The organism is Paraburkholderia steynii, assembly GCF_900100565.1.
GTDB classification, from domain to species: Bacteria; Pseudomonadota; Gammaproteobacteria; order Burkholderiales; family Burkholderiaceae; genus Paraburkholderia; species Paraburkholderia terrae.
Window position 1 is genome coordinate 1 of the sequence record NZ_FNDI01000046.1, and the last position, 48,703, is coordinate 48,703.

Sequence of the window (48,703 nt, forward strand, 5' to 3'; positions counted from 1 at the left end):
TGCGGTCACGGGGAATCTCCAGCCGTAGCGGACCGTCGTCGGTCAGCACTGTCTTGCCGCTCTTGCCGTTGCGCTGGTTGGTCGCATCTTCTGGCCGCACGGCACCCGCCGGATAGCCCAGATGGTGTCCAAGTTCGGCGCCCAGCGCCCGCTCGATCAGCGCCTTCTTGAACGCCGCCGAAGCGGCATGCACCGCTTCGGCCGTCATCGGCCCCTTCACGAACTGGTCGATTAGTTCCTTCGGAATGGACGGCAACGCTGTCTGCGCTTCGGTGGTCGTCTTGGGTTTGCGTGGCATACATGCTCCTTGAGCTACATGTTATGCCTTGAACACAAAATCTATGACAGCCCCGCACAGGGGCGACGCGTGAAGCACGCTAACGAATCGCGGATGCCAGCAAAAAAGCAAAAACACCGAACAGCGTCGCAGACAAAAAAATCACTCATGCAAACGTCGCTCGTCATACGGAGCCCCAGCCTCCGTCCCATCCCCAATGCGATTGATAGTCCCTTGAGCGACAGCGACAAGCCGATCCTTATCCCCATCGGAAACAAACACACTGCACTGACAGGTAGCCTGCTGCCGCCCCACATACACCACTTCGGCCCGCGCCATCAGCACGCCCGTCATCGCGGGCCGCAGATAGTTGATCTTGTACTCACCCGTCACAACGCGAGGCCCAAGCGCCAGCGCGCCGGCAAAAGTGAGCGCGTTATCGGCAAGATAACTGATCACACCGCCATGCACGAAACCATGCTGTTGCCGCAATTCGTCGCGGATCGGCAGGCACAGCGTCAGCTCATTCGCACCGACATACATCAGTTCGGTGCCGAGCAGCACGCTGAATGGCTGGGCGTGAAGTGCGCCACGCGCCCGGTCGAGTAAGTCTGTCATCGTCGTTCCTTCGGGCATAACCCGCGTGGCGATGTCCCAACTCTAGGAAGCGCAAACGCGGCGCGTCAAGGAAATTCGAAGAATTGCACGGCAATTATTGTGCGAATCGACGTAATCGCGCCGCGTAAGCTTCCGAAATACGCACACACCAGGAATTTTGGCGACGAACACTCAAGGCATCGCCTGACATTGCCGTAAACCCGGATGCACTCCCGTCCTTCTCAGCAATTCAGGTGTTTCGATGTTCAGCAAGATCAAAGTTGCTTCAGGCTTGTTATGCGTTCTGGCCGCTTTCTGTATTTTCCAGCTGGTGACGGAGGGGCTCGGTTTCTGGTCGATGACCCGCACGCACGACGACGTCAACGATCTCGCGAACGTCGCGCTGCATCAGGTGGATGCCGTCAATGAGACGACGCAGCATCTGATGGACGCACGCATCAACCTGTCGCGCGCCGGCACGCGGATGGTGCGCGGCGGCGCGGAACCGACCGATATCGTCCAGCACGCGCGCGAGCAGCTCGCCGCCGCGGACCGATCGTTCACGGTCTTCATGAACGCCCCCAAACTCAACGACGAAAACAACGCGCGCGCCGCCGCGCTCAACGAGAAGTACCAGAAGATTCACACCGCGCTCGGCGAACTGGCGCAATACCTCGACGCGGGCAATATTCAGGCGTTCCTCGACCAGCCGACCCAAGGCATGCAGGACGCGTATCTGACCGAGCTGCACAACTTCACGCAATTCGGCGACGCGACGGGCCGCGCGTCGATGGATTCGATCGACGGACGTCAGACGCTGTTCCGCTCGGTGGGCCTCGTGATTCTCGCGTTGCTGCTGGCGGGGACGGGTGGCGTTTACGTGGCGTTGCGGCGCGGCGTCGTGGGTCCGCTGGAAGAGGCGGGCCGGCACTTCGAGCGCATCGCGCAAGGCCGCTTGAACCAGCCGATCGAAGCGCGCGGCACGAATGAAATCGGCCGTCTGTTCTCGGGCCTGTCGGTGATGCAGGCGAGCGTTGCGCGCACTGTGAAGACCGTGCGCGAAGCCGCCGATTCGATCTATATCGGTGCCGACGAAATTGCCACGGGCAACGCCGATCTGTCGGCGCGCACGGAGAATCAGGCTGCGTCGCTCGAAGAGACGGCGTCGAGCATGGAAGAGCTGACGGCGACCGTGCGCCAGAATGCCGACCACGCTCGCGAAGCGAATGCGCTCGCGGAGACTGCGCTTGATGCGACCTCGCATGGCAGTGAAGTCGTCAATCAGGTCGTCGCGAAGATGCACGGCATCGCGCAAAGCTCGGACCGTATTGCGGAGATCATCACGGTGATCGACGGGATCGCGTTCCAGACCAACATTCTCGCGTTGAATGCGGCCGTCGAGGCGGCGCGCGCGGGCGAGCAGGGACGCGGCTTTGCAGTTGTCGCGGGCGAAGTGCGCGGTCTCGCGCAGCGCAGCGCGCAGTCGGCCAAGGAGATCAAGGAACTGATCAGCGAGTCGGTCGCGGAGATTCAGGGCGGGTCGGTGCTGGTCGAGCGCGCGGGCGAGGCGATGCGCAACGTGTCGGAGTCGATTTCGCGTGTCACGCAGATGATGGCTGAGATTAGCGCTTCATCGCTGGAGCAGAGTACGGGTATCGAGCAGGTTAACCAGGCTGTCGTGCAGATGGATGAGATGACGCAGCAGAACGCGGCGCTCGTGGAGGAGGCTGCGGCTGCGGCTTCTTCGTTGCATCAGCAGACGCGGCAGATGAAGGAAGCTGTGGCTGCGTTTGAGATTTCTGATTCGGTTTTGATCTCGCATCGCACGCGGGGGGGATTGGCGCCGGTGCTCGGCGGGCATGTTGTTGGGTGAACGCACGCGTTTGGTTTTTTGCCTTTGCGTTGGGCATTTGCGTTTTTTGCCGTTGCGCCGCGGCCGGTTTGGTTGTTCTGGCCTTTGCGCTGGCATCCGCGTTTTGTTAGCGTGCTTCAAGCGTCGCCCCTGTGCGGGGCGGCACCTACTTTTCTTTGCCGCCGCAAAGAAAAGTAGGCAAAAGAAAGCGGCTAACACCGCCAACTCTTGTGTTTGCCTGAGGGCCCCCACAGGGTCTTACGCTTCACACGGCAACGTCCTTGTTCGCGTTCGTTGCCAACGCTTCGAATGAACGCCTCACCCACTTCAAACACCCGAACAAGAGCTAGCGGCAGCGAATGGTCTGCGCCGCCCAGGTGGCAAACTGTGTGTAGGTTGTCGCGTCGTATAGCTCGGTGCTCTTACAGGGTGGCATGCGTGCGCAATCGGTCCGAAGTGAGGCTTGTGTAGCGCTACGGCCTACACACAGTTTGCCACCTGGGCGGCCGTGGCATATCTGGTACGGCGTGTTGCGACGCGGACGCGTGAAGCGGGTGAGGCGTCAATTCAGAGCGTTGGCAACGAACACGAGTCACGTGATTGCCGTGTGAAGCGTAAGACCCGTTGGGGGCCCTCAGGCAAGAAGAAATGTTGGCGGTGTTAGCCGCTTTCTTTTGCCTACTTTTCTTTGCGGCGGCAAAGAAAAGTAGGTGCCGCCCCGCACAGGGGCGACGCTTGAAGCACGCTAACGAATCGCGGATGCCAGCGCAAACCCCAAAAAACCAAACCGGCCGCGCCGCAAAGGCAAAACGCAAATGCCAGCGCAAAGTCCAAAACACCCAACAACAACAACGCCCGCGCCGCGAAGGCGCACCCAACAAAACATCAGACGCAGGGCAACGCCCCATAAGCAGTAGCAAGATGATACGGCGTCGTCGACGGCATCTCCGCCCGCGAGACCTCACCCTGTTGCGTCCTGCATTCAACCCATCCACGCGCATTCAAAAACCGCGGCTGAAACCGCCCAATCTGCTGCGGCAACACTGCCCGCACCTCAGCATCATCATGCACAGCAAGCGCACGCAGATACTCGGTCTGCGCCCAGATCCGCTGCGTTGAATCCTGGACCCCACCCGCTTCATCGAGCGCCGCATGCACGCCGCCCGTCGCCGCATCGACGCCCTTTTCGTGCGCGAACATAAACGCGCGCGCCAGCGCCTCACGCAGGCCCGACCCGGCGAGCACATCGCCCGCCTGCCTCACGAGCCAGAACCATTCGAACTGATGCCCCGGCTCTAGCCGGTTATCCGCACTACCCAAGGGCAATTCGGCAATACACCCCGTCGGCTGATGCACGAAAGTACGCGCAATGGCGTCACCGAGCCTGGCGAGCGCCGTATCGAACGCGGCGTCCTGGGTAGCGGCGCGCGCCGCGAGCCATGCCTCCGTCAGATGCATCAGCGGGTTTTGCAACGGCATGCCGTCCCTGCCCGCGAAGCCGGCATCGAGCGCAGCGTGCAGCAGGCCGTCACGGGCAGCGAAGCGGTCCTCGATCAGCGACGACGCGCGATGCACGATGTCCAGTGCATCGCGGTTGCCCGAACGCGCGCCGTATTCGGCGCATGCGAACACAACGAACGCGTGGGTGTACAGGTCTTTGGTGGTGTCGAGCGGCACGCCTTGTGCGTCCACGCTATAGAACCATCCGCCGTGCGTGTTGTCCTGAAAGACATGGGTCAGCGATTCGAACAGACGCTGCGCATGCGGCATCTCGCCTGCCAGCGCGAAAACGAACAGCTGGCGCGCGCACGCCATTGCGCGGTAGCGGGTGACGGGCAGCGGAGTGCGGCCGTCGGCGGCGACGGCTTCGTACGGCAGCCCGAGCGCGTCGTTGAAACCCGGGCCTCGCCAGATCGGCAGGATGATGCGCGCGAAATGCTCGCGCAGCGCGGCTGCAAGCTCAGGCGTCGATGCAGTTGCATTCATGGTGCGGGAAGTCGAAAAAGGAACGAGAGGCGTATGCGCCGATGTTGAAGCATAAGGCAAACGGCACGCACCGGGCATCAGGGCGCAGGCGCCGTAAGACAGCGGCAAGGGCGAGGGCAAAGACAACGGCAACCGGCGACATCACAAGGAGAACAACATGATCGGCAATTTCGAACTCATTTCCCGGCTCGTGCTCGCGGCAGCACTCGGCAGCGTGATCGGCTTCGAGCGCGAGCGGCTTTCCTGGGCGGCGGGGCTGCGCACACATATGCTCGTGTGCGTTGGCTCGACGCTCATCATGATCGTGTCGGCGTTCGGCTTCGCGGATGTGCTCGGCAACCAGCACGTCGTGCTCGACCCGTCGCGGATCGCCGCGCAGGTCGTATCCGGCATCGGTTTTCTGGGCGCCGGGTCGATCCTGCTGCGCGGCGAGATCATCCGCGGCCTGACGACGGCGGCGAGCCTGTGGTCCGTCGCCGCGATCGGGCTGGCCGTCGGCGGCGGATTGTACACGGCGTCGATCGCCGCGACGATCATCATTCTGATCATTCTGGCCGGCATCAAACCGATCGAGAAGCGCTTCATCACGGTCAAGCAGCGCCGCCAGCTGTCGCTGCTGGTCGAGCGCGGCTCGATGACGTTTCATACGCTGCACGAGGCGCTCGGTCCGGCGAGCCCGCGCGTCAAACAGTTCGTCATGCAGCAGAGCGACGACGATGCGCAAATGGACGAAGTGATGATCACACTGCACCGCGTCTCGTCGACGGAATATGCGGCGATCTGCGGTCAATTGCGCGCGCTCCAGGGCGTGAAGGAATTTCGGGACAATGGCGAGCCGGCATGAATGGGATCTGCACATGATCGTCTGGCGACGGGCGGCGCGGGTCGTGGCAAGTTTGACGCCGTTGCATGAAATGCCGTCCCAAAAAGGCTGCGATCCGCTTCTGTGACCCTCTTTGCATGAGACAATGCGGGCTCTAGAAAAATACCGACGGCAGCGGTGACGGGCGCCTTGAATGGCGACGAACGCTGCGCTCCCGCTTTTCCTACATGGCAGATTCCGCAGAATCCACGATTTCCCGCCCGGCGCGCGCCCGTTCGCAGAATCGGCGCACGTCCACTGTCTCTCCCGAAACCGAAAACAAGCTTGCGCGCGCCGCACGCTCGGCGCAGCGTCTCGCGCAACTGAGCGATGCCGCACGCGACGGCAGCACGCTCGACCTCTTCCCCGACGACACCGCGCGCGCCGAGCAGCAGGCGATGAGCATCGACGTGCGGCAAGGCACGCTGCAAGGTTTCGAATTGCCCGATGTCGTGCTGGCGGCCGTCGGCGCGCCGGATGGTGTGGGCTTTGCGGCGGGTTCGGCGGAAGGGAAGGCTGCAGTGCGCGGAGCGCGGGGCGCTGCGGCGTCGAAGGATCTGGCGGCTGGTGCCGTTCCGCACGACGGGCAGTTGGTGATCGATACGGAAGCGGGCACGTTGGAGCCGGCTGTCGCTGAAGGACAAGCGCTGGCTGCTTCCGGCGATGGTGAAGTTGCGCCGGCGGCCACGAATCCGGCTCAGAACGCCGCTCCGGATGCGCCGACGCAGCCTGCGTCGCTGGCGGCGGCGAGCGTCGTGCGCAGCGTCGCGGTGTTGCGGCAGATTTCGCCGCCGACCGATGCCGCGAATGCCGCCGCTGCCGCCGATACCCAAAGCGAGAGTTCGCCTGCGGCCGGCGGTTTGGCGCAGCGTTCCGCGAACCCAGACAGCAAAACAGCACCGGCGGCCGCGTCCGAACCGTCCGCGCATGGCGCCAGCGCGGCGGCCTCGAACGCGCAGCCCACACGTCCCGCGCCATACATTCCGCCGCCGCAGACGCACGGGCCGCGCGCCACACCCGAACTGGATCACGCACGCGCGACCGCGTTCGCCGATACCGTCGATGCGCTCTACGGCGTGATCGCCGACCAGCGCCGCGCTGCCGACGACCACACCCGGCGCATGAAATGGATGCTGACGATCGTCGTCTGCGCCTTGCTGATGACGATCGCGATTGGCATCGCGCAGACGCTGTTGCTGTTCCGCCTCTCACACCAGTCGACCGCGCACGAACAGCGCATCGAACAGATGATGCTGAACCAGCAGGCGACGCTCGCGACGCTGCTCGACACCGATTCGTCGACCACGAGCCTCCCTGTCAGCGTCCAGGCTCCGGCGGCGCCAGCAACGCCGGCACCCGTTGCACCGGCGGCAACCAGGCCCGCCGAAACGCACGTTGCTCACGCGCAGCACGCCCAGAAGCGCAAGTCAGCGCACACTCACTAAGCCTCGTCCGCCGCCCGTTGCGCCCATCTGCGCGGCGGGCTTTCTCCAGTTCCTGCCTAACGCCGCCGCGTGAGCGCCGCTGCTCGCACAACAGTGGCACAGCGCGCAACTAACCGTCTGCAGCAAATCGCACCGCCGACACTCGCGGCCGTCCGTTGTATCCACGCATCAGCCTTGCAAAAAACAGGGGCGGGTCTGGAAGCCGCATGCCGTGGACATGTTGCGATGCAATATTACCTGAAAGGCCATGCGGCGAATGACCGCACCGAAAAATTGCTGCATTGCACTAGCTTTCGGCTAGGGAAAACCCTATACTTCTTCATAAGGGAAAACCCTGAACCACCAACCCAACCGGGAGTCGCCATGAACTATCTTTTCGCGCTGTTCCAAAAGGTTAGCGACCTCTTCGCGTCGCCTCACTTGCCTCTGGATTCGGATTATTCGTACGAAGCACGTCATCGCGAAGCGGAGCGTGTTCGCAAGTCGCAAGCAACCTTGTTCGGCGTCCGTCTCACCGACTAATCGGTAGGCCGCCCATAAAAAGACGTTGCACTGCGCATCTCGCCGCCATCCAGAAGCGGCGAAACTGAAAAGCCCGGCCTTGCCGGGCTTTTGTTTTTGCGCGTCAGAAAGCCACTAAGCGCCTCGAAGAAACCGCCTCCGTCGTTGCGCGCACCGTCGTAATCGCTCGCGCATTATTTCCACGCCGAAATGAATGTAACAGCGGCTTGTCGGACGCAGACCCGTCGCGCATAGCCAAACCGCGCACAGCCTTGTGAAAACACGGCAAATCCCCGTGCGAACCCGCAGTCGTCGCCCACATCGTATGAAATGTGCGCTTACAAGTCCTCACGTCTGTGAAAGGTCTGCGCCGCTAAAGTGGGTCTCAAGCGAACGGCGAATCTCATGACCGTCCCGGTCGATCCAGCCATCGCTCGCAACGAAACTCGAAAGGGAGAATAGCCATGAATGCCATCAAGAAGACTTCGCGTTCGATCGTCGCCGCGCTGATCGCTGGCGGCGCACTGCTCGGCGCAGGCAGCGCCTTCGCGCAATATGCACCCATGCACACGCAGCCCGTTTATGAGCAGCCGCACATGATGCCGGTGGGCGTGCAGGTCAACATTGGCTGGCACGGCGACCGTTACTACGACGGTCACCGCTACTGGGCGCACGACGAGTGGATGCGTCATCACCCGCACGATCGCGACCCGTACCATGACCGCGACCATCGTCCGCCGCAGGGACGCTACTAAGACCATCTGACGGCACGCTTCGCGCCGCCAGATGCGGAGTGAAGGACGGAACCAGGGCCGGCCGCTCGCAAGAGCGCGCCGGCCTTGTCGTATCCGCCGTCGAAAAAATATGCACTGCGCTATGCTTTTGAACTTCGATCAACAACACACACAGAAACGGGGAATGGGTTTGAGCAAGCCAGTCGTAGGCGTAGTGGGAACGGGATTGATGGGCGTCGGCATTGCGACGCAAAGCGCGCTGCACGGACACAGGACGATCGTCCACGACATCGATCCAACGCGGCTCGAAAGCGTCGCGCCGAAAGCGCGAGCCGTGCTCGACGAACTGATCGACGCGGGCCGCATCGACGGGCAGGCAAAAGAAGATGCGATGTCGCGCATCGAAACGAGCGCCACGCTCGATGACATGGCCGACGCGCATATCGTGATCGAGGCGATCCCCGAAGTACTCGAACTGAAGCACCGCCTATACGCACAGTTGAATGAAGTGCTGCGCGACGACGCGATCCTCGCCAGCAACACGAGCGGCTTCCCGCCCGATCAGTTGACCGCGCCGCTGCGCGCGCCGGAACGCTTCCTGATCGCGCACTTCTGGAATCCGCCGCACATGATCCCCCTCGTCGAAGTCGTGCCGGGCAGCGACACGGCGCAGCACGCGATCGACTCGACCGTCGCGCTGATGCACGCAATCGGCATGGAGCCCGTCGTCTTGTCGAAAGCGATTCCGGGCTTCGTCGGCAACCGGCTGCAATTCGCGGTGCTGCGCGAGGCGCTGAACATCGTGCGCTCGGGCGCGGCGACACCCGATGTCGTCGATCGTGTGATGAAGGCGTCGCTCGGCAAGCGCTGGGGCATCGTCGGGCCGTTCGAAGGCGCGGACATGGGCGGCCTCGATACGTTCGTCGATATCAGCACGCACCTGATGCCCGCGCTCGCCAAGGACGAAGACGTGCTCGATCTGCTGCGCGAGCAAGTGCAGGCGGGACGCGTCGGCGTGCGCAGCGGCGCGGGCTTTTACGACTGGGACGATGCGCAGACCGCGAAGGTCAAGGCGGGACGCAGGCGCGTGATCCAGGGCAACGGAAAGAACTGAGCGGCACGCGACGGTCAACTACAACGAGAGCGACATCATGTCGGACTTCTATTTCTACGATCCAGCCACCGGCCACGGCCTGCCTCACGATCCATTCAAGGCGATCGTCGCGCCGCGCCTGATCGGCTGGGTATCGACGCGCGCGGCGAGCGGTCAGCTGAATCTCGCGCCGTACAGTTTTTTCGGCGCATTTTCGACCTTCCCGTCGATCATCGGATTCGCTAGCGAAGGCCGTAAGGACAGCATCCGCAATATCGAAGAGACGCGCGAGTTCGTCTGGAATCTGGCGACGCGCCCGCTCGCCGAGCAGATGAACCGCACGTCCGCGCCCGTCGCGGCGGACGTCGACGAGTTCCAGTTGTCGGGACTCACGCCCGTCGCGGGGCGCAACGTGTCGGTGCCGCATGTCGGCGAGTCGCCTGCCGCGCTCGAATGCAAGCTGCTGCAGATCGTGCAGTTGCATGATCTGAGCGGCAAGCCAATGGACAACTGGCTCGCGCTCGGACAAGTGGTCGGCGTGCATATTCGGAACGCGTATCTGAAGGACGGTCTGTTCGACACGCAGGCCGCGCAGCCGATCATGCGCGCGGGCTATCGCGCCGACTACGCGCAGATCGGCGAGATGTTCCAGATGATTCGTCCGACGTCCTGATTCCCTGATGGGCGCTCGCCAAGAAGCTCATTCGGTGGCGGGCTCGTCGGAAGCCAGATCGACGTCGACCGCTTCCGTGGCGGCGGGCGTCGTGCCCGCCGGCGTCGTCGCGCTCGACGCGGCCGCCGGCGCGAGCGTCAGCGACGCCTGCGCGCCATGCGTGGCGACGGGCACCGCACGCGGCTCGTTGTCGTGAATCACGGCGCGGATGCGCGGATAAATCTGCCGCTCCCAGCGTTGCCCATTGAACACGCCATAGTGCCCGACGCCCGTCTGCACATGATGTGTCTTCAGATACGGACGCAACCTGTCGCACAGATCCTGCGCCGCGAGCGTCTGCCCGACGGCGCAGATATCGTCGCGCTCGCCTTCCACCGTGAACAGCGCGGTGCGCCTGATCTTCGACGGCTCGACCCGCCGTCCCCTCACTTCCAGTTCGTGCAGCGGCAGCGCGTGCCGCTGAAACACGGTATCGACGGTTTCGAGGTAGAAGTCCGCGGTCAGGTCCATCGTCGCGAAGTATTCTTCGTAGAAGTCGCGGATCGCTTCTGCCTTCTCCGGGTCGCCCTTCGAGCGCTCGTGATACATCGTTTCGAACGACTCCAGATGCCGTTCGAGATTCATCGCCATGAACGCGTTCAGCTGCACGAAGCCCGGATAGACGCGCCGGAACGCGCCCTGAAAACCGAACGGCACCGCGCTGATCAGATTCTGTTCGAACCATTCGATCGGCTTGCTCTTTGCAAGCTCGTTCACGCGCGTCGGGTTCACGCGCGTGTCGATCGGGCCGGCCATCAGCGTCATGCTGGCGGGCTGCGCGGGATGGTCGTCGGCGGCCATCAGCGCGACGGCGGCGAGCGCGGCCACCGTCGGCTGACAGACGGCGAGCAGATGCGTACCCTGGCCGATCGTGTCGGTGAAGTCGATCACATGCTGCACGAACTCGTCGAAGCCGAAGCGACCCGCCGAAAGCGACACATCGCGCGGGTTGTGCCAGTCGGTGATGTAGATGTCGTGCTCGGCGAGCATCGTGCGAACCGTGCCGCGCAGCAGCGTCGCGAAGTGGCCCGACATTGGCGCGATGACCAGCACGCGCGGCTGCGGCACATCGAACGACGCGTGCTTGCGGAAATGCAGCAGCGAGCAAAAGGGCGTCGACTGCACGACTTCTTCGATCACATCGACGGCTTGCCCTTCGACCTCGACGCTGTCGATGCCGAACGGCGGGCGCACATGTGTGAGGCCCGCGAGCGTCAGCAATTCGGCCGATGCGCGCAGCGTCCTGCCGGATGGCGTGGCGGCGTACTCGGGCCACGCATCGAGTACACCCTGTACCAGCGATGCGCCATGGCGCAACGGCAGCATGAAGTTGGCGAACGCCTGGTACGCCGGATAAGCGAGCGGATTCATGGCTTTCGCACGAAGAGAACTTGAGCCAATGAGAGGCAAGTCACATGCCAAGGGAGCTGAATGTTGGCGTTGGCGGAATGGCTTGCTGCCGCGATGCATTGGCATAGTCCTTGCGCGCCCTTCCGTAAGGTGCCGGTTATGCCGCGAATTGGTGCGAACATGCCCGGTATCGTGCATCGCGGTACTGCGAAACACGCCGCGATGACCCTCTGTGGAGCGAGACATGCCCAATCCGATGGCTGACACGATGGCTACCAGCACCCTGACGATCAGCAGCCGAAACTATTCCTCGTGGTCGCTGCGCGGCTGGCTGCTGGCGAAGTTCAGCGGCTTGCCGTTTGAAGAGATCGTGATGCCTGTTGATGATCCCGCTGCGCGGGCTGAGTTGCTGTTGCTGTCGCCTTCCATTCTCGTGCCGTGTCTTGTGCATGACGGGATCAAGGTGTGGGACACGTTGGCTATTGCTGAGTATCTCAACGAAGTGCGGCCTGAAGCTGGACTGTTGCCGAAGGATCGTAAGGCGCGCGCGCATTGCCGTGCGATATGCGGTGAGATGCATTCGGGGTTCAGTTCTTTGCGTTCGGCGTTGCCCATGAACCTGAAAGCGCACTTTCCGGGATTTAAGGTGTGGGCGCGGGCGCAGTCGGATATTGATCGTATTGTGACGATCTGGCGTGAGTGTCTGGAGGAGTACGGGGGGCCGTATCTGTTCGGTGAGCGTAGCGCGGCGGATGCGATGTATGCGCCTGTTGTTACGCGCTTTGTCACCTATGATGTGCAGCTTGATGCCGATATTGTTGCTTATGGGCGGGGGATTCTTGCGCTGCCTGAGATGCAGGAGTGGATCGCTGCAGCGCAGTTGGAAGTCGATGAGATCGATGAGCTTGATGTTGAGTTTTAGGTGCCGCTGGTTTGGTTTGCTTGTGCGTTCGCTGGCATCCGCGATGAGGTGTTTGCTGCGCAGGCCGTTTGGTGTTTTATCTTTGAGCTGGCATCCGCGATTTGTTAGCGTGCTTCACGCGTCGCCCCTGTGCGGGGCGGCACCTACTTTTCTTTGCCGCCGCAAAGAAAAGTAGGCAAAAGAAAGCGGCTAACACCGCTAATTCTTGTTCCTGCCTGAGGGCCCCCAAAGGGTCTTACGCTTCACACGGCAACATCTCTGTTCGCCTTCGTTGCCAACGCTTCGAACGAGCGCCTCACCCACTTCAAATACCCACACCAAGGCTAGCGGCAGCGAATGGTATGTGCCGCCCAGGTGGCAAACTGTGTGTAGGTTGTCGCGTCGTATAGGGTTGCGCTCTTACTAGGTGGAACGCATGCGCTATCGGTCCGGAGTGACGCGTGTGGAGCACAAGGGGCCGACACACAGTTTGCCACCTGGGCGGCGGTGGCATATCTGGCAAGGTGTGCTGTGACACGGACGCGTGAAGCGGTTGAGGCGTCAATTCAGAGCGTTGGCAACGAACACGAGCCACGTGATTGCCGTGTGAAGCGTAAGACCCTGTGGGGGCCCTCAGGCAAACACAGGAATTAGCGGTGTTAGCCGCTTTCTTTTGCCTACTTTTCTTTGCGGCGGCAAAGAAAAGTAGGTGCCGCCCCGCACAGGGGCGACGCGTGAAGCACGCTAACAATACGCGGATGCGAGCGAAAACCCAGGCAAACCAAACCAAACCGCCCACGCCGCGAAACCACAACGCGGATGCCAGCGCGAAAACTAGCGGACCGCCCAGCGTCGCAGACAAACTAAAAACCCCTAATTGTGTCCACCCAGCTTGAACACGGACACAACTTCCGCCAGCTTGTCGGCCTGCGCACTCAGATCGGCGGCCGCCTGCTCGGCATCACTAACTAGCGCCGCATTCTGCTGCGTCACTTCACCGATCTGCGTGACGGCGGTGTTCACCTGCTCGATGCCGCTCGACTGCTCCTTCGAAGCGACGCTGATTTCGCCAATGATCGTCTGCACCTGACCAACCCGCTCCACAATCGAGCGCATCGTCGTGCTCGCTTCCTCGGCAATGCGGAAGCCGCTCGACACCGTCGCCGTCGACTCAGCGATCACGCCTTCGATTTCCTTCGCCGCCGCCGCACTGCGCTGCGCAAGCGCGCGCACTTCCGACGCAACGACCGCAAAGCCCTTGCCGTGCTCCCCGGCACGCGCCGCTTCCACAGCCGCGTTGAGCGCGAGGATATTGGTCTGGAACGCGATGCCTTCGATAACCGTCGTGATGTCGGCGATTTTCTTCGACGACTGGCTGATCTCGCCCATCGTCGAGACGACGCGCTCGACTGCACGGCCGCCGTCGAGCGCCGCTTCCGATGCACCCGACACCAGCGTGTTCGCCTGTGCCGCGTGACCGGCGTTCTGCTGCACCGTCGACGTGATCTGCTGCATGCTCGCCGCCGTTTCTTCGAGGCTCGCGGCCTGCGTGCCGATGCGCGATGCGATCTCGCCGCTGCCAGCCGCGATCTTCGCGGTGCCTTCCGTCATGTCGGCCGACGCGCTGCGCACCTGCGTAACGATGCGCGCGAGCCCCTCGCCGATGCCGTCGATGGCCTGCATCAGGCGGCCGATTTCGTCGGCGCGCCGTTCGTGGCTCGCCGACACGCGCACGCTCAGATCGCCCGATGCAAAGCGCTCCGACGCCTTCGCCGCTTCGTCGAGCGGGCGCGATACGAGCCGGCGCACGGCGATCAGGAACACCACGGCGAACAACGCGACCAGCACGAAGCCGATCAGTATGAAGCGGTTGCGCGTGGCGATCACGTCGGCCATCACTTCGTCGCGCTTCGCGACGCCGCCGACCAGCCAGTTCCATTCCGGCACCGTGACGAACGACACGAACTTGTCTTGCGCCCCCGTTTCGCCGAGCGTCGCGTCCGCGCTCGAATATTCGATCTGGCCTTCCTTTTCGTCGATCATGCGCTTGTACGGCGCGGCGCTCTCGTCGCCCACCTGGCCGGCCGCCGCCGGATGCACCATCAGCTTGCCGCGCTCCGCGCCGTTCGACGCGTTCAGCACGAAGTAATAGCCCGTGTCGCCGATCTTCAGTTGGCGGATGCCGTCTTCGACCGACTTGATCTGCGCATCCACGTCGACGCCGACGAACAGCGCGCCGATGACCTTGCCGCTGGCATCGGTGATCGGCCGGTACTGCGTGATATAGCGCTTGCCGAATAGCGTTGCGAGTCCCGTGAAGGTCTTGTTGCCGGCGACGGGGCCGTAGGCGGGGCCCTTGCGATCGAGCAGCGTGCCGATCGCGCGCGAGCCGTCCTGTTTTTTCAGCGAGGTCGTCACGCGCACGAAATCGTCGCCCGTGCGCGCGAAGATCGTCGCGATGGCGCCGCTTTGCGCAAGAAACTGGTCGGGAATCGAGAAGTCGTTGTTCAGCACCTTGTCGCCAGCCTTGAATACGGGCGTCGGCGTGCCGGCGATGTCGATCTTCTGCGTCTCGTCGAGCGCGTAGCCGGGCGGCAGGAAACTCGCGAACAGCGTCATCGAGCGGCCCACTTCGGCCGTGAGCGCTTTGTCGAATAGCGAGATCATCGCGGCGATCGAGCGGTCTTTCTCGGTGATGCGCGACAGCACCTGATCGCTGATCTGCGTGCCGGCCGTGCGGGTCACGGCGAACGTGAAGGCGGCAAAAATGGCGGCCACCAGCGCGCACGAGAGCATGGCGAGCCTGGCGCCCACGCTGGCGCGGCGCAGTGAAAGGATATCCATGAGGGTCTGCAGGTAACGGGATTGAAGCTGCACCGCTGTGCCGCGCGCGAGTGCGCGCGGCGCCGAAACGGCAGCCTGAACCCTGTTAACGGCACGCCAAACGTTTTCCTTTAATTTTGAAAGCTAGAGTGTTGATTCAGATCATTGCGACGAACGCCAGGTTCGTAGTAACAGCGCGTTCGTCACGACGCTCACGCTGGAGAACGCCATCGCCGCGCCCGCGATCATCGGGTTCAGCAGCCCGAACGCGGCGAGCGGAATGCCGATCAAGTTGTACACGAACGCCCAGAACAGGTTCTGCTGGATCTTGCGCCACGTGCGGCGCGAGATGTCGATGGCGTCGGCGACCAGCGCCGGATCGCCACGCATCAGCGTGATGCCCGCCGCGTGCATCGCCACGTCGGTGCCCGTCGCCATCGCGATGCCGATGTCGGCGGCGGCGAGCGCGGGCGCGTCGTTGATGCCGTCGCCCGCCATCGCGACCACGCTCGACGTGCGGATCTTCAGGTCGTGGACGACGCGCGCCTTGTCGGACGGCAGGACCTGCGCGTACACCTCGTCGATGCCGAGTGCGGCGGCGACGCTTCGCGCGCTGCCTTCGTTGTCGCCCGTCACCAGCGCGCTCTTCACGCCCATGCGCGACAGCCGTTCGATCGCGGCGCGCGCGCCCGGCTTGAGGGTGTCGCCGAAAGCGATCAGCGCGAGCGCTTGTGCTTGTGTGTTGGCTTGCGTTTCGAATTGCGCGTCCGTCTTGCCGCGCCCGATCAGCCACGACACCGTGTTGCCTTGCGCTTCGAGCTGCTGGGCGCGGAGGGCGAGGGCGGGCGACGGCGCGACGCCCAGTTCGCCGAGCCAGCGGCTACTGCCGATAGCGAACGTCTCGCCGCCGATATCCGCTTCCACGCCGCGCCCCGCGACCGCGCGCGCGTCGCCGCTGACGGGCAGCGACGCGTCGCCGCCATCCGCTTCGAACGCTTTCACGACGGCTTTTGCGAGCGGATGCTCGCTATGCCGCTGCACGGCCGCCGCGAGCGCCAGCGCGTTTAAACGGCCCACGCCGTCCGCTGTCTCGAACGCCGTGACGGACGGCTGGCCGACCGTCAGCGTGCCCGTCTTGTCGAACGCGACGACGCGAACCTGGTGCGCGATTTCGAGCGCCTGCGCGTCCTTGATCAGCACGCCGTGTCGCGCGGCGACGCCCGTACCCGCCATGATCGCGGTCGGCGTCGCGAGGCCGAGCGCGCACGGGCAGGCGATCACCAGCACTGCGACCGCGTTGAGAATCGCCGTTTCGGCGCCGTGTCCGGAGATCAGCCAGCCGGCCAACGTGACGAGCGCGATCACCAGAATGGCGGGGACGAAGATTTCGCTGACGCGGTCGACCAGCCGCTGGATCGGCGCTTTCTCTGCCTGCGCCGTTTCGACGAGCCGGATGATGCGGGCGAGCGTGGTCTCGGCGCCGATCGCCGTGGTCGTCACTGTGATCGCGCCTTCGCCGTTGATCGACCCCGCCGTCACGCGGTCGTCCTGCTGCTTCGGCACGGGCAGGCTTTCGCCCGTAATCAGCGATTCGTCGATATGCGTGCGGCCTTGCAGCACGGTCCCGTCAACGGGCACGCGCTCGCCTGGCCGTACCGCGACGAGCATGCCGACGCGCACCTGCGCGAGTGGCACTTCATGCTCTTCCGTGCCGACGACGATGCGCGCGCGGTCCGGACGCAGCGCGTTGAGGGCGCGGATCGCGTCGGTGGTCTGGCGCTTGGCGCGCGCTTCGAGCCACTTGCCAAAGCGCACCAGCGTAATCACGACAGCCGATGCCTCGAAGTACAGATGCATCGTGTCGCCGGGGTGCAGCGCCATCTGGTAGACGCTCACGCCATAAGCCGCCGACGTGCCGAGCGCAACCAGCAGATCCATATTGCCCGCGCCCGCGCGCACGGCTTTCCACGCGGCGCGGTAGAAGCGCGCGCCGAACACGAACTGGACGACGGTGGCGAGCGCGAGTTGCAGCGTGGCGGGCAGCATCGCGTGCAGGCCGAGGGGCTCCGCGAACATCGGCACGATGAGCGGCAGCGTCAGCAGCGCGCAGATCACGACCGCGCCGAGTTCGCGGCGCACGGCGGCGCGTGCGGCGGCGTCTTTGTCTTCGGTGGCGGCGGGCGTGGCGTCATCGGCGGAGAGAGGCGTCGCCTGATAGCCGGCTTTCGTGACGGCCGCGATCAACTGATCGACGCCGACCGCGCCGTTGGTAGTGACGGTTGCTTTTTCGGTGGCGAGATTGACGGACGCGGAAGTCACGCCGGGAATCCTCGCGAGCGCTTTTTCGACGCGACCGGAGCACGCCGCGCAGGTCATGCCGCCGATCGCGAGTTCGGCTGTCGATTGCGCGTCGGCAGCGGGCGGCGGCGCGTCGTTCAGCGGCTGCGCGTCGTAGCCGGCCTTACGGATGGCGTTGACGAGGGTATCGGTGGTGACGGACGCGTCGGCATCGACGGTTGCTTTTTCGGTTGCCAGATTCACGCTTGCCCGCGCGACGCCCGGCACTTTGGCGAGCGCCTTCTCGACGCGCAGCGCGCAGGACGCGCACGTCATGCCCTGAATGTCGAGTTCCGAGGATGCCGCCGGGCGGGACGTATCGGCGGCGCGGGGTGGTGCGAGTTGGGTCATGGCTGGGAGGCTCCAGTTTTTGCGCTACTGCGCATCATTGGAAGCAGTATCAGGCTTCCCATGATGGGAAGGTCAAGGGGCTTTTTCGTATTTGCCTGACGGGGAAGGGGTGCGTGCGGGGGCTACGGTTTGGTTGTGTTTGGCTGTTCTGGGGTTTTCGCTGGCATCCGCGTTATGCCTTCGTGCTTCGGGTGATGCCCTCCGGTGTTTGGGCCTTTGCGCTGGCATCCGCGTTTTGCCTTCGTGGCGCGGTCGGATTGGTTTGCTCGTGTTTGCGCTGGCATCCGCGATTTGTTAGCGTGCTTCAGGCGTCGCCCCTGTGCGGGGCGGCACCTACTTTTCTTTGCCGCCGCAAAGAAAAGTAGGCAAAAGAAAGCGGCTAACACCGCCAGTGCTAGTTTTTGCCTGAGGGCCCCCACAGGGTCTTACGCTCCACGCGGCAATCACGTGACCCATGCGCGTTGCCAGCGCTCTTGCAGTGCGCCTCACCCGCTTCACGCACCCGCGCTCGCCATGCCGTGCCAGCTATTCCACGGCCGCCCAGGTGGCAAACTGTGTGTAGGCCGTAGCACCTCAGCCGCCTCACTTCGGACCGATTGCGCACGTGTCCCACCATGTAAGAGCGCTAACGTGTACGTCGCGACAACCTACACACAGTTTGCCACCTGGGCGGCACATACCATTCGCTGCCGCTGGCTCTTGTTCGGGTGTTTGAAGTGGGTGAGGCGCTCATTCGAAGCGTTGGCAACGAACGCGAACAGAAATGCTGCCGTGTGAAGCGTAAGACCCTGTGGGGGCCCTCAGGCAATGAGAGATGTTGGCGGTGTTAGCCGCTTTCTTTTGCCTACTTTTCTTTGCGGCGGCAAAGAAAAGTAGGTGCCGCCCCGCACAGGGGCGACGCTTGAAGCACGCTAACAAAACGCGGATGCCAGCGCAAACACAAGCGAACCAAACCCGCCCGCGCCGCGAAGACTCAAACGCGGATGCCAGCGCAAAGGCAACAACCCCACCCGGCATAGCCCGCGCCACGCAGGCCCCGCCCCACCACAAAACAATCAAACAAAAACTCAAAAAAACCAACAAACAACACCCGAACCAAAGACGGCACATCAAAACACCGCTGAACACTCACATTAACTTGCCCCCGCGACGCGGATAAGTTAAAACGCGTTGTCAGAAAAGGAATGTCAGGACATTTCGGCAAGTCCGGCGCGAGCGGGGGCTCGGCGGACCGGGCTCGTCCTGGCTCAGGCATGTGACACCCAGGACCGCGGTTCATCGAATGATAAAAAATCGCCGAGAAAAGTTTCCGTTTCAACTCGCCTGCGCGGCGCTCGCAGGCATCGCATTTCTCACCGGGTGCGCGTCGACTCCTATTGTGGCGCCCAAGCCCACTGGCTGGATCAAGGACGAGGTCGCCGACTCCTACGTATTTGCCTATCCACTTGTGCTGATGGGCGCGTCGCGCGACGCCGCCGTGGGCACGGGCCCCGGCCAGGCGCCCGTCAATACGCTGCGTCATGCGTCGGCGCTGCCGCCCGTCGGCGCGCACAATCCGCCGACGCCCGGCATCGACACGCTCGATTCGACTGCGTGGCTCGACGTCGGCGATGAACCGGTGATCGTGTCGCTGCCCACGTCGGCGGGCCGCTATGTGGATGCGCGCGCGCTCGACATGTGGACCAACGTGCTGTGGTCGGCCGAACAGCAGGGCGGCTCGCGCGTGTCGGGCATCAAGGCGCAGACGGTGGCGTTCGCGAAACCCGACTGGAAGGGCGATCTGCCCAAGGGCGTCAAGCGTATCGACGCGCCCACGCGCAATATCTGGCTCGACGTGCGTATCCAGTCAAACGGCGGACGCGATCTGACGGCCGTGCGCAAGTTGCAGCGCGGCATTCGCGTGGTGCCGCTGTCGGTCTATACGGGCGATGCATCGGCGGCATCCGTTGCGCCGCGCACCATGCCCGCCGACGCAAGCGTCTCCGGCACGCCCGCCGAGCAGGTCGCCGCGCTCGACGCGAAAGGCTTCTTCGACCGCCTCGCGCGGCTGCTGCCCGACAACCCGCCGTCGCCCGCCGATCCGCACGCGCTCAAGTTTCTCGCCGACCTCGGCGTGAAGCCGGACGAAGCCGTCGAATTGCCCAAGTCGGCCAGCGACGCGATCGCCGGCGGTCTCGCGGACGGCCACACGCGCGTCGCGACGCCGCCCACCAACATGCTGACGGCCAACGGCTGGAGCTGGTTCGGCGACGGTGTCGGCAACTATGGCCCCGACTACGCACTGCGCGCCTATGCGTCGTACGCGCAGCCGGGCATCGGCACGAAGGACGACGAAGTGCGCGGCAACGTCTCGCTCGACAGCGACGGCCACGCGTTGAACGGCGCTAACCGCTATGTGATGCACTTCGAGCCGAACCAGGTGCCGCCCGTTCGCGGCTTCTGGTCGATCGCCGCGTACACGAAGGACGGCGCGCTCGGTGACACCACGCCGGCACGCGCGTCCGTCGGCGACAAGGCGGGCGTGCGGCGCAACCGCGACGGCTCGATCGACGTGACGGTGTCGTCGGCGAAACCGCGCAGGGCGTCGAACTGGCTGCCCGCGCCGCGCGGCGATTTCCAGCTCGTGCTGCGTCTCTACGCGCCGAAGCCCGAAGCCAGCGACGGCACCTGGCAGCCGCCCGCCGTCGTGCGTCAATAAGCGAAGGACGTGTCCGCCGCATCACGGCTGGACACGTCCTCGCAACTGAAATCGGGCCACTTACACTTTCTAACGTTTATTTGCCCGCAACGGTCGTCATTCTCATGACATTTGATGGTTTGGCCGAAGTACACGACGTATACTTCGGCCAAGCTGGACATTCGTCATCGCGGCGTGTTCTGCGCCGCCCTACCCGCGACCAAGCATGGCAAGCCCGACCAAAGCATCACTCGCTTCATCCTTTCAGACCGTCCGCGAAGTCGCGCAAGGCCGGCGAGCAAGACGCATCGTTCTCGTCGTATTCGTCGTGCTGGTCCTGTTCGGACTGCTCGGCTTTTTCGCCGCGCCGCCGCTGATCCGGCATATCGCCGAACAGCAGTTGAGCGAGCAACTGGACCGGCCGGCCAGCATCGGCCGTATCTCGCTCAATCCGTACACGCTCAATTTCGAAGCGGACCGCGTGCATATCGGCGACCGTGGCGGCAAGGGCGATTTCGTCGATATCGAGCGGCTGATCGTGCGGACGTCGTGGAGCTCGATTTTCCGGCTCGCGCCCATCGTCGATGAAGTGCATCTCGATTCGCCGCGCTTCACGATCGTCCGCTACGACGCGCAGCGCTTCAACTTCAGCGACCTGATCGAGAAGTTCTCGAAGCAGCCGTCCAAGCCCGACAGCAAGCCGGCGCAGTTCTCGATCTCCAATATCCGCATTGAAAACGGCAAGATCACGTTCGACGACCGGCTGCTCGGCGTCACGCATGTCGTCGATGAATGGCGCCTCGGCATTCCGTTCATCGCCACTTTGCCATCCAAGACCGATATCTTCGTCGAGCCGCTGCTGCGCGCGCGTATCGACGGCAGTCCGCTCGCCATCGACGGTCGCACGAAGCCGTTCGCGGCGTCGCGCGAATCGGAAGTCTCGCTGCGCTTCGAAGGGCTCGACGTGCCGAAGCTGCTGTCGTATTCGCCCGCAAAGCTGCCCGTCACGGTGCAGGCTGGCAAGCTGTCGAGCGACCTGAAAGTGAGTTTCGTGATGACGGGCGACGCGCCCACGCTGCGCATCACGGGCACGACGGATCTCGCCGACATCGACGTACTCGACGAGCATAAAGCGCCGTTCTTCGCCGCGCGCTCGCTGCATGTGGCCGCGCAGACGCTGGAGCCGCTGAAGAACGTCTATCGTTTCGACGACATCCGCCTCGACGCGCCCACCGTGAATCTCGCGCGCGACAAGAGTGGCGTGCTGAGTGTGCAGCACACGTTCGCTCCGGCGCCCGCGCCCGCGTCAGCGCCCGCCAAGGCGGCAAGCGCGCCCGCGGCGGCTGCGGCATCCGGCGCGAGCGGCGCCGAGGCCGAAGCAGCGAAGGCCGCGCCGCCGCTCGACCTGCAGATCAAGCAATTCGAACTGTCGAACGGCACCGTCGAAATCCAGGACGCAGCGGCGTCGCGGCCCGTGTCGGCGGGGCTGAACAATCTCGCCGTGGCGCTGGCGGACTTCTCGACGCTCGGTAAGACTCCCGCGCGCTATACCGTCAAGACCAACGTCAAGAACCAGCCGCAGAGCGCGCTCGCCGTGTCGGGCAACCTGTCGCTCGCCGCGAAGACGGCCGACGCGAAGATCGACCTGAAATCGGCGCAACTGCCCGTCATGCAGCCGTATCTCGACACCGTGACGGCGGCGAAGGTGCTCGACGGCACGTTGAGCGTGCAGTCGAACCTGACGGCAAACTGGTCGAAGGAGCCCGTCGATGTGCAGATCGGCGCAAGCCAGATCGATCTGCAATCGCTGAAGCTCGCGACAGGGGACGCGAAGCAGCCCGTCATTTCGATCGCAGACGGGAAGGCGGGCATCAAGCGCGTCGATCTGGCCGCGCGCAAGGCGGAACTCGATTCGGTCGACGTGACGGGCCTGTCCGTCGACGCGCAGCGCCTGAAAGACGGCACGATCGATCTGGCCGCGCTGGCTGGCCCGCCGCAGGAGCAGGTACACGAGCGCACCGTGATCCACGCGGCGAAGAAGGCGACGCAAGAAGGGCCGGCGTGGCATTACAGCATCGGCGAGCTGAACCTGAAGGATGGCGCGGCGACCTTCACCGATAACACGACCGCGCGACCCGTCAAGCTCGCCGTGAAGCCGCTGCAACTGAAAGTGCAGAAGATCAGCGACGACCTGAGCCGCGCGCTGCCCGTCGAACTGCAGGCAACCGTCAACGGCAAGGGCACGCTCGGCGTGAAGGGCGACGTGACGGCGACGCCGCTCAAGCTCGCGATGAAGATCGACGCTAACCGGCTGGATGCCGCGGCGCTCGAGCCGTACTTCGGCAGCAAGCTGAACGCGACGATCGCGAGCGCGCTGCTCAATGCAAGCGGCGATGTGACGCTCGCGCAGGGCGACAAGTCGAAGGGCCTGCGCGCGACGTATCGCGGCGACGCGGCGGTCGTCGATGTGCGGATGATCGACAAGGCGACCTCGGACCCGTTTGCCGGCTGGCGCTCGCTGGCGCTGACGGGCATCAAGGCCAATTACGACGAGCGCGGCACGGACGTCGATGCCGCGAAGGTCACGTTCGCGAATTTCTACGGCCGCGTGTTGCTCGACGCGCAAGGCAAGCTGAATCTGAAGGACGTGGTCGCGCACGAAACAGGCGCGCCGCAGTCGCTCACGCGCGACCAGAGCGCCAAGGGCAAAGAGCCGATTCCGCTCGGCGCGCCCGCCGCTTCCGAAGCACAGGCTGCCGTGCCGGCTTCCGCCGCGTCCGGCGCGAACACGTCGGTGACGGCGGCCACGCCGCCGCAAAGTCCGGTGCGCCTGCACTTCGGCCAGCTCGTACTGCAGAACGGCCGCGTCACCTACACCGACAACTTCATCAAGCCGAACTACACGGCAAACCTGGTCGCGATCCAGGGCACGATCGGCGCATTCGGCACGGACTCGAAGCAATCGGCGCCCGTCGACGTGTCCGCGAAGCTCGCCGCCAACGGGCCGATCACGATCCGCGGCTCGGTGAATCCGCTGATCGCCAAGCCGGCGCTCGATCTGACGGCAACGGCGCACGGCATCGAGTTGACCAACCTGACGCCCTACTCGGCGAAGTACGCGGGCTATCCGATCACGAAGGGCAAGCTGAACGTCGATCTGCACTATCAGTTGGTCAACGATCAACTCACAGCGAACAACCACATCTTCATCGATCAGCTCACGTTCGGCGATCACGTCGACAACGACACGGCGACCAAGCTGCCCGTGAAGCTCGCCATTTCGCTGCTGAAGAACTCGCGCGGCGAAATCGACGTGGACATTCCCGTGTCGGGCTCGCTGTCGAATCCGGAGTTCAGTGTCGGCGGGCTGATCTGGCGCGCGGTGCTGAATCTGCTGCAGAAGGCCGTGACGGCGCCGTTCTCGCTGCTCGCGCATGCGTTTGGCGGCGGCAGCGGCGAGGAACTCGGCTACGTCGAGTTCGATCCGGGCTCCTACGCGCTGTCCGACGCGTCGCAGAAGAAGCTCGACATGATCGTGAAGGCGCTCTCCGACAAGCCGTCGATCCGCCTCGACATCATCGGCCGCGTCGATCCCGCCGTCGATCAGCCGGCGCTGCGCACGGCCTATGTCGACCGGCTCGTGCGTCAGCAGAAGCTGAAGGACGTCGTAGGCAACGGTGAAAGCGTCGACCCCATGACGATCAAGGTCGACGCCAACGAATACGACAAGTATCTGACCAAGGCCTATAAGGATTCGGACTTCAAGAAGCCGCGCAACATCGTCGGCCTGACGAAGACGCTGCCCGACGACGAGATGAAGACCGCGCTCGCCGAGCATGCGCCCATCACGGACGCGAGCCTGCGCGATCTCGCGCAGCGCCGCGCGCAGGCGGTGCAGCAGTACTTCGAAGGCAAGATCGACAACAGCCGCGTTTTCATCGTGGCGCCGAAGCTGGACGCTTCAGGTATCGACGACAAGGGCGCGACGACGCGGGTGGATTTCGGCTTGAAGTAACACGCTGACGGTTCTTCACGTGTTTGCCGCTTTTTCGCGCAAGCGCGTTAACAATCGTCAAGGATGACTGAGCGATCGCGCGTAGGGTCAACGCATCGCGACGACGTTCGTTTAGGATGCCAACCCTTGTGCCAGCGGGCTGCGACATGCAGCCCGCCGGCGCATCCGATGCCATCCTTCCGATCGTCTTCCAATGAACATCTTCAAACCGTGCCGCCAGGCCACGCAGCGGCTATTGATCGCGAGCGCGGCATTGGCGCTCGCCGGTTGTGCAAGCGCGCCGTGGGGCGACCTCTTTACCGGTTCGCCCGATGCGCGCCCGCCCGCGCTCGAGGCGCCTGCGCCTGTTGCGGCGGGCTTTTATCGCGTGAATCCGGGTGATACGCTGGCGGGCGTTGCTGCGGCGTTCGGGCGTGATCCCGCGCAGGTTGCCCGCTGGAACCGTCTGCCCAACGACTACCCTGTGAGCGTCGGCCAGGTGCTGCGCGTGGCGCCTGATCCTGCGGCGGTGTCCGGGCCCGTGCAAACGGGCGCGCCGGAATCCAGGGTTGCAACCGGCAATGTCGCGCCGCCTGCTGCGCCCTCGCAGCAGGCGCGCTTCATCTGGCCCGCCTCGGGGCCCGTGACGTTGAATGCTGGAGACGGCCAGTCGAAGGCTATTCATATCAATGGCACAGTTGGCGAGACGATTCGGGCGGCGAGTACCGGCCGCGTGATCTACGCAGGATCCGAGATCAAGGCGTATGGGCTGCTCGTCATCGTCAAGCACGACAAACGTTTCGTGAGCGCCTACGGCAACAACGCGAAGCTGCTCGTCAAGGAAGGCGACGCGGTCAAGCAAGGCCAACCCATCGCCGAAATGGGTGCTGCCGACGATCCCCATCCATATCTGATCTTCGAACTGCGCGACGGCACCAAGGCAGTCGATCCACAAAACTACCTGCCGAAACGTTCGGGCTGACCCGATCGCCTGGCGACGCGCGTCGTGCTCCGTCCTGCGGACCGGTCCGGGTTCTGCGCGACCGCCGCCGAAGCGCATCGCACGATCCCATTTCGAAGACGAGCCATCGCTTGAAAAAGAACCCGCTGCTACGACGCCTCGGCGCGTCCGTTTCGTTTTTGCTGCTGGCGAGCGCGCTGCCTGCGTCGGCATCGGCGGCTGCCGGGAAGCATAAGCCGGTTGATCCGAAGTTGCGTCCCAAGGCGAAAAACGCGCAGCATGGCGCGCGAACGGAGCCGCATCACGATGCAGAGCGCAACGCGCCCGTCGATCCCAGAACCCACGCCAACCGCGCCGCGCATGCCGTGCATCTGGCGCATGCAGCGAGCGCGAAAGGGCACACGTCCCGCTTCAGGCAACCGGGGCTCGCGTCGTGGTATGGCCGTGGTTTTCACGGTCATCGGACGGCGAATGGCGAGCACTACGACATGTATGCGATGACGGCCGCGCATTGGACGTTACCGCTTGGATCATATGTACGCGTGACGTCGCTGGCGAGTTCGAAGTCGGTGGTGGTGCGCGTCAACGACCGTGGACCCTACGCGCGCGGCCGCGTGATCGATCTGTCGTATCTCGCCGCAGCGGCGCTCGGCATGCATCGCGCGGGCGTGACGAAGGTGTCGATCGAGCGGGTGGAGAAGCCCGAAGCGGAGCGCATCGCGCATCGACCGATGCATCTGACGACGAACGGCTAGTAACGCGTTCGACGCGTCGCGCGAGGGTGCCCTGCTAAGCCGCCCGCGTCGGCGCGGCCGTCGTCTTAAACGCAGTCCTTTCGATCACGTTCGCGAGCGTATCGAACGCCGGCCCGATGCGATCGTTCGGCACGCATGCGTAGCCGAGCAGCAGGCCGCTTCGCGCCGGCGTTTCGCTGTTGTAGTACGCGGCGAGCGGCCGCACGATCACGCCCGCGTCGTACGAAGCGGCCGTCACCTCGCGGTCGTTCGCGTCGTCCGGTAGGCCGAGCACCAGATGCAGGCCCGCTTCGTCGCCCATCACGGGCAGCGCGTCGCCGAAACGCGCGGTGATCGCGTCGATCAGGATCTGGCGGCGCTCACCGTACAACGCGCGCATGCGTCGCACGTGCGATGTCAAATAGCCGTCCATGATGAACTCGGTCAGCACGGCCTGCTGCATCAGTTGTCCTTCGCGATACAACTCGGCGACGCCCGTGCGAAACGTATCGACGAGATGTTCCGGCGCGATCATGTAGCCGATCCGCAAACCCGGAAACAGCATCTTCCCCAAGCTGCCGACATAGATCACCTGGCCCGCGTCGTCGAGCCCTTGCAGCGACGCGAGCGGCCGGCTGCCGTAACGGAACTCGCTGTCGTAGTCGTCCTCGATGATCCACACGCCATGCTGACGCGCGTATTCGAGCAGCGTGCGGCGGCGCGCGAGGCTCATCACCATGCCGAGCGGATACTGATGCGACGGCGTGACGAGCGCGATGCGCGGCGGCGCCTGCAAGTCGGATTCGCGCGGATTCAGGCCTTCTTCATCGACGGGCACGGGCGCCAGCGTCAGGCCCGACGACTGCAGCACGCTGCGCGCGCCCCAATAGCAAGGTTCCTCGACCCACGCGCGGTCGCCGACGTCCGTGAGCAGCCGCACGGCGAGATCGATCGACTGATGAATGCCCGTTGTGATGATGATCTGGTCGGGCGTGCATTTCACCGAGCGCGCGACGCGCAGATAGTCCGACAACGCGCGCCGCAGCGGACGATAGCCGCCGCCCGGCGCATACGTCAGCAGATCGGGATTCGCTTCCTTCCAGAGCTTGGCCTGCAGGCGGCTCCATGTGCGCGCCGGAAACTCGGCGACGTCCGGTACGCCGGGCATGAACGCGCCCCATTGCCTCGCCGACACGCCCGCCTGGCGGATCAGGCGAGCACCGCGCGTGGACAGGCTGCCGCGTGCGGGTGCAGCGGGCTGCGCGAGGTTCGCGCCTGGCACCACGCCGCTGATTGTGCCGATAGAGCCACTCGCGGCCGTTGGCGCCTTGCGCGCGTTGACGGCGGCCGTGTCCGGCCGCGTGTCGGCGACATAGGTGCCGCTGCCCGTGGTCGATAACACATAGCCTTCTGCCGTGAGCTGGTCGTAGACATGCAGCACCGTATTGCGCGCGATGCCGAGGTCCGACGCGAGCATACGCGAGCTGGGCAGCTTGGCGCCGGGCAGCAACTGGCCCGTCAGAATGGCCTGCTGCATCAGTCCGAGCACTTGTCGATAGACGGGTTCGCCAGCCGTCCGGTCGAGCCGCGCGGCGAGCCAGTCCGACAGGATCACCGTATCCAAGTGGTTCTATCCGGAATTATGAAATGGTTCCCTATTGTAGAACCGTAACGGGCTATAGTGGATCACGCAATCGATGCAAATCGTTAAAACGGGTGGAACCAAATGTGCGTAGAAACCCGTAGAGATGCAGCTAAAGCATGGAGACGGACACGATGAAAACCGAAGACGTAATCGTCAGCTTTCGGGGTGTGCGCAAGACGTATGACGGCGAAACGCTCGTCGTCAAGCAACTCGATCTCGACATCTATCAAGGCGAATTCCTCACGTTGCTCGGACCCTCCGGTTCCGGCAAGACGACTTGCCTGATGATGCTCGCAGGCTTCGAATTTCCGACGGGCGGCGAGATCTGGCTCGATGGACAACTGCTCAACAACGTGCCGCCGCACAAGCGCAACATCGGCATGGTGTTTCAGAACTACGCGCTGTTTCCGCATCTCACTGTCGAGCAGAACGTCGCGTATCCATTGACGGTGCGCAAGCTTCCCGCCGACGAACGCGCGCACAAGGTCAACAACGCGCTGAAAATGGTGCGCATGGAAGGCTTTGCGAAGCGTTATCCGGCGCAACTGTCGGGCGGTCAGCAGCAGCGCATCGCGCTGGCGCGCGCGCTCGTGTTCGAACCCAAGCTCGTGCTGATGGACGAGCCGCTCGGCGCGCTGGATAAGCAGTTGCGCGAGCACATGCAATACGAACTCAAATCGCTGCACGAAAAGCTCGGCGTTACCTTCGTCTACGTGACGCACGATCAGGGCGAAGCGCTGACCATGTCCGACCGCGTCGCTGTGTTCGACAAGGGCATCGTCCAGCAACTCGATACCGTCAACAGTCTTTACGAGGCGCCATGCAACGAGTTCGTCGCGAACTTCATCGGCGATAGCAACCGGCTGCGCGGCACGATTGCGAATGTCGACGGCGACTACTGCGAGTTTCACCTGATCGACGGAACGCGCCTGGTCGGGCGGAATATCGGTGGCGCGCAAGCGGGCGCGCAAGGCGTCGCGTGCATCCGGCCGGAGCGGATGAAGCTCGCACCCGGCGCAGTGAGCGGAGCGAAGCCGGGCGCGAATGCGGTGGCGGGCGAAGCGCGCGGGCTCATTTATTTCGGCGATCACGTGCGCATGCGCTGTGGTTTGCCGCAACAGGACGAGTGCTTCGTGAAGGTGCCGCTCGGCACGGAAGCACTCGACGGTTTCGCGCCGGGCGCGCCCGTCGCGCTCGAATTCGCGCCGGAGCATCTGCGCGTGTTCGCGTGAGTAGAAACACAACAACGTCCACGTCGTAAGCAGTTCATCACACCAAAGAGGAACCATCATGAAGAAGATCGTGCAATCGCGCTGTGCCGTGGCTGTCGGCGCTGTCCTCATCGCGCTCGGCGCCGTTGCTCAGGCGAACGCGGCGGAACTGACGGTCGTGAACTTCGGCGGCGCGAATGGCGACGCGCAGAAGGCCGCATTCAACCAGCCGTTCGAGGCGCAAAGCGGCTCGAAAGTGACGGCTGTCGAATACAACGGCGAGCAGGCCAAAGTGAAGGCGATGGTCGAAGCGAAGCATGTGAACTGGGACGTCGTCGAAGTCGAATCGGGCGACCTCGGCCGCGGCTGCGACGAAGGCCTGTACGAAAAGCTCGACTGGTCGAAGCTCGGCAAGAAGTCGGATCTGATTCCCGAAGCGCCGCAAACGTGCGGCGTCGGCATTTTCGTGTGGTCGACGGCAATGGCGTACAACGCCGACAAGCTGAAGACGGCGCCCGCGAGCTGGGCTGACTTCTGGGACACGAAGAAATTCCCGGGCAAGCGCGGCATGCGCAAGGGCGCGCGCTACAACCTGGAGTTCGCGCTGATGGCCGACGGCGTCGCGCCGAAGGACGTCTACAAGGTGCTCGGCACGAAGGAAGGCCAGGACCGCGCATTCAAGAAGCTCGACGAGCTGAAGCCGAATATCCAGTGGTGGGAAGCGGGCGCGCAGCCGCCGCAGTTCCTCGTCGCGGGCGACGTGGTGATGTCGACGGCATATAACGGCCGTATCGATGCCGCGCAGAAGGAAGGCAAGAACCTGAAGGTAGTGTGGAACGGCAGCATCTACGACCTCGACTACTGGGCAATGCCGAAGGGCACGCCGAACAAGGCGCTGGCCGAGAAGTACATCGCGTACACGATCTCGTCGAAGCCGCAGCAGGAATACGCGAAGCACATCGCGTATGGCCCGGTGAATGAATCGGCGATCAAGTCGCTCGACGCGAAGACGCTCGCCAATCTGCCGAACTCGCCCGCCAACGGCAAGAACGCGGTGCTGCAGAACCTGACGTTCTGGACCGATCACGGTGATGAGCTGGAACAGCGCTTCTCGTCGTGGGCGTCGAAGTAAGTCCGGGGTGAATGCGATGCGGCATCCGCACAGGGAAGCCGCATCGCTGTAGCAAGTTGCATTGACGCAGGAGAAACCTGTGACGACGATCACGATCGCCGCCGACCCGGCCCCCGAGTCGACCAACAAACTCAAGCGCGAGCTGAAAGCCGCCGAAGCGAAGAAGCGCGCGATGGCGCTGCTGCTGATCGCCCCGCTCGCGATTTTTCTGCTGCTGATCTTCGTCGTGCCGATTGGTGCGCTGTTGACGCGCGCCGTCCAGAACCCGGAGATTGCGGCAGCATTGCCGCACACGGTGACGGCGCTGCGCGACTGGGATCGCAAGTCCGCGCCAAATGACGCCGCGTACGCCGCGCTCGCCACCGATCTCACCGCTATAGCCGATGGCGAAGCAATGGGCGCGCTTGCACGGCGCCTGAACACGGAGATTCCGGGGTATCGCTCGCTCGTCGCGAAGACGGCGCGCGCGATGCCGCTGAACGACGACGCGGGCCACGCGCTGCCGCCCGCGCAGGTCAAGGCGAAGATTCTCGAAGTCGACGAACGTTGGGGCGATGCGAAATACTGGCAAGCGATTGCCAAAAACGGCAGCACGATTTCGCCGTTCTATCTGCTCGCCTCGCTGGATCACAAGCAGGACGCGTTCGGCCACATCATTCCGACCGACCCCGAGCAACAGATCTATCTCGCTGTGTTCAGCCGCACGTTCGTGATCGGTTTCGCGGTGACGGTGTTCGCGTTGCTGCTCGGTTATCCGCTCGCGTACTGGATTTCGACGCTCAACGAACGGCGCGCGAATCTCGTGATGATCCTCGTGCTGATTCCGTTCTGGACGTCGATCCTCGTGCGCGTCGCTGCGTGGATCGTGATTCTGCAGAGCGAAGGTCTCGTCAACAAGGCGCTGATCGGCTCGGGGCTGATACATGATCCGCTGGCGTTGCTGTTCAATCGCGTCGGCGTCTATATCTCGATGACGCACATTCTGCTGCCGTTCATGATCCTGCCGCTCTACAGCGTGATGAAGTCGATTCCGCCGACCTATCAGCGAGCGGCTATTTCGCTCGGCTCGCATCCGTTCGCGGCGTTCTGGCGCGTGTATGTGCCGCAGACTTATCCGGGCATCGGCGCGGGTGCGCTGCTGGTGTTCATTCTCGCGATCGGTTACTACATCACGCCGGCGCTGCTCGGCGGACCGAACGATCAGATGGTCAGCTACTACGTCGCGTACTTCACCAACGTGACGATCAACTGGGGCATGGCGTGCGCGCTCGGCGGGCTGCTGCTCGCGGCGACGCTCGTGCTGTATGTGATCTACGGACGCTTCACGCGTTCGAACGTGAGCCTTGGTTGAGGAGCGACGCGATGAAATTTGCCAAACCGATGTTCGCGCCGCATACGTCGATAGTCGAGCGCGTGTGGTACTTCACGCTGCGCGGACTTGCCGTGCTGACGCTGCTGTATCTGATCCTGCCCGTGCTCGCGATCGTGCCGCTGTCGTTTTCGTCGAGCACGTTTCTCGTCTATCCGATTCCCGGCTGGTCGCTGCGCTGGTATCAGAACCTGATCGCCTCCGACGAATGGCGGATGGCCGCGAAGAACAGCTTTATCGTCGCGCCGTCGGCGACCGTGCTGGCAACGGTGCTTGGCACGCTCGCGGCGATCGGTTTGACGAAGGCGAACTTCAAGGGCAAGGCGCTGCTGATGGCGATCCTGATCTCGCCGATGATCGTGCCCGTAGTCGTGGTCGGCGTTGGCATGTATCTGTTCTTTGCGCCGCTGGGACTGGCCAATACGTATATTGGCTTGATCATGGCGCATGCGTCGCTTGGCGTGCCGTTCGTCGTGACGACGGTGGCGGCTACATTGCAGGGCTTCAACTACAACCTCGTGCGGGCAAGCCTGTCGCTCGGCGCGAACCCGGTGAAGACGTTTTTCAGTATCACGCTGCCGGTGATCGCGCCGGGCGTGATTTCAGGCGCGCTGTTCGCGTTCGCTACATCGTTTGACGAAGTGGTCGTCACGCTGTTCCTCGCGGGCGCCGATCAGACGACGTTGCCGCGGCAGATGTTCACCGGCATTCGCGAGAACATCAGCCCGACCATCGCCGCGCTGGCGACGATTCTTATCGTGTTTTCGACCTGCCTGCTGCTTGCGCTCGAATGGTTGCGTGGAAGAAATGCGGCGCGGGCGGTGGCGGCGTGAGCAAACCCGTTTGAGTTATGTCATTGCGGTCGCACGTCTATCTGCACTACGACCGCTCCCACGATTGCGCTTTTCACGCGCGTTTGTCATAAATTGTCAGAGCTTCACTAGTTGACCTGAAAGTTCCTGTATAGCTCGCTATCGGACACTTTCTGGAATTATGAAGCAATGCTTTGCGAGGCTCTGACACTTCGGTCTTTGAACGAAACCGACGCCGCTGCGTTCACAAAACTGCGGCTCAAGGCCATCGACGATTCCCCATCTGCGATCTGGCCGACCCTCGAAGAAGAGCGCACGCGGCCGCTCGACGCTGTCGCCGCGCAAATACGGCAGACGCCTGAACAGATCGTGTTCGGCGTATTCGATCAGTACATGCTGATCGGAATCGCCGGTCTCAAACAGGAGCCTTACGCGCAGTTACGTCACAAGGGCGTGCTGTGGGGCTTGTTCGTTCATCCTCTGTATCGGAATGTGGGCGTCGCGCGCGAATTGCTCGGGGCCGCGTTGACGCATGCATGCACTATGCGCATGCGGCAGATTCATCTTCGCGTCAATACCGAGAACCATCGTGCGCGGCGGCTTTATATGACGAGCGGATTTACTGGCTATGGCATCGAGCGCCGCGCGATGTGCGTGAACGGGCGTTACTTCGATGAAGAGAACATGGTGTTGTTTCTGGATGGTGAGAATACCGCCGCGTAGCACTCAACAACCGCTCCAAGTCGTGACAAACGTTGACAACTCAGGTCGAGCGCTGCGTTAAAACTACAGCCCTTATCACTCACAGTGGAAACCTGAGAAAACTATGGAACACGGAATCATTGCCTGGCTGATCATCGGCTGTATCGCGGGCTGGCTTGCTAGTGTGCTGGTGTCGGGCAGCGGCTATGGCGTCCTCCTCGATATCGTCGTCGGCATTGTGGGGGCGTTTATCGGCGGCTGGCTGTCGGGCGTGCTGCATATCTCGCTTGGCAGCGGATGGATCGGTTCGACGATCACGGCGTTCATCGGCGCTGTGATCCTGCTGTTCGTCATCCGGCTTTTCCGGCGCGGCTGATTTGCATTCGACGCGCAGAGAACAAACCCGGCTTCGGCCGGGTTTTTCATCTCTGCACCTATCGCTTCGCCGTCTGATCGGCCGACGCACCAGGCGTCATCCCACCTAGCGCCTGAAACAGCGCTGCCGTATCCGCGAGACGATCAGCCTGTGCGCGCGTCCTGTCGAGCGCCGTCTGCAACGCCTGGCGCTGCGTATCGATCAAGCTGAACTGACTGACGCCGCCCGCCGCATACTGTGCCTGCGCGATCGTTACGCTTGCCTGCGCTTCCGACGCCGCATCATCGCGCGCCTGCAATTCGCGCGCGTCATCATTCAACGCGTGCAGCGTATCGGCGACCTGCTGGAGCGCCTGCAACACCGTCTGCCGATACGACGCAAACGCCGCGTCATAAGCCGCCTGCGCAGCGCGCTTTTTCGCGCGCAGTTCGCCGCCATGAAAGATCGGCTGCGTCAGATTCAGGCCGAGGTTCCACACGTTCAGGCTGTTGACGACATCTTCGATGCGCGTGCGCTCCGAGCCGATCCCCGCCGACACGATGAACTGCGGATACAGGTTCGCCGTCGCGACGCCGACATTCGCGCTAGCCTGATGCAACAGCGCTTCCGATGCGCGGATGTCTGGCCGTTCGCGCGCGAGCGTCGACGGCAGCGTGACGGGTACGGTGTCGGGCAGATGCAGCGCATCGAGCGTGATCTCGTTGAAATCCGCTTGCGACGGCGCGACGCCGAGCAAAATCGCGAGCTGATGATCGGCTTGCGCGAGTTGCGTCGTCAGCGGCGGAATCTGCGCGCGCGTCTGCGCGAGCAGCGTGCGCTGTGTTCGCACGTCGAGTTGCGCGACGCCGCCCGCCGCGTACCGTCCTTCGACGATCGTCAGTTGATGCGCCTGTGCATCCGCGAGTTGCTGGGTCAGCGCGAGTTGCTGTTGCAGCGACGCGCGCCGGATCGCCGTTGACACGACATTGCCCGCCAGCGACAAGCGCGCGGCATCGAGCTCATACGTCTGATAATCGACTTGCGCGAACAAGGCTTCGAGCGCGCGCCGATTGCCGCCGAAAATATCGAGCGCATACGACACGCTCACCGACGCATTGAACAGCGTGAACGGCCCGGGGTTCGGCACATTTGGAATGCCGAACGCAGCGGGATTCACCTTTTGCCGCGTGCCGGACAGCGTCGCATCGATGGTGGGGAACTCGGTCGCGCCTGCTTGCGCGATGTAGTTCTCGCGCGCTTCGACGAGTTTCGCGCGCGCTTCGTCGAGTGTCGGGCTGTGTTGCAGCGCCGTGTCGACGAGACGGTCCAGCGCGTCGGAGCGAAACTGCGTCCACCATGCGGGCAGCGCGTTATTCGCGGCGACGAGCGTTTGCGTGACACCTGCGGCCTGCGTGGCGGCGGGCAGCGCTTCACGCGTGTAGGACGGCGCGTCGGGCGCGGCAGGCGTATGAAAGTCGGGGCCGACCGCGCAGCCGCACAGCGCGAGCGCGGACAACAGCACGTAGTGTTTCATCGTCGAGCCTCCTAATCCAGCGTGCGCCGATAGAAACGCACGGCAATGGCCAACACGACGGCTGTGAAGATCGCGACGGGCCACACAGATGGCCACAGTTCGACCCAGCCATTGCCCTTGAGCAGAATGCCGCGCACGAGCCTGTTGAAGTACGTGAGCGGCAGCAGATTGCCGATCCATTGCGCCCACACGGGCATGCCTGCGAACGGAAACATGAAACCCGACAGCAGCAGGCTCGGCAGAAAGTAGAAGATGGTGAGCTGCATCGCCTGCAACTGGTTCTGCGCAATCGACGACAACGTAATGCCGACCGTCAGGTTCGCCGCGATGAAGAGCAGCGCGGCGATATACAACGCGATCAGACTGCCGACGAACGGCACATGGAAGACATAACGCGCCGCCGTCAGAATGATCGACGACTGTACGAGCCCGATGGCGATATACGGCACCAGCTTGCCCGCGATCACCTCGATCGGCAGCACGGGCGTCGCGAGCAGGTTTTCCATCGTGCCGCGCTCTCGTTCGCGGGTCATCGCGAGGCCCGTCATCATGACCATCGTCAGCGTGAGGATCGTGCCCATCAGGCCCGGCACGACGTTGTATTGCGTGACGCCCTCGGGGTTGTACAGCTTGTGGATCTGCACGTCGAACGCGGCGGGCCCGCCGTTCAGATGCGCGAGCGGCCCGGTGATGTCCTTGTCCGCGACCGACTGCACGAGACCGGGCAACGCGGCGAGCGGCGCCTGTGTCGCGGTTGGATCGGTGGCGTCGGCTTCGACGAGCAGCGCGGGCCGTTCGCCGCGCAAGAGCCGCCGCGAAAAATCGACGGGAATCGACACGACGAAGGTCACGTCGCCGCGTGCCAGCGCCTCGCGTGCCGCGGCGTCGTCGGGCAGCGTATCGACGATATGGAAATAGTCCGAGTTCTTCATCGCCGCGACAAAGCTGCGCGAGAACTGGCTCTGCTCGCTGATGACGACGGCCGTGCGCAGATGCTTCGGGTCGGTATTGATCGCGAAGCCGAACAGCGCGAGCTGAAGAATCGGCAGGCCGACGATCATGCCAAATGTGATGCGGTCGCGCCGCAACTGGATGAACTCCTTGAGGACGATGCCCCACCAGCGCGTCACGGAGAATAGACGGTTCACGATGACTTCCCGTAGTTATCGGCCGAGCGGCTCATCATGTAGATGAAGACGTCTTCGAGGCCGGTTTGGATCGGCTCGATCCGCACGGGCAGGCCGGACGTCACCTGTCGGATCGCCTTTTCGAGGGCGGCGTGGTCGTGGCCGCTTGCGTGCAGCGCGGAGCCGAATACGACGGTCTGATCGACGCCAGGCGTCTTGCGCAACTGTTCGGATAGCTGCGTCAGACGCTCGCCGTGAATCGCCCACGTGGCGAGCGCCTGCGAATCGATCACCTGCTGTGCCGTGCCTTGCGCGAGCAGTTTGCCGTACGCGATATACGCGAGCTTGTGGCAGCGCTCCGCTTCGTCCATGTAGTGCGTGCTGACCAGCACCGAAATGCCTTGCGCGGCGAGCCGGTGCAATTCTTCCCAGAAGTCGCGGCGCGCAGTCGGGTCGACGCCTGCTGTCGGTTCGTCGAGCAGCAGCAGCTTCGGTTCGTGCAGCATGCAGGCGGCGAGCGCAAGCCGCTGCTTCCAGCCGCCCGACAGCGCCCCTGTCATCTGGTCCGCGCGCGTCTGCAAGCCGAGCGTTTCGAGCGCGCGATCCACCTTCTCCTTGCGGTCGCGCATCTGATAGATACGCGCGACGAAGTCAAGATTCTCGCGGATCGTCATGTCTTCCCAGTACGAGAAGCGCTGCGTCATGTAGCCGACGTTGCGCTTGATCTGCGCGCTGTCGCGCACGATGTCGTAGCCGAGGCAGGTGCCGCTGCCGGAATCCGGCGTGAGCAGGCCACACATCAGGCGGATCGACGTCGTCTTGCCGCTGCCGTTCGGGCCGAGAAAGCCGAAGATTTCGCCGTGCGCGACTTGCAGCGTGACATCGTTGACGACGTGCTTGTCGCCGAAGTGCTTGTTGAGGTTGTGTACGTCTATGGCGAGCGAGCCTTCCGCCGAACCTTGCGCCCCGTTCTGCGTGCTCATCGCAAGGTCACCGAAACAGGCTGGCCGGGATGCAGGCGCGGCGCGTCGTCGACGGAAGGATGCGCTTCGACCATGAAGACGAGCTTCGCGCGGCTCTCGTTGCTATAGATGACGGGCGGCGTGTATTCCGACGAACTCGACACGTACGTGATCTTCGCGTCGATATCCGACGCGCAGCCGTCGCAATGGACCGTCAGCGCGCGGCCGGGGGCGAGCGAGCCGACCACGGTTTCGGGCACGAAGAAGCGCACCTTCACGTTTTGCGGCGGCAGCATCTGCACGACGGGGTTGCCCGCCTGCACCCATTCGCCGACACGGTACAGCGTGTCGTAGACGCGGCCTTTGGCGGGCGCGTTCACACGCTTCTGGTCAAGCTTCCATTGCGCCTGCGCAACGGCCGCCTGCGCCGCTTCGACCTGCGCGGTCTGCGCGAGCAATTGCTGCGAGCGGCCCGGCAACCGCGCGACCTGCACTTCGTGCGTCAACTCGCGCACCTGCGCGTTGGCGGCGTCGGCGGCGGCGCGCGTATCGTCGAGTTGTCCCTTCGGAATGCCGCCCACGCGATACTGCGCTTCGTCGCGCGTCAATTGCAGCGCGGCCTTGCGCGCGTTCGCCACGGCCTGCGCGAGCTGCGCCTTCGTCACGTCGATTTCCGGCGGGCGCTTGCCTGTCTGGATGTCCGCCAATTGCGCGCGGGCGGCGGCGAGCTGTTGTTGCGCCTGTTGCAGCGCGGCTGTTTCGTCGACGGATTCGAGCGCGAAAACGGGGGCATTCGCTGTGAGCTGATCGCCGCGCGCGACGTCGAGTTGCGTCAGCTTGCCCGATTGCGACGAGCCGAGATACACGAATTCCCCTTCGACGTAGCCTTGCCACGTATTGTCGTCGCGATGCGAGCACGCGCCGAGCACGCTGCATGCCATGAGCGCGGCAAAAATCCGTACGACGTGCGCGGATGAACGTGAATGCTTCATGAGCTGGACCTCGTGGATGGGCGGCGTGTCGCGGTGTCCGCTTTTTTCGCGGCCGGCTTGCGTGCGGCGCGCTCCGCCGGCGGATTCATGCCGCCGAGCAGCAGGGCCGTGACGTGCCGCTGCAGCGTGTCGCGCTCGATAGCCGGAAAGCCGCGAATGCTTTGCCACATCTTCGCGGCCGCTTGCGGCAGCATCACGAGCGCGAAGAGCGAGTTGAACATCAACAGCGGCTCTAGCTCGGGATTCACCGCGCCTGCGTGCTGCGCTTCCTTGATGCGGGCGCCGAACCGCTTGATGTTGTCGAACGGAATGCGCGTGACCATGCGATCGCGCAGCATCCCGCCTTCGTTAACGACCTCGCGCAGCCAGAGCGGCGGCAGCCACGGCATGCGGCCCGTCACGTCGAAAAGACGCTTGACGAACTCGGCCACCATCACGAACGGATCGTCGCTCGAATCCTCTCCGGCAGCGCTCCAGACAAAACCGACGGACGGGGCGAGCCGCTCTTCGACGATCGCGTCGAGCAGCGTCTCGCGATTCGTGAAGTAGTAATGCACGAGCGCGGACGTGACCTCCGCGGCGGCGGCGATCTGCGCGACGGTGGTGGCCGAGATGCCGCGCTCCGAGAAAAGGCGAGTGGCGGTATCGAGCAGATGCTCGCGCACGTCGAAATTCTCGACGGCGGGGCGGCGCCCGCGCGGTTTGGTCGGTTGACGTTTCGTGTTCATGGGACGCAAGCTTAATTGACGAGTTAGTTAAATTCAAGCGGGTTTACCTCGAGTGCGGCAACTCGCCTCGCGCTGGATGTCGCAAGTCATCACCCATGGCAGGCGAGCGGCGCCGCAATGCGCTTCGCCATGCACAAGCGAAATTTCGCTCGTCTGATATACCCTTTCATGCCACGAGCAATATTGGAAATTGAATAACAAATAAACTGGAAAAAAGCCGTGAAGAAAGATATGGAATGCAGAATATTCCGCAGAATAATCACGTTGATAGTGACTTAGAATAATCGACGTGTATAAAGGCATGTAGTCGATAAACACGCTATGTGAGCAGCGCGATAACACGTGAGTCAAAAGAAAATCAGGAGAACGTCAGTTGGCTTCTATATTGATAGTGGACGATCACCCGGCGTTTCGGCTGGTTATCAAGACTCATCTGTTGCAATTGCTCGGCACACAGGAAGTATTTGAAGCAGACAACGGTCAGTCCGCAATGGAAATGGCGCGTCAATTCGCGCCCGACCTTACCATTCTCGATCTGGATATTCCGCGCATAAATGGCCTCGATGTGCTCGCGCGCCTGAAAACCGCGCATCCGTCCATGCGCGTACTGATTCTGTCGAGCCACGATGCGTCCACGTTCGTGTCCCGTGCCATGCGCGCGGGTGCGCAAGGCTTCGTCAGCAAGTCGCAGGACGTGAAGGAGATCATGCGCAGTGTCGAAGCCGTCATGTCGGGCTACAGCGTGTTTCCCGTCGCGCCTTCCGCGAGCGTCGGCGCGGCTGGACGGGGCGTCGTCGAAGAGCGCAAGCTCGAGTTGCTTTCCGACAAGGAACTGGTGATCCTGCAGATGCTCGCCAAGGGCATGTCCAACAAGACGATCGGTGACGCGCTCTTCATCAGCAACAAGACGGTCAGCAGTCACAAGACGCGGTTGATGACCAAGGTGGGCGTCGCAACGCTCGTCGATCTGGTCGATTTCGCGCGGCGCTGTGGCATCGCCGCGGCCCGGCAATGACGGCGGCATGCTCGCGCGGTTTTTGCGGCCATGCGGTGGACATGAATGCGCTGCAGGAACGAATCAATGCGCTCGCGCTCGGCGATCACGCTGTTGCACGGGACGTGACGAGCGCGCTCATTGAAACGAACCACGCAACGCTTCTCTACATGTCCGCAGCCCGTAACAGCGAAGCATGGAACGAGTTGGGCCACGCCGCGCATCGTCTGGCGGGTTCGTTGCGGATGTTGCAATGCAGGCGGGAAACCGCACTGGCGCTGCGTCTGGAGCGTGCCGCGCTCAAGCACGACGCGCTGACGGCCGTCGCGTTGCTGCCGGGCGTGACGGAAGCAATTACTGCCTTGAACGAAAAGCTCGACGCGCTGCTTGCATGACAGACCGAAGAGCGCACGGCGTGACGCTGTGTCTATCGTTGGCTGTGTAGCAATTAATACTTATGTGCGACGAAACAGGCATTTTCTCCTGCTAAGACGAAACGGCACCCTATACTGATCAATAGCGTGTCTGAGCGGCCTTCCCCGGGGCTACATCGACCAGCCGCGCTAACCGCGCACGGTTCTCAGATCGTCTCCACCGTGTCTCGTGGTGTTTGGGCCCGCGTTCTGCGGGCTTTTTGTTGTCATGAGCGCGCCGTGTTACGGTCCGACTCTCCGCCGCGAACTGTGGCCATCAAGCTCCGTCATCTGCGCTCTCATCCGCGCGACGAGTCCGTCGATCAACACGTTGTCGACAGGTTCCCGCGCGCTGCTTGCCCGTTGCAGCGCACTCACCAGGCCGCGATTTCCGACCACCCCGAGCGCGCCTGCGAGCTTATGCAGCACGCGGCGCACGCCTGGCTCGTCGCCCGATGCGCGGCGCTCCTCCAGATCCACGAGGTCGTTTTCCATAGACTGCTGCCAGTCGCGCAGCAGGCCGCCGACGTCCACGCCTTCAGCAGCAAGCGAATCGAGCTCGGTGAAGTCGTAACGCTCGAGACGTGCCGCGCGATGCCGCGACGTGGCGGGAAGCAGACGCCTGAGGGCGGCGTCGAGCGCGCTCAATCCGGCCGTCTTGACAAGCGTCGCGCCGAATAGCGCGCGCTCCGTGTCGGCCAGCTTCGCGTCGGCATTTGCCGACATCAGGATTATCGGCAGGCCAGGTCCCGAACCGCCGGACGTCGCGCGAACGTGACGGGCGAGCTCTACGCCGCTCATGCCGGGCATCTGCAGATCGGTGACGAGCAGACCGACGGCTTCGCGGCTCAGCACGTCGAGCGCTTCGTCGCCCGAGCTGGCGACGAGGCAGCGGTATCCGAGCACGTCGAGTTGCCGGGCGAGCACTTTGCGGTTGACTTCGTTGTCGTCGGTGACGAGGATGGTGGGTCGTCCCGACGAAGGACGGGCGGGCGCCTGGGCGCGCATGGCAGGCGCCTGGACTGGCACGGCACGCGCGCCGCAGATGCGCCTGAGCGCCGTCCACGACAACGGATTGAGCGACAACTCGATCATGCCGCCACGTTCGCGCATGCCACCAGGCAAAGCGTTGCGCGTGACGGTGATGATGCGCTTCTCGCCATACGGCGACGGCGGCTGCCCAGCTTCGGCAAAACGAAAGTCGATGCGCACGGGCGGCTGCGCGTCGGACGGCAACGTCGTGATGCCCAGCTTTTTCAGCAACTCGCAAATCGCCACGCGATCTTCATACGCTTCGATGTCGACAATGGCAAAGCGACGCTCGTGCTCTGGCACGGGCCAATCGTGACGCTCGATGGTACACGGCGCATGGAGCGCGACGCAGACGCCAACGCTCTTGCCTTCGAGGATCGTGATGTCGCCGCCCATCTTTCGCGCGATCACGCGGGCTAGCACGAGGTCGGGATGCTCGCGCACATTTGCGGGTTCCTCTATCGCCTGATGCCCGCGCGAATGCGTGTCGTTCGACGTCGATGCCGCGCCGTTGATGCCGATCACGATACGCTGCGCGCCCGGGCCCAGCGACTCCGCGCGCGCGGCGAGCGTGACGACGCCCGCACCTCCCGTTTCGATCGCGTAAGCAAGCAGGTTGTACACAACCTGGCCAAGCCGCGCGCGGTCGGCAAGCACGCATGCGGCAACCGATCGGTCGATACACGCTTGCAGCCGCGATGACTTGCGTGCCGCGACAGGCGCGACGAGCAGCGCGACGCCGTCGATCAGCTCGCGCAGATCGACGAGGTCTTCATCGAAGACGATATCGCGATCGGCGGAAGGAATGTCGTCGAGCGTGTCCTGCGCAACGAACGCGAGCGTTTCGGCTGCGCAGCGAATCGCACCGACCCCGGCATTCGCGAAACCTGCATCGGCATCGAGACGCTCGCTCAACGCCTGCACGCACGGCACGATCCTGCGCCGCGCGAGTCGCAGCGTATCGACGTGTTCATCGTGCGCTGCTGCGCGCGCGGCCTGAGCGGCTTCGTCCTGCGAGCGGGCGGATTCCGCCGCATGTACCGCGTTGTCCTCTTGCGCCTCACGCAGCGACGCGTCCAGATGGTCGATCTCAAGCGTCAATGCGCGCCGTTCCTCGTCGTCCCGTGCAGCGGCGCGCAGGCCGCGCGCCAGCAGAAGCAGCATTGCTGCCGTGCTGCCCGCAAGCGGTTCATTCCACGCGGCGAACGATCCGAACAGCGCGAGCGCCCCGATGGGCGCGTGCCAGCCAAACGTGCGGGCGAGCAACGATGCGATGCCGGACGGATGCGGGTTCATGCTGGCGCGTCAGTCGATCAGCTTGTTCAGCGTCGCAAACTCGATCAGCGCGGCGAGCGACGACAGGCCCAGCTTTTCGTACAGTCTCGTTTTGTACGTGCTGACCGTCTTGTCGCTGAGGAACAGGCGGCCCGCGATTTCCTTGTTGCTGATGCCGCGCGCGAGATACTGCAGCACTTCCATCTCGCGCGGCGACAGCACATCGAGGCTGCCCGCCTTGCCCGTATGCGGCGCGTGCGCGGGAAAGCAGTCGAAACCGAGCAGCACCGTGCGTGCGGCCGTCAGCATTTCCGTCAGTTCGCGGCCCTTGCTCACGTAGCCGTTCGCGCCCGCTTGCTGCGTGTGTAGCGACATCACGTGATCCGGCTTCGCGGACAACACGAGTATGTGCATGCCATCGTCCTGCGCGCGAATGCGGCGGATCATCGACAGCCCATCGAGGCTGGGCAAGTCAAGATCGAGCACGACCAGATCCGGATTCAGCGCTAGGACCATTCTCAATCCTTCCTCGCCGTCGCCAGACTCTCCTACGATCTGCAGTTCCGGATCCGATCGAAACACACTTGCGATTGCGCCGCGAATCATTGGGTGGTCATCAACGATGACAATTCTTTTCATCTTTGGCCCATTTCTTATCATCCTGACCCGAAAACATGCTGTCTTCTGAGAGATCACTGCAGGAAAAATCATGTACGATTCTAGCAAAGCGGTGAACTATGGATTACTGATTAAGTATAGAGACCGCTCACTATCTATCGTAAGACAGGTCCTACATTCTTACTTTGAATCCACTCGATATCTCTCACAATTCCAAGCGTTTTAGGACGCTGGTGGTCGACGATCATCCGGTGATGCGGCGCGCGCTGCGATACGTTCTCGATGAATCGGACGATTTCGACATGGTTGCGGAGGCAGGTTCCGTGGCCGAAGCGCTGGCGTCAGCGGCCACGACGGAGCCTGCGCTCGCGATCGTCGACCTGCGCCTGCCCGACGGCGACGGGCTTGATCTGATCGCGCGGTTGCGCGACGCGCGCCCCGACTTGCGCGTGCTCGCCTTTTCGTCCGTCGACGAGCGGCTCAATGCCATGCACGTTCGCAGAGCCGGCGCGCATGGCTTCGTCAGCAAGCTTCGCGATCCTGATGAACTGATCGCCAGCTTGAGACTGGTGATGATCGGCTATACCTGCTTTTCCTCCGAGCTGGTCGAGCCGGCGGGCGTCGCGTTATCGCGGCGCGAGACATCGGTGCTGCACCGGCTGATTCGCGGTCAGAGCAATGTCGATATTGCGGCTTCGATGAATCTGAGTCCCAAAACAGTCAGTACGTACAAGATGCGTCTTATGCAAAAGCTCGAATTGCAGAACGTCGTCGATCTGGTCGAGTACGCGAAGACAAACGGGCTGACGAACTAGCAACGGGTACACGTCGATGACGGACGGATGGGCGCGTGTGCTCGCCGAAGGGCCAGGCGATCTTCATGCAATGCTGCTGCAAAGCGTATACGCAGACCTGCGCGCGGCATTCGATGCAGTCGAGCTCCACGACGTGTCGCGTGTCGCGTATCTCGCGCACCGGCTGAAGGGTTCGGCGCGGCTCGCGGGCGACGAGCCTGCCCTGGCGTTGTGCGCGTCGCTGGAAAAAGTGGCGCAGGCGGGGGACATCGCTCACATCCGCTTGTTGCTGATGCAGGCCGAGCGCGCATTCGGCATTGGGTTGCGCGCCCGAGGGGACCCGGTGAGCTAAACCGCGCGTCGCGCAAACGCGCGACGCGTCGGCTGTTAGCGGGTTAGCGGGTTAGCGCGTGGGAGCGGCTAAGGCCGAACCACCGCGCGTAAAGCTCAGCTCGACGCGCCGGTTGGGCGCGAGGCAGCGGATCAATTGTTGCCGGTTGCGCTCGTCGCATTGCACGAGCGGGTTCGTGCTGCTCATACCTTGCGCGCTGATCGGCGCATCGATGCCGCTCGCCGTGAGGTAGCGCTTCACCGTCTCCGCACGCGTCGCGGAGAGCCGCCGGTTAAACGCGTCGCTGCCAAGCCGGTCCGTGTAGCCTTCGACACGAATGGCCGTCACGTCGCCGGCCTGCTTCATGTCGCGTATCAGCTGATCGAGCCTGGCTTGGCCTGCGGGCAACAACCCCGCGATGTCGCCGCGATCGAACGCGAACGTCGCGTCGCCTTCCAGCGTGACCTTCGGCGCGAGTCCAACGGGCTGCACGGCGATGGGCGGCGTACACGCGGCAAGCGCCGCATCGATCTGCGGTAGGGTCTTCGTCACGTCGTCCACACGCTGCGCGCTGGCCGTGAAATTGCGTGTCCACGCCTCGTGTCCCGCGTGGATCATGCCGACTTCGTCGCAGGCGGTCAGGCGCTGTGCCGGCACGCAGGACGCAAACGCGGGTGATGCCTTGGCCGTAAGGATCTGCTTCCAGACGTCGGGCCGCACCACGGCCGACGTACGCAAATCCGGATTGTCGACGACGAGGCCGCCGCCCGTTTCAAGCCCCGACGCGAGACGGCTGGCTTCGCGCAACGCTTCTTCGACGAAGCCCCAGTGGTTCCAGTGCGAGCGCTCGTCGCGCGCGGCGTCGAGCCAGCATTGCGCCTTGAAGCCGAAATAGTTGTCCCTGCGCGGGCCGAGCGCGTCGAGACGCTTCTGGATCGAATCGATCGCGCTGGCGTTGTCGGCGGTGCGATAGGTCTCGAGCCATGCGGGCGTCGCCGCGCCTGCCGTGTTGTCCTGCGTCGCGCCGATCCCGCGTTTCAGGACGGTTGGGTTCTGCACCTGCAGCGCGTCGCGCGAGGCCGTCGACGCGCAGCCGGCGACGAGCGCCGACAACGCGACGCACGCCCCCGTCATCAATGAATGCTTCATGTGTGATTCCATCAGGAAAGGGCTGCGCGGCCCGTTGTCGAGCCGCGCAGCCCGGTCAGGTCAACGGATCAGTCGCCGAATACGATGCCGACACCCGCGCGGACGATCGTGCTGTTGCCGCCCGCGCTCGACACGCCGAGGTTGTAGTTCACCGACCCCTTCTCGTTCCAGCGCGATACGCCCACACCGAGCGCCGCCGTGCCGCGATAGCCGGCTACGCCTGCATTGAGCGTCGTGCGGCCGGGCAGATACGGCGTGACGATGTTGAGCGCCGACGCAGCCGCGATGCCGCGCTTATTGTCGCGATCCATGTCCTGCATGCTTTTGTAGACGCCGCTGATCGCGCTGTTCATCTGGCCGAGGTTGACGGCATCCGTTGCCGCCGTGCCTGCCGCGACGTTGGTGATCTGCCGTTCGGAGCCAACCGCGCCCATGGAGACGCTGTTGTCGCGATCGGCCACCGAGTTAGCGCCGAGCGCCACCGCATTGGTCGCGGGCGCCGATGCCGCCACGCCGAGTGCGACCGACTGATCGCCCGCCGTCGCCGTGCGCGCGCCGATCGCAATTGCCCCACTGCCCGACGCGTTCGCGCCGTTGCCGATCGCAATCGCGTCTGTACCTGTCGCGGTGCCCACGGGCAGGTCGTTGGCCACGGGCAAAGGCATGGGTGTCGGCGTGTAGTTCGTGATCTGCGTGGACACGTAGCTCTGCATTTGCCGCAGGTTCACGGCATCGAGCGCATCGACGGCATCCGCGACGTTCTTCAACTGCGTCGGCGAGCCGCCCGCGTTGAACGTGACGCTCGACTTCGACGCGCCGTCATAGGCGACGAGCGCGTTGGTCACGAGACCCGTCGACGGATCGACGGCAATGCCCGCTGCCTTCAGTTGCTTCAGGTTGACGGCATCGCTGTCGGCCTTCGCATCGGCAAGGTTCGTCAGCGTGACGGGCGTGCTCGCGCCCGCGCCGCCGAGCGTGACCTTGTTGCGCGCAGACGAGTCATACACGACGCCGTTCGGGTTGCCGCCCGTGGCGAGCGCGGAATCCACGGCGGAGAGGGCCGTGCCGACGTTGTTGTAAGTCGAGCCGCCAATCGTGTAGGTCGGCGCCTTGACCTTGCCGTCCGCGCCGACCGTTGCGCCGCTGCCCAGCGCGCCGGCCACGGTGCTCGCCGCGTTGTAGAGCTGCGCGCCGTTGATGGCTTCCGTGCTGTTGGCTGCCAGCAGGCCGGGCGCGACGTTCGCAAGCGTGACGGGTGCGCCCGTCGCGCCGCCGAATGTGACGCGGGAATGCGCGGCCGTGTCGTACGAAACGGCATCGGGCGAAGCGCCGCCACCCGAGGCGGCTGCGGCGTTGAGCGCCGCGCCGACGTCGCTATAGGTCTGTCCGCCGATCGTATAAACCGGCTTCGTGACCGAGCCGTCGCTCGCGATGCCGGCGCCGCCGCCGAGCACCGTCGTGATGCCCTTGAGCTGCGACACGTTGACGGCGTCGGTATTCGACGTGCCTGCCGCGACGTTGACGATCTGGCGTTGCAGCGTGTCGCTGCCAACCGAGATCGTGTTGGCGCGGGCCGCAACGGAGTTCGCGCCGAGAGCCACGGAATTCGTGGCGGGTGTGAGCGTCATCGAGCCGTTGCCGAAGGCGATCGAGCCCGTGCCGTTGGCATCCGCGTTGGCGCCGAAACTCATCGAACCGGCACCGATGGCAGATGCCATGTAGCCGAGCGCCACGGCGTTTTCGGCGCCGAAGCCTGTCGATGCGCCCGTGCCAATGACAGTCGCGTTGATGCCGAGCGCGGCCGAGCCTTGACCGACGGCGGTGGCGCCTTCGCGCGCGGCCCCCGCGCCTGCCCCGACGGCCGTGGACTTGTTGCCGCCTGCCGTTGCCAACGTGCCGACGCTGGTCGTATTCGCCGCTGTCGACGTTGCGCCTGGCCCGATCGCGAGTGCGTTCGGGTCGTTGGACGTCAGCGTCATGTTGGTCGTCGTCGTGGTCGGGCTGACGGCGATGAAGTCGAGCGGGTTGGGGGCGCCCAACAGCATCGAACGCGGCGCGTTCGTCGCATGCAGCATCTGGCCCTGCAGTTCGGAGAACTGGTGCATCGTGACGGCGTCGGTCGACTCGATGCCGTCCGCGACGTTCGTAATGCGGCGCTGCAGCTCGGCGGAGCCGACCGACACGATGTTTTCCGCCTTGGCTACTGACCCGGCGCCCAGTGCCACCGAGTTGGACGCCGAAGTTTGCGCGTTAAAGCCAATTGCGACGGTGAGATCGTTTCGTGCGATTGATCCGGACCCAAGTGCCATGGCGTAGTTACCGTTGGCAGCAGAACCAGCGCCGAGCGCCATCGCGAATTCGCCGGAGGCCACAGCCGGCGCATCATCGTCGGCGATTCTTGGCGGAACGACCTTGAAGTACTTCAGGTTGGTGGTGGCGGCGTTCACTACGGTGCCAATCGCCGAAAGCGCATTGCCGACATCGTTATACGAATTGCCGCTGATCACATACGTCGGCGGCGCAATCTTCCCATCGCTGCCGAGCGCCGCACCGCCGCCCAGCGCCGCCGCCGTCGTGCTCGCGACGTTGTACAGCTGCGAGCCGTTGATGGCATCGCGGCTCCCCGAAGCGATCGCGCCCGGTGCGACGTTCTTCAGCGCGACGGGTGAAGTCGCCGTCGTGCCGCCGAGCGTCACGCTGTTGTGCTGCGCGCTGTCGTATGTCACCGCCTCAGCGAGCACGCCGCTCGACGACGCATCGACGGCAGACCTGAGCTGGCTCACGTTGACGGCATCGGTGTCCGCCGCGCCCGCTGCGACGTTCGTCACGCGCCGCTCGTTGCCAGCCGATCCGACGGAGACTTCACCGACAGGTGTCGTGCCCGCGAGCTGCGTCGTTCCCGGCTGATAGGCGGGTGTCGTCAGCGTCGCGGTCGTCGACGAATTGGCGCCGAGCGCCACTGAATTCGCCGCACCTGCCTGCGCGTTCTGGCCGATCGCGATCGAGTTGGAACGGTCGGCCAACGCACCCGCACCGATCGAAACGGCGCCTGTGTCGCTGGCCTGCGCGTTGCCGCCGATCGCGATTGCATCTTGACCGCTCGCAAGCGAATCGTCGAGTGACGAATTGGCGTGGAAATACTTGATGCCGCCGCCTTCGACGAGAGTGTTGTAGTAGTTCACGACGTTGTTGACGCTCGCGCCGATGTTCGCAACGTTCTGGTTCGTCTGGTAGAGCTGCGAGCCGTTGACGGCATCGGTGCTGTTGGCATTGAGCGCGCCCGCAATCAGGTTGGTGATCTTCGTTCCGCTTGCGCCCTTGAGCGTGACCGATGCTTTCGA

At 63.7% G+C, this 48,703-nt stretch carries 38 protein-coding genes; 22 read left to right on the forward strand and 16 right to left on the reverse strand.

What is annotated here, in order from left to right:
* Positions 1–298 (reverse strand): transposase (locus BLT65_RS42585; RefSeq protein WP_143036683.1); only part of this gene is annotated, 298 nt, incomplete at its 3' end.
* 141 nt (positions 299–439) lie between these two features.
* Positions 440–895 (reverse strand): PaaI family thioesterase, encoded by a 456-nt coding sequence (locus tag BLT65_RS42590; protein ID WP_091790130.1) that lies wholly within the window; start codon positions 893–895, stop codon positions 440–442.
* A 241-nt stretch (positions 896–1,136) separates the two neighbouring features.
* On the opposite strand from BLT65_RS42590, the gene BLT65_RS42595 reads away from it, so the two are divergent.
* Positions 1,137–2,747: a methyl-accepting chemotaxis protein gene (locus BLT65_RS42595; RefSeq protein WP_042317339.1), complete on the forward strand. Its 1,611-nt coding sequence runs from the start codon at positions 1,137–1,139 to the stop codon at positions 2,745–2,747.
* 864 nt (positions 2,748–3,611) lie between these two features.
* Here the strand turns inward: BLT65_RS42595 and BLT65_RS42600 are convergent.
* Positions 3,612–4,712, reverse strand: a complete 1,101-nt coding sequence (locus BLT65_RS42600) for an AGE family epimerase/isomerase (RefSeq protein WP_091790133.1) — start codon at positions 4,710–4,712, stop codon at positions 3,612–3,614.
* 157 nt (positions 4,713–4,869) lie between these two features.
* On the opposite strand from BLT65_RS42600, the gene BLT65_RS42605 reads away from it, so the two are divergent.
* The 6 genes from BLT65_RS42605 (at position 4,870) to BLT65_RS42625 (ending at position 10,020) form a co-directional block, all read left to right on the forward strand.
* The gene (locus BLT65_RS42605) at positions 4,870–5,556 is read left to right on the forward strand and encodes an MgtC/SapB family protein (protein ID WP_042317079.1); all 687 of its coding nucleotides are present in this window, start codon (positions 4,870–4,872) and stop codon (positions 5,554–5,556) included.
* A 206-nt stretch (positions 5,557–5,762) separates the two neighbouring features.
* On the forward strand, positions 5,763–7,019 hold the full coding sequence (locus BLT65_RS42610) for a hypothetical protein (protein WP_091790135.1): 1,257 nt from the start codon (positions 5,763–5,765) through the stop codon (positions 7,017–7,019).
* Between the two features lie 69 nt (positions 7,020–7,088).
* Positions 7,089–7,541, forward strand: coding sequence for a hypothetical protein (locus BLT65_RS46900; RefSeq protein WP_167306654.1), 453 nt, complete (start codon positions 7,089–7,091; stop codon positions 7,539–7,541).
* A 443-nt stretch (positions 7,542–7,984) separates the two neighbouring features.
* Positions 7,985–8,275 carry a hypothetical protein gene (locus BLT65_RS42615; protein WP_042317074.1) on the forward strand — a complete coding sequence of 97 codons (291 nt, stop codon included), beginning with the start codon at positions 7,985–7,987 and terminating at the stop codon, positions 8,273–8,275.
* A gap of 163 nt (positions 8,276–8,438) precedes the next feature.
* The gene (locus tag BLT65_RS42620) at positions 8,439–9,368 is read left to right on the forward strand and encodes a 3-hydroxyacyl-CoA dehydrogenase family protein (RefSeq protein ID WP_208545895.1); all 930 of its coding nucleotides are present in this window, start codon (positions 8,439–8,441) and stop codon (positions 9,366–9,368) included.
* Between the two features lie 37 nt (positions 9,369–9,405).
* Entirely contained in the window at positions 9,406–10,020 is a 615-nt protein-coding gene (locus BLT65_RS42625) for a flavin reductase family protein (protein WP_091790137.1), read from the forward strand.
* Positions 10,021–10,047: 27 nt separating this feature from the next.
* Here BLT65_RS42625 and BLT65_RS42630 read toward each other — a convergent pair whose 3' ends face one another.
* Complete coding sequence (locus tag BLT65_RS42630; protein WP_091790139.1) at positions 10,048–11,430, reverse strand: polyhydroxyalkanoate depolymerase; 1,383 nt, start codon at positions 11,428–11,430, stop codon at positions 10,048–10,050.
* 247 nt (positions 11,431–11,677) lie between these two features.
* Here BLT65_RS42630 and BLT65_RS42635 point away from each other — a divergent pair, with 247 nt between their 5' ends.
* Positions 11,678–12,331, forward strand: coding sequence for a glutathione S-transferase family protein (locus tag BLT65_RS42635; RefSeq protein ID WP_091790182.1), 654 nt, complete (start codon positions 11,678–11,680; stop codon positions 12,329–12,331).
* 852 nt (positions 12,332–13,183) lie between these two features.
* On the opposite strand, the gene BLT65_RS42640 is transcribed toward BLT65_RS42635, so the two are convergent.
* Entirely contained in the window at positions 13,184–15,154 is a 1,971-nt protein-coding gene (locus BLT65_RS42640) for a methyl-accepting chemotaxis protein (RefSeq protein WP_091790141.1), read from the reverse strand.
* 141 nt (positions 15,155–15,295) lie between these two features.
* On the reverse strand, positions 15,296–17,821 hold the full coding sequence (locus tag BLT65_RS42645; protein ID WP_091790143.1) for a heavy metal translocating P-type ATPase: 2,526 nt from the start codon (positions 17,819–17,821) through the stop codon (positions 15,296–15,298).
* 1,282 nt (positions 17,822–19,103) lie between these two features.
* Between BLT65_RS42645 and BLT65_RS42650 the strand changes: the two genes are divergently transcribed.
* The 4 genes from BLT65_RS42650 to BLT65_RS42665 all read left to right on the forward strand — a co-directional run bounded on the left by BLT65_RS42650 (position 19,104) and on the right by BLT65_RS42665 (position 26,208).
* A complete protein-coding gene (locus BLT65_RS42650; RefSeq protein WP_091790145.1) occupies positions 19,104–20,519 on the forward strand; it encodes a DUF1254 domain-containing protein in 1,416 nt (471 codons plus the stop codon).
* 205 nt (positions 20,520–20,724) lie between these two features.
* The gene (locus tag BLT65_RS42655; protein WP_091790147.1) at positions 20,725–24,513 is read left to right on the forward strand and encodes a DUF748 domain-containing protein; all 3,789 of its coding nucleotides are present in this window, start codon (positions 20,725–20,727) and stop codon (positions 24,511–24,513) included.
* Between the two features lie 193 nt (positions 24,514–24,706).
* Positions 24,707–25,474, forward strand: a complete 768-nt coding sequence (locus BLT65_RS42660) for a peptidoglycan DD-metalloendopeptidase family protein (RefSeq protein ID WP_091790149.1) — start codon at positions 24,707–24,709, stop codon at positions 25,472–25,474.
* 110 nt (positions 25,475–25,584) lie between these two features.
* On the forward strand, positions 25,585–26,208 hold the full coding sequence (locus BLT65_RS42665; RefSeq protein ID WP_091790151.1) for a septal ring lytic transglycosylase RlpA family protein: 624 nt from the start codon (positions 25,585–25,587) through the stop codon (positions 26,206–26,208).
* 34 nt (positions 26,209–26,242) lie between these two features.
* On the opposite strand, the gene pdxR is transcribed toward BLT65_RS42665, so the two are convergent.
* Positions 26,243–27,811, reverse strand: a complete 1,569-nt coding sequence (pdxR, locus tag BLT65_RS42670; protein WP_091790153.1) for a MocR-like pyridoxine biosynthesis transcription factor PdxR — start codon at positions 27,809–27,811, stop codon at positions 26,243–26,245.
* 152 nt (positions 27,812–27,963) lie between these two features.
* On the opposite strand from pdxR, the gene BLT65_RS42675 reads away from it, so the two are divergent.
* The 6 genes from BLT65_RS42675 to BLT65_RS42700 all read left to right on the forward strand — a co-directional run bounded on the left by BLT65_RS42675 (position 27,964) and on the right by BLT65_RS42700 (position 33,434).
* Entirely contained in the window at positions 27,964–29,064 is a 1,101-nt protein-coding gene (locus BLT65_RS42675; RefSeq protein ID WP_042315702.1) for an ABC transporter ATP-binding protein, read from the forward strand.
* A 58-nt stretch (positions 29,065–29,122) separates the two neighbouring features.
* Entirely contained in the window at positions 29,123–30,175 is a 1,053-nt protein-coding gene (locus BLT65_RS42680) for an ABC transporter substrate-binding protein (protein WP_042315691.1), read from the forward strand.
* An 88-nt stretch (positions 30,176–30,263) separates the two neighbouring features.
* The gene (locus tag BLT65_RS42685; RefSeq protein WP_416365585.1) at positions 30,264–31,526 is read left to right on the forward strand and encodes an ABC transporter permease; all 1,263 of its coding nucleotides are present in this window, start codon (positions 30,264–30,266) and stop codon (positions 31,524–31,526) included.
* Between the two features lie 11 nt (positions 31,527–31,537).
* On the forward strand, positions 31,538–32,377 hold the full coding sequence (locus tag BLT65_RS42690) for an ABC transporter permease (protein ID WP_042315690.1): 840 nt from the start codon (positions 31,538–31,540) through the stop codon (positions 32,375–32,377).
* A gap of 168 nt (positions 32,378–32,545) precedes the next feature.
* Positions 32,546–33,079, forward strand: coding sequence for a GNAT family N-acetyltransferase (locus BLT65_RS42695; protein WP_091790154.1), 534 nt, complete (start codon positions 32,546–32,548; stop codon positions 33,077–33,079).
* Between the two features lie 103 nt (positions 33,080–33,182).
* Positions 33,183–33,434 (forward strand): GlsB/YeaQ/YmgE family stress response membrane protein, encoded by a 252-nt coding sequence (locus tag BLT65_RS42700; protein WP_042315687.1) that lies wholly within the window; start codon positions 33,183–33,185, stop codon positions 33,432–33,434.
* A gap of 58 nt (positions 33,435–33,492) precedes the next feature.
* On the opposite strand, the gene BLT65_RS42705 is transcribed toward BLT65_RS42700, so the two are convergent.
* The 5 genes from BLT65_RS42705 to BLT65_RS42725 are packed head-to-tail and all read right to left on the reverse strand — an operon-like array spanning position 33,493 to position 38,756.
* Positions 33,493–34,947 (reverse strand): efflux transporter outer membrane subunit, encoded by a 1,455-nt coding sequence (locus tag BLT65_RS42705; RefSeq protein WP_091790156.1) that lies wholly within the window; start codon positions 34,945–34,947, stop codon positions 33,493–33,495.
* 11 nt (positions 34,948–34,958) lie between these two features.
* The gene (locus tag BLT65_RS42710; protein ID WP_091790158.1) at positions 34,959–36,095 is read right to left on the reverse strand and encodes an ABC transporter permease; all 1,137 of its coding nucleotides are present in this window, start codon (positions 36,093–36,095) and stop codon (positions 34,959–34,961) included.
* A complete protein-coding gene (locus BLT65_RS42715) occupies positions 36,092–37,057 on the reverse strand; it encodes an ABC transporter ATP-binding protein (RefSeq protein WP_091790160.1) in 966 nt (321 codons plus the stop codon). The genes BLT65_RS42710 and BLT65_RS42715 overlap by 4 nt, the downstream gene beginning before the upstream one ends.
* Positions 37,054–38,028 carry an HlyD family secretion protein gene (locus BLT65_RS42720; RefSeq protein WP_091790162.1) on the reverse strand — a complete coding sequence of 325 codons (975 nt, stop codon included), beginning with the start codon at positions 38,026–38,028 and terminating at the stop codon, positions 37,054–37,056. The genes BLT65_RS42715 and BLT65_RS42720 overlap by 4 nt, the downstream gene beginning before the upstream one ends.
* A complete protein-coding gene (locus BLT65_RS42725; protein WP_091790164.1) occupies positions 38,025–38,756 on the reverse strand; it encodes a TetR/AcrR family transcriptional regulator in 732 nt (243 codons plus the stop codon). Before BLT65_RS42725 ends, BLT65_RS42720 begins: the two co-directional genes overlap by 4 nt.
* Before the next feature lie 373 nt (positions 38,757–39,129).
* Here BLT65_RS42725 and BLT65_RS42730 point away from each other — a divergent pair, with 373 nt between their 5' ends.
* A complete protein-coding gene (locus BLT65_RS42730) occupies positions 39,130–39,771 on the forward strand; it encodes a response regulator transcription factor (RefSeq protein ID WP_042315678.1) in 642 nt (213 codons plus the stop codon).
* A gap of 41 nt (positions 39,772–39,812) precedes the next feature.
* Positions 39,813–40,145 (forward strand): Hpt domain-containing protein, encoded by a 333-nt coding sequence (locus BLT65_RS42735; protein ID WP_244187036.1) that lies wholly within the window; start codon positions 39,813–39,815, stop codon positions 40,143–40,145.
* 261 nt (positions 40,146–40,406) lie between these two features.
* Here the strand turns inward: BLT65_RS42735 and BLT65_RS42740 are convergent, their stop codons facing one another.
* A complete protein-coding gene (locus tag BLT65_RS42740) occupies positions 40,407–42,491 on the reverse strand; it encodes a response regulator (RefSeq protein WP_091790170.1) in 2,085 nt (694 codons plus the stop codon).
* 9 nt (positions 42,492–42,500) lie between these two features.
* Entirely contained in the window at positions 42,501–43,181 is a 681-nt protein-coding gene (locus tag BLT65_RS42745) for a response regulator (protein WP_341865856.1), read from the reverse strand.
* Between the two features lie 140 nt (positions 43,182–43,321).
* Between BLT65_RS42745 and BLT65_RS42750 the strand changes: the two genes are divergently transcribed.
* Positions 43,322–43,903, forward strand: coding sequence for a response regulator transcription factor (locus tag BLT65_RS42750; protein WP_091790174.1), 582 nt, complete (start codon positions 43,322–43,324; stop codon positions 43,901–43,903).
* A 16-nt stretch (positions 43,904–43,919) separates the two neighbouring features.
* Positions 43,920–44,234 carry an Hpt domain-containing protein gene (locus BLT65_RS42755; protein ID WP_091790176.1) on the forward strand — a complete coding sequence of 105 codons (315 nt, stop codon included), beginning with the start codon at positions 43,920–43,922 and terminating at the stop codon, positions 44,232–44,234.
* Between the two features lie 51 nt (positions 44,235–44,285).
* Here the strand turns inward: BLT65_RS42755 and BLT65_RS42760 are convergent, their stop codons facing one another.
* Together BLT65_RS42760 and BLT65_RS42765 are read right to left on the reverse strand one after the other, a co-directional pair.
* A complete protein-coding gene (locus BLT65_RS42760) occupies positions 44,286–45,362 on the reverse strand; it encodes an OmpA family protein (protein WP_091790178.1) in 1,077 nt (358 codons plus the stop codon).
* 68 nt (positions 45,363–45,430) lie between these two features.
* A partial coding sequence (locus tag BLT65_RS42765) for a YadA family autotransporter adhesin (protein ID WP_208545896.1) occupies positions 45,431–48,703 on the reverse strand: 3,273 nt, incomplete at its 5' end.

Bases quoted from the DNA above. Each gene is read 5' to 3' on its own strand.
- BLT65_RS42590 (WP_091790130.1), bottom strand. From the start codon at position 895: ATGACAGACTTACTCGACCGGGCGCGTGGCGCACTTCACGCCCAGCCA.
- BLT65_RS42595 (WP_042317339.1), top strand. From the start codon at position 1,137: ATGTTCAGCAAGATCAAAGTTGCTTCAGGCTTGTTATGCGTTCTGGCC.
- BLT65_RS42600 (WP_091790133.1), bottom strand. From the start codon at position 4,712: ATGAATGCAACTGCATCGACGCCTGAGCTTGCAGCCGCGCTGCGCGAG.
- BLT65_RS42605 (WP_042317079.1), top strand. From the start codon at position 4,870: ATGATCGGCAATTTCGAACTCATTTCCCGGCTCGTGCTCGCGGCAGCA.
- BLT65_RS42610 (WP_091790135.1), top strand. From the start codon at position 5,763: ATGGCAGATTCCGCAGAATCCACGATTTCCCGCCCGGCGCGCGCCCGT.
- BLT65_RS42615 (WP_042317074.1), top strand. From the start codon at position 7,985: ATGAATGCCATCAAGAAGACTTCGCGTTCGATCGTCGCCGCGCTGATC.
- BLT65_RS42620 (WP_208545895.1), top strand. From the start codon at position 8,439: ATGGGTTTGAGCAAGCCAGTCGTAGGCGTAGTGGGAACGGGATTGATG.
- BLT65_RS42625 (WP_091790137.1), top strand. From the start codon at position 9,406: ATGTCGGACTTCTATTTCTACGATCCAGCCACCGGCCACGGCCTGCCT.
- BLT65_RS42630 (WP_091790139.1), bottom strand. From the start codon at position 11,430: ATGAATCCGCTCGCTTATCCGGCGTACCAGGCGTTCGCCAACTTCATG.
- BLT65_RS42635 (WP_091790182.1), top strand. From the start codon at position 11,678: ATGGCTACCAGCACCCTGACGATCAGCAGCCGAAACTATTCCTCGTGG.
- BLT65_RS42640 (WP_091790141.1), bottom strand. From the start codon at position 15,154: ATGGATATCCTTTCACTGCGCCGCGCCAGCGTGGGCGCCAGGCTCGCC.
- BLT65_RS42645 (WP_091790143.1), bottom strand. From the start codon at position 17,821: ATGACCCAACTCGCACCACCCCGCGCCGCCGATACGTCCCGCCCGGCG.
- BLT65_RS42650 (WP_091790145.1), top strand. From the start codon at position 19,104: ATGATAAAAAATCGCCGAGAAAAGTTTCCGTTTCAACTCGCCTGCGCG.
- BLT65_RS42655 (WP_091790147.1), top strand. From the start codon at position 20,725: ATGGCAAGCCCGACCAAAGCATCACTCGCTTCATCCTTTCAGACCGTC.
- BLT65_RS42660 (WP_091790149.1), top strand. From the start codon at position 24,707: ATGAACATCTTCAAACCGTGCCGCCAGGCCACGCAGCGGCTATTGATC.
- BLT65_RS42675 (WP_042315702.1), top strand. From the start codon at position 27,964: ATGAAAACCGAAGACGTAATCGTCAGCTTTCGGGGTGTGCGCAAGACG.
- BLT65_RS42680 (WP_042315691.1), top strand. From the start codon at position 29,123: ATGAAGAAGATCGTGCAATCGCGCTGTGCCGTGGCTGTCGGCGCTGTC.
- BLT65_RS42690 (WP_042315690.1), top strand. From the start codon at position 31,538: ATGAAATTTGCCAAACCGATGTTCGCGCCGCATACGTCGATAGTCGAG.
- BLT65_RS42695 (WP_091790154.1), top strand. From the start codon at position 32,546: ATGCTTTGCGAGGCTCTGACACTTCGGTCTTTGAACGAAACCGACGCC.
- BLT65_RS42700 (WP_042315687.1), top strand. From the start codon at position 33,183: ATGGAACACGGAATCATTGCCTGGCTGATCATCGGCTGTATCGCGGGC.
- BLT65_RS42705 (WP_091790156.1), bottom strand. From the start codon at position 34,947: ATGAAACACTACGTGCTGTTGTCCGCGCTCGCGCTGTGCGGCTGCGCG.
- BLT65_RS42715 (WP_091790160.1), bottom strand. From the start codon at position 37,057: ATGAGCACGCAGAACGGGGCGCAAGGTTCGGCGGAAGGCTCGCTCGCC.
- BLT65_RS42720 (WP_091790162.1), bottom strand. From the start codon at position 38,028: ATGAAGCATTCACGTTCATCCGCGCACGTCGTACGGATTTTTGCCGCG.
- BLT65_RS42725 (WP_091790164.1), bottom strand. From the start codon at position 38,756: ATGAACACGAAACGTCAACCGACCAAACCGCGCGGGCGCCGCCCCGCC.
- BLT65_RS42735 (WP_244187036.1), top strand. From the start codon at position 39,813: ATGAATGCGCTGCAGGAACGAATCAATGCGCTCGCGCTCGGCGATCAC.
- BLT65_RS42740 (WP_091790170.1), bottom strand. From the start codon at position 42,491: ATGAACCCGCATCCGTCCGGCATCGCATCGTTGCTCGCCCGCACGTTT.
- BLT65_RS42745 (WP_341865856.1), bottom strand. From the start codon at position 43,181: ATGATTTTTCCTGCAGTGATCTCTCAGAAGACAGCATGTTTTCGGGTC.
- BLT65_RS42755 (WP_091790176.1), top strand. From the start codon at position 43,920: ATGACGGACGGATGGGCGCGTGTGCTCGCCGAAGGGCCAGGCGATCTT.
- BLT65_RS42760 (WP_091790178.1), bottom strand. From the start codon at position 45,362: ATGAAGCATTCATTGATGACGGGGGCGTGCGTCGCGTTGTCGGCGCTC.